Source organism: Bacillus sp. B1(2022), assembly GCF_040259625.1.
In the GTDB taxonomy this organism is placed as follows: domain Bacteria; phylum Bacillota; class Bacilli; order Bacillales; family Bacillaceae; genus Bacillus; species Bacillus velezensis.
Window position 1 is genome coordinate 56893 of the sequence record NZ_JANIFO010000004.1, and the last position, 52567, is coordinate 109459.

Here is a 52567-nt window from a genome sequence, read left to right on the forward strand (position 1 = left end):
CAGCCACCCACCTTGACCGGGAAAGGACATTATCCAGTACAAACTGCGCAGTTTTGTTAGTGGGGCGGAAATCTTTGACTCTGGTTTCAGCAAGCTCCATCATGGCCGCTTCACACGTAACCAGAGTGTTTGTTTCCCCTTCTTCGTCTGTATCATCCATTTCCTTGATGACAAACAGACGCAAGTTGCCATCCTTATCCCTGAACACTACTTGATTCTCTTGAAAAAGGAATCTTGCGTCAGGATGGGAAGCATCTGCTACAAAAGAAAAAGAAGAACCCTTGTTAAGCTCTTCTTTATATTTTGCCTCCCAGAACATGCAGGTTTCTTGTCCGTGGCTGGACAGCACTGTCAATAATTCATCATCGGGTGAAAGTATATACATGTCAGCCATGGCCGGACCTCCTTACAAATATGCCTCATTAAATTTGATATTGCTCTTATGACTGAATTTGATTTTCACTGGCGTCTTTGGCGGCAGCTGAAACCAATCCGATTGAATTTGAAGTGCTGGCATGATCAACTTACCGCTACATGTCACCTTTCTTTTCGCTGAATCAATTATGAGAGTGTCACCAGCGATGAAATCGTACAGCAGCTTGATCGTTTTCGATACCGACCCATCAGCATTAAGAAGAGCCACCTCATATGAAGTGGCTTTCTCTTCAAAAACGCATTCGATTGTTGGGTCTACAGCTGCATAGCCCGGATTAGTAATAGTTTGAACACCTGAATCAAATTCAAAATCCTTCGCCGGGCCGTATTTTTTTGGATCGGGACAGATAAAAGTCAATGTTGCAGTCTGAAAGCCTCCCTGTTCTTCACCTTCTGAAATGCTTTCAAAGACAGCATTATAGACTCTGTCAGGCTCATCGTAAAAAATTAACGGCTTAGGCTCTTCAGTGTGCAGAATAAAAGTCAATTCCTCCTGCTTTTTCTTCAGCTCTTCTTCACTGCTGAAGGCGAAAAGGACCTCAATGGTTATGACTCTTACAGGAATTCTTGTATTGCGCAGGAAACCGCCGGGGCGATTCCCGATAGTGGCTGTATTCACTTCTCTTCCTGTCACTCCCCGGCCGCCCGTGGACTTCACATAAAAGAAGGGTGATATATCAATGCCGTCAAACGTGATTTTCCATTGGTTAGGCAGCAGTTCCTGATAATTAATCAATTAAATCTCACCCTCCTTGCGTTCGATCTTCTTTGTGCGTCTGTGACTGGCTTTTCTACTCCTTGACCGACCTTCTTGCTGTCCATCTCAACCACAATCATTCTGTCAGGCAATTCAAGGTTCCGGATGTCCGCGCTCAATTCTTTTCTAACAGTGCCAAGTTCACCGCTAGAAATGGAAGTGTCATATTCAAAATTCATATCCTCTTGCTGAATAGTCATAGCATCACTGACGGCTCCCATGGCTTTCTGGACAGTGCCGATACCGTTCTGAATCCCGACAGCGATACCAGCAGGAACCATGATACCGACCTTGTCACGCATTACCCTTGACGGAGAATGGATTCCCAAAAGTTTTTTCATGCCGTTAGGAATAGCATTTGCCATTGATTTTACTTTGCTCGCTAATGCTCCCGCCATGCCGCTGATACCTTTTATTAACCCTTGGATGATGTTCTTACCGATCTGCCACAAGTTAATGCCGCGGAAAAACTTCATGACACCGTTCCATATGCTTGTAATTGTTGATTTCGCCGATTTCATTACGCTGGAAATAGCATTTTTCATACTATTGAATAGGCTTTTAGCTGTACTCACGAGCCCTTTCCAGAGCCCTGTCACAAAACCTTTGACAGCGTTCCACACACTTGTAAAAACACTCTTGGTGCCATTCAGCATGCCGCTAAAAAATGACTTCAACCCATTCCAAATGCTCTTGGCAGTAGAAGACACAGCTTTCCATACTGTGGTAACAACAGTTTTTATCGCATTCCAAACGGTGCTGAAGATTTTCTTTTGCGTATTTAGCCAACTTGTGAAGAATGTTTTCAATCCATTCCAGATAGTTTTTCCAACTGATACAACGCCCTTCCAGATCGAAGTAGCAATTGTTTTGATGCCGTTCCAAATGCTTGTGAATGCTGTTTTCATTCCATTCCAGAGTGATGAAAAGAATGTTTTCAGGCCGTTCCAAATGCTTTTAGCTGCCGATACAATTCCATTCCAAACAGTAGAGAAGAACGACTTTATTCCGTTCCATGTTGATGTTGCTATCGTCTTTATACCTGTCCAGACAGTAGACAGCCAACTGGAAATAGCACCCCATGCCGCAATTGTAGCCGATTTTACCGTGTCCCAATTCGCGATGATCAAGGCAACCAGACCGATGACAGCCGCCGTAATCCATCCGATAGGCCCCATTGCGATGACCCAAGATGCCGCCATGCGTGCCGCCTGTGCTGCCGCTTGTGCCGCAAGCACGACGAGTTGCCGGCCGAATAAAACCATTTGCTTACCGCCTGCAACCAGCAAAGATATAAAATTGCTGATCTGCGCCGCCGTCCAAGCCGCTGCCATGCGAGTTGCCTGCGCTATGGATTGCGCTGCGAGCACGGTCATTTTGGCAATGAAAAGACCCATCTGCTTAATCCCGTTTGTCAGCATTGTGATAAAAGAGGTGATCTTCATTGCTGTCCATGCGGTTGCTGTACGGGCAGCACTTGCGATTGATTGAGCCGCCATTACAGTCATATTCTTGATCCATAAACCCATTTGAACAATGCCGCGCTTCAGAGCAGAAACAAACGCTGATATTTTCATGGCTGTCCACGATGCCGCCATTTTCACAGCATTAGCTGTTGCGCTTGCTGCCATCGCTGTATACTTCGCAATGAATTGGCCCATAGCAGCTATTGCTGATTTTAATTGGGTAATCAATCCCACAGTTCTGATCCCTGAAACCGCCGAACCAAAGCTCCGCAAATATTGAGCTGCAGTCATAAAATCTTTAAGCCCATTTGTGACAGCACTAACCGCTACTATCGCCGGAACAATAGCTCTTAAAGCACCAATTAATGAAATACCGGCTGCGATAAATTTCCCGATTGCCGGGTTTGCTTCCATCGCCGCATTAGTAAATTTCAAAAACCCGTTTACATTCTCCAAAATCGTTTGACCAAGTGGAGCCATGCCAACAAGCAAGTTGATGATAGTCTTCGCGATCTGCCCCAATGTGCTCCACACTGTGGGCCCGTTGGTCTTGATATAATCAATGAAAGATTGAAATTCTTTTGTTTTCGTAACGCTGCCAGCCCACTCATTGAACCGCTTGGTCAGATCTACGAGTGATGTCATCATGTCTTGAGACATAGGAGCGAATCCAGTAAACAGCTTTGTCAGGCCGCCCGAAAAGTTTCTGATAATCTGCAGCAGTTTTGGACCATTGGTTTTTGTATACTCCACGAAAGCCTGAAATTTCTTTGAAGAACCCAAGTTCGCTGACCATTTCACCCATGATTGGGTCATTCCTTCGATAGATTTTGTCATGCTCTTTCCAGTCGGTCCGAATGCTACGATCAGATTGAAAACTGTCCGTAAGACATTCCCGGCAGATCGGCCGAATGAAGCAAACGCCGCCGGAGCTTCTTTGTTCAGATAAGAAATGAATCTCTGCATGTCCGGAGCTTTAAAAGCTTTGTCCATGCTTTTCGCCAGTCCCACGCCCTCTTTTGCCAGTCCATCAAACATTGGAATGAGTGAGTTAAGCGCGAGTTTAAACGTATTTAGAGACATACCGAATGTTTTCAAGATCGGCTTTTGAACCATCGTACCGATGTCCCGCCAATTGTCTTTAAAGTCTTCGAGGTTCTTTAATGCCTCTCTCTCTTCTTTTCCAAGAGATTTTTGCAGATTATTGATCTGTTTCATGATTTTAGCGCGCTCTTTTGCGCTTGTTGCATTGTCCAGCTTCTCCTGCAGCTTTGAAAGGTCTTCGGATGCTTTAAATACACCGCTTATTGAAGTAACAGCAAGGGCGCCGAATGCCGCCGCGCCTGTTCCCGCTGTTGCAAATGCACTGGTTAACCCCATTACTCCGCCGGCTGCCACCCCGAGCATAGGGCCCAATGACCCGATTACTCCGGTTATGCTGGCAAGAACCGGAGTAATTGCAGGCAATGCGGATGTGAAGGCGCCGGCAAGCGAATGACCTATGACAGTTGAAACAGAGTTAGTGATTTTGGCGAGCCTGTTCATTGATGTTTCAAACCGATCAATTCGGGCTTCGATGTGTATCCAAACACGTTTTGGCAAGGAATGTGTCTCTGTTCTGGCTACTGCTACCGCTCTCGTTAAATTCGAAGTATCACCGTTTATGTTGGTTGTGACTCTATTTCGCAACGAAGCTAAAGCTGTCCGTGCTTCTGACACAGCTCTAGTCAGAGGATCTGAATCAGCATCTAAATCAACTCGTGTGCGTTCATGTCGATGTACAAAATTATCAATTTGCTGCTCGGCCTGCCGCACTCTGGCCTGAAAGCTTGCGATCTCTGCGTCAATTTCTACTGTCTGATGATCATTCATCCGGCGCATCATATCATTCACACGGTCCATGCTGCGAGTAAATCTTCGTGTCTGCGCTTCAACTATTGCTGTCAATCTTTCGATCAATTCCTCACCCCATTCCTTGTCCAAATTTTGCAAAGTGGTTGCGGATTGTATCATTAAACCGCTGAACCCCTTTAGCTCGCTTGCCGAGCTCGTTTACATCTGTCTTGCGCCATTTGTCGTTATCCCCAGTGATGTTCCGCTCCAATTGACGTCTGGCCTTATTCGCATCAAACATTTTCTTTTCTTTGGGGCGCTTCTCATTCATAGCGTAACGGTGAAACATGGCGTTTCTTGCCATAAGCTCCAATTCATCTATTTCTCGCAACTTGGCCCCTTTGAGCAGAAGCTTGTACTCGTTAGGAGTCCATGACATGATTAAATCCACATCATAAACCCCAAGCCAATGTGCGGAATTCGTAATTATTTGGTCATAGTCGATCCCGTTCTCTCTTTGTACGCCTCTTTCATCATCTTCAGGACTTCCTTGCCGTTCTCTTCGTCCTCCAGCCGTTTCGCTTCCATTTCCGGTGTTTCGTTCGGAGCCGGTTTCTTCCCTTTGTTCATCTTCTCCATCATCTTCCATCGCTGACGGATCACGCCTTTGAAAAAACCCGCTGAGTCCAGTGTTGTGAATGCTTCATTGATCATTTTGTCAATTGCCTCGCCTGTCTCGTCTTCATCAATGATTTTCATGATTGCTTCTTCAATAGCCTCAGTTGAAGGCTTTTCTTTCTTCAAGTAAGCAAGTGCGCAATCCCAAAAAGCAGAAAGATAGGAAGCCTCTTCGTTGAGCAGGCTCATGTAAATATTCATTGTGCCGCCTTTGCCCTTTTCGTCCGCAGTGGAATATTTTTCGTTTGCCAATCTGTCAAAAGCAAAGTCGCAGCGTGATTTGTATTCTTTATCTCCGATAGTTAAGTAAGCCATTTATAAAACCTCCGATTATTTTTGTATGTTAAAAAAGAGCCCGGGAAGCCCGGACCCTATGATTCCTTTTCTGTTCGTATCGTAAAATTGGCCGAACGTTCCGATTCCCCGACCGAGTTCACTGCCGACACGTTAAAAATGTAGGCGGTGTCCGGCTTTAGGTTAGGATTCGACGTGTACGAATTCTTTGAGACAGTCGCTATTTTTGCATAAAACCTGTAAATATTGTAAGATGTCGCCCCTTTCACCGCATCCCATGAAAAACTCACCTGATTTGAAGTGGCGCTTTTCGCAGTTATATTGCGGGGAACGTTAGGGCGTAACCGCTTGTGTTTGCGTAACAATCTCAGTCATTGAGGACTCGCCCGCATCGTTCACAGCAGAGACGTTGACCGTGAGTTTCGTATCGGCCGCAATTCCTGTCAAGGTGTGGGATGTGCCAATGACAGTTGCGTCCAGCTGCTTGCTCGCTCCCCTGTATACCTTATATGAAGTTGCCCCATCTACCGCATCCCATTTCACGGTCACGCTGTCAGCTGTAGCCGTGAACGATAGATTTTGGGGCGCATTAGGGCGTAGTTGTTTTTTTGGCATTCTCGCCAAACTGCATGAACTCTTTGGCACCGGCAGAAGATCTGATCTCGTCAATTAATTCTTGAGGCAGAGGATCAAGCTCACCTTTACGGGTCTTACCGAGAACAGGCAATGTTGTTGAAACCTCAATAAACCCATCTTGCGGTGCACTTTTTTCTAAGTTCTCGATGATTGCATGTCCATATTCAGAATCATGCTTATCGTTTTTGTTTTTATTCAGGTTTACTTTCCATACCTGAACTGTCTCTTCGTTGTCATAAGCATCTTCAATCGCCATTTGACCTGGATCAGAGACAGCAGCATAATATGTCAGTTCAATGCTCTCGGATTTAGGGCCGTAACCAACAATTCGGCCAGACTTTGTTGATTCATCTTTTGTATCTTGTTCTTTCGTATGACTGCCTTCTGTTTGGAAAGCGATAAACAGACCTTCAGTTGAAGTAGCCTTCATCGGTTGAACAAAGTAAACCTCATCAATACCATTCAATAAATCCATTTTGTTCATCCTCTCAATTGTTTATTGTGAAGCGCATTCTGAGAATGCCGTGACGCGTGTACCCGTCAATATCGGTGATCACCTGCATGCTGCGCATCTCAGAACGGCATAAAGAAAAGCCCTCTATTGTTAGGGGCCTGCTTGTTAACGCTTGAAGCATGAGGCTCAGAATCTCCATCGCTTCTTTTTTTCCGTTGTAACCTGACCAGCAATGTAAAACCACGTTGATTTCTTCGCCGCTGGACGTCTTGGTTTTAAATGGGGAAACATCATCATCCCCCATTGTCACATAAGGCTTTTCCTGATCTTTCGGGACTGCATCAAAGACGCCTGTGACGCGCCCGTTCAGCTCTTCGTCTGTTGATAACCTCTTAAATAGAGCAGCCTGCAACGGCCACAAGGCAGATCGCATGATGACAGCTCCTTTCTATCACATTTGACTGGCAAAATACCGCATGCCTTCGTCCACCGCTGGATTCCAGAACGGCTGCGCCCGCATTCCCCGGGTGACCACCCATCTATTAAGCTTGGTGTCATAATAAACCCACGGCGTTTGCCGGCCGCCGCCTTCCTCTGCGTAAATCCCCGTTCCGTATTCCACATATACGGCATAATCGGCACCAACAGAAATAACGGCCCGTAAGCCGCCCTCTTGGTAGTCGATTTCAATTGAATTTTTCAGGTTTCCCCCGTCTATCGCGGCGGTCGGAGCATTCAGAACAGCATGGCTGTAAATCAGCTCGGCCGTGTCTGTGACCAGTTGCTTAATATCGTCTATGACCCGGTTTCTAAACTCACTTGTAGCTCTTTGCATCTGCCTGACCCATCTACCACTGACCTCAGCCATTGCCCTTCAGCACCCCCGTTACCTGACATTTCAAATTCATAATCTCATGCATGCCGCCCTGGTCGATCGGATCTGATTTGAGAGTCAGCACCTTGTTTTCGTAGATGATCCGCATTGTCTTCTCAATATCATTGCGATACGGAAAATACACATTGCAATCAACCGGGTTCTGAAGTTGCTGAGCCTGATAATATTCCCGGGACGTAATCCCGCCGACAAAAGCCTCTGTTGTGAGATAATCAGTGAATTTTTCAACATATCCCCCGCCGCCGTCCGGCACCTTTTCCACCCGCTGAAACGTGACAACATGCGGGAATTCTTCATAGATCATATGACTCTCAGCTTTCTGTATGGAGCAAGAAGCTTCGAAATGCTGCTTGGCAGATCTGTTTCATAGGAATATGAGACATCTCCCATACTTCGGCCGGAAAGATTGGACGGAGTCATGTTATGCTCGATCGCTTTCGCGACATACAGCTTTACCCCTGCTGGTAATTTTTCATCTCCATTGACCGTGAATGAGTTGTTGCACCAGTCTTTCGCTTGATCTATGAACAGAGGTAGGGCCTCGGCCAGATAGGTATCGTGGCTGTCTGTTTTTATGCCAAGCATATTTTTTACGGTTTGAACATCCATAGAATCACCTACACTTCACCGAGAACAATTTTGATCAGTTCCTCTTTAGGCGCTTTGGGATCAAATTCATATTCGTTCTCCTTCAGAAAGGCAAGGATTTCATCCTTATTCACCTTTTTCAATTGCTCTTCAGTCATATCAAGAAGGTTTGTACCCGGCAGTTCGTTCGGCTCTTTAGATTGTTTGGCCTCTTCCACTCTCTTAAAACCAATGTGAGAATAAACCACCTCAAAAGCCTTTTCAGTGCATTCAATGGTTTTGGAACCGTTAGATGCTTTCATATCACGCGCCGCCTCCTTCCAGTGCTTTTATCCGATTCTCTAAATCAGATAGTTTGGCTGTCACATCGTCACCGAGTTTGGCTAAAGTAACTGCCTTGGCACCGATGTTGGCATTTTGTACACTACCGGTGCCGATGTTACGATTTTGGACAGATCCATCACCGATATTGATGTTTTTCACTTCTCCGTCGCCGATCATTTCCGAAGTGATTGTTTTAGGAGCAGGCGCAGAACCCGATAACCCAGTCACCTTCGCGCCCTCTTTTATTTCAAGCTCGCCGCCGATCACCAATTTGTCGCCGTTATTAGTGTTATAGTTTTTAGATGTGTACCCCATAAGCTTACGCATCCGTTGCTGGTGTAATAGCAGCAAAAGCATCATCGGTCAATGTCATGAATCCGACTTGCTGAGTTACACGGAGAGCAACCATATCTCTCTCATACAAGTTGATCGGGTTTCCGTCTGCATCGACAATCGTTGTCAATGTTGCATCCTCTGAGATTTTGTATTCCATTCCTTGAGGGATTCCGTAACGTGTGTAATTCCAGTCAGCCGCAAGTAATGCCGCTTTTTCGTAATCCCATGACTTAGAATCCACATATCCAATCGGAAGGCCAAGGGCCTGCTGTGTGGCGCCGCCTGTCGCATCGTTGAAGATCGGAAGCCCGTTACCGTCCTTAGTACCACGAAGTTTCTGACGGAATCGGCGTGTTGTTGTAAAGCCGTTTACATCTTTGTCAGCGTCTTCGACCAAAGCCATGACCCCGCTTAACTCATCATATAGATTGCCAAGTGAGTTTAACGCAATAGCGTTACCAGATTCCTTGATTTTTTCAAATACAGATACGCCTTTTCCAAATGGTGAATCTACACCGAATAACGCAGCCTGATCAAATTTGATCGCAAAGGCTTCAGCGATAGCCGGGCGCATTTGCGTGAAGAAATCTGTTACAGAGTAGCGCAAGAATTCTTTAGAAACAGGGATGATGACACCCAATTTCTTTGAAGTCATTTTTGCTGTTAACCATTGGGCCTTAGACGTTTGAATTCTATCGCCCTCTCCAACCCAGTATGCCCCTGGCCCAGAAGCCAAGTACGTGAATTCTTTCTCCGGCTTAGTCATTTCTTCATATTTTGCGAGTTTCGTGACAGCAGATTGGGTCATAAACTCTTTTAAAACCAGCGTTCCTTGTTCAGTTGGAACCTTCCCATTTACTGAGTCTTGCATTAATGCATTGTTTGGATTAAATGTTGGCATTAAAGATAGCCCTCCTTATTTTCTAATACTTGCTTCAGCTGCAAGTGAGCTGATGTCTAAATCTTGATTTGTCGGTTCGTTGCTGCCGGACTGGACATCACGGCCATTCTCTTGAAACTTGGATTCAATAGCCTTTTGAAGTGCAGCGTTGTACTTCTCTTCGAATGCTCCGAGGTTCTTCATCGTTGATTCTTCATCCTCACCGACAAAGAATCCCACTACTTCTAAATCTGCCGGCAGTTGCTTTTCGGAAGCATAAGAAACAGCTTTGTTTAAAAGCTTTTCACGTTGTGCTGCTGTCTTTTGATCTTTCAGCTCCTTTTCGAGCTTCCTGATCCGCTTCTGCTCTTCTGTTTCTTCTGGATAAAGCTCTTTTACCTTTGCATCAACCAGAGCATCGAGGTTGTTCGCCTTCCACGTATCAAGGCCTTTCGTAAAATGGGAATCCAACCGAGGCTGAATGAGACGTTTTCCTTCTTCTGTATCTAAAAACCCATTCACCTTGTCAGCAGACACGGCAGAAAGTTCATTCAGATACGACTGTACTTCTTCGTTCTCTTTATTTTCTTCAAGAAATTTTTTCACATCTTCTAATGTTGGCATTACGCTTCTTCCTCCTTTGCCCTCTACAGTGCGCGCCTGTTATGAGTGCATGAAAAATAAGCCTTTTAACGTCATGCTCAGGACAAAATAAAAAGCCGCTGTTTAACGTCTTCCCTTTTCCTCAATGGATTTGTACCACTCTTCATAGGTTTGGTATGGGATTGTTTGGCCTGCCCCGCTGCCGCCTTCCCTCGCCCTTCTCGTATCCGGCAGGACGCCGTTTACTTTGAAAGCAATTGTACAACGGCAGTTAATATCATCTTTGGCATTATTCATGTGCCCCGGAGCCGGCCCGACTCCGCCGTAAATTGATTTGAACAGCCCCTTGCGTTCTATTGTCTTCCCGTCCAGTTTCCTGTGCCCGGCTCGTGTTTTAAGATCAAGAGTAGCATTCCACATCTTTTTAAGATTGCTCCGTTTTGAGGCCTTCTCAGCACTTTCCATTCTTGCCGAGACTTGTACCCTATGAGCTTCTGTTCTCGCCACGTCACGGGCTTTCCTGCGGGCAAATTCGGTTGTTCTTTCAATGCGGCGGGCGATCTTTGAATAATCCTCCCCCGCTTGTAGGCCCTGCGCGACGGAAATTTGAATCTGCCGGACATAATCGTCTCGATGCCGCCTGTATATCGCTGACAAAGTCAATTCAGCTATAGGGTTTAAAATGGCCTGCCGAATGACTTCGGCTGTCGGGATGCTAAAACCCAAGTTAACCACGGATTCCATTTCAAATAGATAAGCAGAACGCATATAATTCTCTAAAAACTGCTTGGTTGCTAATGCCTCAACAATAGTCAGAATGGTTTTGAAAGCCTTGTGAGATTCCTCGGCCATCCTCTCCATTTCCTTGTTCAGACGATTGTATTTGTTGGCATCGGCAAAAGTAAGCTGGCCGTCCTTGCTGTACTTCGCATACAGCCGGGCAATTTGTGCATTGATCTCCTTTAAGCGAGACGCAAAAACGACATCAATCTTCTGAGCATCCTCAGTGATCATGTCGTCCAGGTACTTATCAATATCATTCTGGTTCATCTTCATCACCGCCCGCGTCTGTTTCCACATCCGTTAACGGCGGCATGTTGAGCCTGTATTCCTCTTCTTCCTCTTCCATCTTCTTCAGCTCATACTGGACATCATCAACAAACGACAGCAGAGACAGACGGGTTTCTTCGCTTACCATTCCTTTAAGCTGTCCCGTCGTGTTTGCTTCTTCCAGTACATTCGCCGGAAGGTTTCGCTTAAAGCCAAACCAAACTTTTTTATAATCTTCCGCTGCTGCTTTTCTTTTAGTGCCCCATGCGGAAAAGATCAGTTTGTATTGATAACGCAGAGCAGCCGTCATCTTCCGTTCCATTGTGATGCATTTGTTTTCAAGCGACATCAATTTATATTTCATCGCAACCCCTGAAACATTCCCGCCAAAAGATTCATCGGAGAAATTGACCGATTTCGCAAAACGGAGAATATTCTCTTCCAACCTATCAAGATGGTTTTCTATAATGGCATCGTTTATATCCTTTGTCAGATAGCTTACGTCGTCTTTTTCGTCATACAATTCAAGGATTCCGGTCTTTTTGAGCTGATCAAGCGTCTCTTCATCCGCGCCAAGCCCTTTTAAAATCAGATAAGCCAGTCGATATTGCTCAATCTCATTCGATGCATCGGACAACGTGCGGTCATACGCATCAATTAACGAAAGAACCTTTTCGGCATCTCCCTTTAGTTCCTTGTTATTCGCTAAACCGAATAAGGGGCAGCCGTCAAAAAGATGCAAAGTTTTTTTATCAAGAGTGAAGGCCGAGCTGTCTTTCGTACTGAAATAATAAACATATTTCTGATCATAGAATTCTGCTTTAATCTTGCCGCCGTACACCGTGTAGTATCGCAAAGCGTAAGTAGGTTCATGGATGCTTCCATCAGTAATAAAGGCGCATTCCCATGGATCAATATTTTTTATACGTTCGTTTCCAGAACGGTCAACGTAAGCGAGGCGGGCGCCGTAACCGCAAATAGAGGCCATTTTCCCCCACTCGCTGTCTTCATCAGCAATGTTGTTTTCCGTATTGAAACCTTCAATCAGCTGTTTCACAAGTTTTGCATTACTTGCTTCACCGCTCTCATCAAACTCATACGCAATAGGATGACCAAACAGATAGCCCACCTTTGTATCAATGACTTCAGAATCAAACGAGTTGTTTAGCCTATTGTTTACTTTGTGATCAATACGTTTTAATTTCCCTGTTTCAAAATCCTCGTATTCAATGGCTTCTCTGGATAAGATCGGAACGCCCTGAACCTCAGCCTGGTACCGATCATAAAGCTTTTTCATTCTGTCATGATCCGGCTTATGCTCCTGAATGATCTTGTCAATCAAATCAGGTGTTATGCCGGACTGCTCAATAATTTCTATAAACTGATTCATCAGCTCACCCCTTTCCGCCTTTTCGGTTTATTATGCGAATATAGAGCGTACCGGAGAGCATCCAGCACATCGTCCCATTCCTTCACAGGATCGCCGGTCTTTGGATTCCATACATACATGAAAATTTCTTTTTTGAAGAGCTCAACCTTGTCTTTTACGATGAATAATTCGTTTCGCTTAAGCAGCCGCGCCACTTCTTCAATACCGGATACGATCGCCTTATCAGCGTTCAGGGCGCGCAACTTCTCCCGCCTGAAGCGCTGCACATGCTCTGGCCGCGCAGAATCGCAGTAGAAATTAATGTTTCCGTACCGCTCTTTTACGCCTTTCGCTACCTTCACCCAGTAATCAATTTCCTCATGTCGCTTGGCATGTTCTTCAAGCAAATAAAAATACCCTTGGTCATCTTGTCCGATTACAACAATAGAACCCGGGTGCTCATATCCCCAGTCAACGCCCGCAAAATACTTCTTGAAATTGACGCGCCTGTTTTCCAATTCCTCAAGGCTGATATAGTGAATGTCCTTATTGAAATCCTTGTAAATGACTCCTTCAGGCGCCACCCAATAACCGTGTATGTCCCGATCTGTAAACATGCCGCTCGGCGTCGATGCCACGATGCTCTCCACATATTCCGGATCGAGAAAATTGTTATCGAACAGCGAGAAATGAAATGACCGGATGTTCAGCCTGCCGCTTTTCAACATTTGCCCGTCTTTGTCGATATAATCCGTTTTGACGGTGTGCATCGGGTTCTCAGGGTTTGTATCCATCATGACCACAGCGCCTTTGTAGGAGCACCGGGAAATGACTTCTTTTACAAATGAGTCATGCAGGGCAGTCGCTTCATTAAGGAATGCGCCGGCTGACGTGAACCCCCGCGCTTTTTTCCATGAATCAGCAGTGGCCCCGTCAAAGCAATATACACGGTTGCCGAATATCTCAACGGCATTCGACTTGTCGAGCCTCAATTCTTTACCCAGAATCAATTCCATATCGTTCAAGACATTTCGTTTTATGGCTGCCTGAGTAGCCCCGCCGATGATGAAGGATAAACCCATATTCTGATACTTACTGACGTGAGCAAGGAACGTCAAAAGGAGCACGAATGTTTTCCCTGCCCTCTTTGCACCGCTACAAATCAGAATTTTGGGTTGTTCTTTAATAAAGCTGTCCCAAACTTCCTTTTGCTTTTTATTCAGTTCCATCGGCATTCACCATTTTCCTCAACATTGCGGCAATATCATTTTCTTGGGTGTTTCCGTCGCCGCCGTTAACAGCCTTCTTCGTCTTCTCGATGTTCAAGCGCATTTGCTCCAATTTAAGGCGCCGCTCATCTTGCTCATGCGCCAGCTGGTCGAACTGCTTGATCAGACTCCGGAGCTCACCCATTGCCCGAGATTGAGCGTTTAAGAGAGTCGCATGACGGTCCCAAGCGAACTGTATTTCAAGTTCTTCTTCTATAATGTTTTTTTCATATGTTAGATTGCCATCTTCGTCCTCATCTTGATGATAAACGTATTTTGCCTTTTTCAGCTCTTTTGCCGTATCATCTTTATCCTGCACAAACATAATGCGTTGCGCCCGTAGAATGGCTGCATATTGTATTTGAATCTGATCCCATATCATATCAGTAGGGGAACGTTCCTGAATCTCTTCCATGATTTCAAGCGTTTCTTCCGGCAGATACTTTGAAAAGAACCCATGTGATACAGCGTTTTGATTTCTTGCCGGAGCCGCCCCGCCGCTATTTCCTAATGCGTTTTTGTTGCCGGGTTGCCCGCCTATTTTTGTGTGCACACTTTTTTCAATGGGTGCACCCTTTTTCCTTTCCCAACCATGCCGCTGCTTCCACGATTTAATGGTGTTCACCGACACCCCGTACTTCTCGGCAAGGTCCTTGTATTTCATGCCTTTGACGTAATCCTTATACGCCTGAATGTGCTTTTCAGCCATCTACATTCACCGCCGCCCCCTTCTGATTCGTGTTTGTTTTGGAAAAGATATTCCCTCTAAACCGACGCCGCACTCAGACCGTTAACCGCCAATAGTTTTTCTGAGATTTACCGGAATCGGTTTACAGAGAACATAAAAAAGCACCCTATAAAGGATGCTGAATCTATAATGATGCTTTATTGATTTAGAAGCCATTTTATGCGTTCAACTGAAGCTATGTAGTGTAGTATTATTAAACAAAAAAAGATAATACTAACTGTTTTTAAATCACTAAAGTAAATCGCCGCAACAGCTATTGCGAAGATCAGTAATTCAATAATCAACCTTATAACTCCATTTACGGCTATTACAGTTTGACCACTCCGGCTTGGATCGTTAGGTACTGCAAATACAGTCCAAATTAGCATTGCTACTATCGGCAATACTAAAGTTAAAACATATCTTAAAAAACCATTGAAATGACTCCAAGCAAACACCCCTATGCAGATTAATGCAGCAATTTCAAGGGCGAATCTTAAAAGTAAATTAGTTTGGTTCAGTTTTTCCAACTCCTCTGTATTAAAAAGCCCTCCCGCAGGATGCTCTTTCTCTAATTTATTTCATTGTATAGAAGCTTTTTTGTTCTTCCTCTTTTGGGTCTCTCGGAGTTTTTAGAGAGATCGTCTCCACTTTTGAAGATATAATACCGACTGCTGCTGTTACTAATGCACCAATTATTGCTACGACTATGAGTATTATGAAATATGACAAATTTCTCCCTCCTATCCAGATAATTATCCAAATAGACAGGAATTTGTCTACAATTTGCAGAATTTGTCGAACGAAAGCGCCCTTCATAAATAGGTGGCAACCGTAAGACGAAAAAACACCCTTTTGACAGGGCGCAATCAACGTTTCTTTTTATAGCTTTCAATATCTTTTCTCAAGAATAGGCGATCTCTGTTCGTAGTTTTAATCGGAACCAATGTTTTATAATCCACCAGCTGCTTGAGGTTCTGCCGGCTGCATCCGATTATCTCAATGGCTTCAGATGTCGTTATGACTTCTTTATCCATAAAATCTCTCAGCTCGTCTATACTTCCAAAAATAAACTTAGCCATTTCGAAGGTTTCTCCATTTTAGGGTTATATTAATTACAGTCAATACCAACCAGATCAATGCCAAAATCATAGTAATGATGTCGATAGCGCTAAGATGACCATAATTAAAGTTAGTAAACAATATAACAAACAGAATAAAGAATAAGACCGTTGAACCGTCGATTAATTTTTTCATATCCGCTCATTTCCTTCTATGTTTTTGAAAATCCAAAATATCCTCTTTCAGAAAAAGCCTGTCACGAGGCATTTCCTTCATCGGCTCTAATTCCCCGCTTTTAACTAACTGGTTTAGGTATTGACGAGTGAAGCCCAATATTTCAATTGCTTCGCTTGTATTAACGGTTTCTTCATTTAAGAACCGTTTAATTGCATCGCGTTCTTTAAGATTGTACATTAACATCATCCTCTTTGAATTCCCTGTATTGCAACAATAAACAATACCATTATACCTATAAAAATAGCAGTATTTAAAGAATTTTTGCAAACTTTTCTTATATTTCAATTAAATAAACAACCTATTCATGCTAAACAAAATAGGCTGTGATCTGCTCTATTTTTCATTTTCAGGCGGGAACGTTCAATGTTCTTCTGCACGGTTCCTTTTTTAATCCCCAATAACTGCGCTATCTCTTCGAATGACATGTTTTGCACAGTATGCATCATGAAAATGTCTTTTTCTCTTTCGGTAAGCACGGTTAGGGCATCAGCGATTCTTTCCTTATCCCAATCACTTACCTCTCCCTCAGCTTCTTGAACCATTGCGTATTCTTCCGGGAGCGCATCAATTAAGCGCGGATCTGCAAGAATCGTCCTTTGATATGCATCTCTTCTGTCAGCACCTCGGCGGGCGCCGGGCTGTCTTCCGTTCTGTAGCCATTCAAGAGTGAATTCAATGTCACTGATCATGCTACTGATTATCTTTTTGTCGTTGAGCTGTTCAGCCGTCAGATTGACTTCAGCCGTATCTTTGTTGTGCCGGTACATTTTTCTTGTTTCTCTTAAAGCTCGTTTGTATTCAATGATTAAATCCTGCATTCTGATTCCTCCCCTTATTTGCGTTTAAATGCGCCGCCTTTGCCTCTTTTAAGCCTTTGCATGTCTTGCCCCATCATTTGCCGCCAAAAGCGTTCAGATCGCTCCTGCGCGTTTTTATTGGGCTTTTTCTTTTTCTGCTTCATGTCATCCCTCCGCTCAAATAAAAAACGGACACCAATCAGAGCACAGTGATTCTGTGCAATGATCAGTGTCCGCAGGCTTTCCGTCTTGGACTGTATCTATTTATCTCAAATCCTTTTAAAAGTTTATTTCCCTCTATTCTTCAGAAAAAATAGCATAGGAGTTTAAAAGATATTCTAATCCAATATCAATACCTATTAGTAGTAAGTCTTTCTTTCTTTGATTGAATAATTTTTCTAATAATATTTTTTTATCTTGAGAATTTGAATAATGGATTTTCCTGTGACAATTAGGACATAATGATACAATATTATTTACTTTATCCAAATTAACTTCAAATTCATGTTGCATATGCATCGGAATTAGATGATGGGCTTCCATAAATGGATTTTTACTTGACTCAGAAAAAAATGTTTCGTGCGAATTATCAATCTCACATTTGAATTTAGCTTTTTTGATTGCTTCTTTGGCTTTCTTTGGGTTTCTCGGCCAAATATTCTTACCATTCATTTTTTTTGGCTCTTTTCTTGGTTCTGGCCCTTCATCTGGATGGAGAACAATCTTAGAATAATCTGAGTCTATAGCTTCCTGGTAACTATCAATAATCTCATCGTCTTCAGAAAGAAAAAAGTTATGATTAAGGTCATAAATAAGCTCCCTTAAATCATTGTATCTTTTCATTTTGGTGTCTAATAGATCTTTTTTGATATTATTAAAACCTTGAGGAGTAAAATTTGCTTTATAGCCGAAAAAACGAGCAAATCTTTTTGTATCAATATTCACTGGTTTCAAATTTTTTATAAAATAGACATACTCATAGGCCTGGCCTAATTTATTAGTTCCCCATACCTCTTGTGCTAATAGAGAATTTCTTGTCTTTGCAAAAATTGTCCCGGAATAATAGAAAACTCCTTTAGAATAGGCAAGAATTTCGTCTCCCTCTTTTAATTTATTCCAACGACTAATATTGCTTTTTCCGGGAGTTGCTCCCCACATATGAACATACTCATCAGAACTGTTCCTTTTTAATTTATCAACAACTTCCTCATTCATATATTTTAATAAGGGTTTGATATGATATGAATTTTTAATAGTATCAAAAAAATGTTTTTGTGCTTCTTTATCGCTTGCTGTGAAATAGTAGAGCATTTTCCCACCCCTAAAAACTTGTATATCTAATATGGACTTTAGATTTCCGCTTAAATTAACTTAATATTTGTCTCAATTCTTTAATTGTCGGCCATGGTCTTTTTCTATGCAACATTCTATGACAATTTGAACATACTAGTATTAGGTCTGACATATTGGTTTTGCTACCTTCAAACTGATAATCTGAAATTGGAACAGTATGATGGCATTCGATGAATCCCCTACCTAATTCTCCATATGTCTGATAAAAATCAAAGCTACAAACAGAACACCTTAGCTCATTATTTTCCATTGCTTTCTTTTTTAATGCTTTGACAACTTTACAATTTCTCTCCCTATACCTATGTAATCTAAAAAGCACTTTTCCTTCAGAAAATAATTCATCTTCTTCACTTGCCTCTGCTACAGCCGCGAAAGCTCCGACTTTTACAGCCTGTCTAATTTTAGATGCAACTAACTCCAGCATAGATCTATTTGCAGAGAACTCTTCCCATATGACTTTTTCTAATTTCCCACCCCTAACTAGCCCTGAGCCTGGTGCGTCAGGGTCTAGTCTTTTAAAATTATTGAGTTTCATACTTACACCGTTAGGATTACGGAAAGTTTCCTCTTTTTGTTTATCACTTGACGATAACTGGTTTAATATCTTACTAAGTTTTATAATTTCGTCATTTGATGAGGAAATCTTCGATGCCGGCAATTTGAAATAAAGATCAAGAGCCAATATAAGTTCATCTCTATTCCATTTTGGATTTTTCATGAAGTTCACCCAACTTCTCTATTTTTTGGATATATAATTTATACCATAAAAAATAGGAAAAATCTGCTGAGGTACTACCGCGTTTCCCAATGCTATACTTCGGTCCACCCGATTGGGAAACCCATCATCCACTCCAACAACTGGGGATTGATGTATTTTCCAGTAAGATTGGGAAACAGATGGCCCAATCCCCCGGGCAAGATTACCCCGTGTGTTCCGTCCGCTTCCGAAGGTGCTAAAGCTCTGATAGGCTTGTGATTCTGACTTGCGGCCGGAGTTGGCAACAACAAATGTCCTGTATCTTTGATGCGGTGCGCCAACACTGACAGCCGGTAATACGAATACCCTTGTTTGGTAATCTTCACTTTCCAAGTCGGATAGGACTGTGTCCAAGCCCATTGTGATGTGTCCAGCAACATTTTCTCCAACAACCCAATCTGGGTGCAGTTCTTTTGTGAGCCGGAACATTTCAGGCCATAGCCATCTATCGTCCCGCTTTCCTTTTCTCTTACCGATAACACTTTCACCCTGGCAGGGATATCCTCCGGAAAGAATGTCAATTGTTCCACCTGGCTCGATCACTCCTTTTTCCTCTAAAAGTTGTCTGTTCAAAGCGTGAATATCATCGAAGATGGGGACACCTGGGAAATTTTTATTTAAAACCTTCTGGCAATAAGGGTCACGCTCGCAGAATGCTACCGTCTCAATGCCGGCCCATTCAGCTGCTAGAGCGATTCCCCCAATGCCCGCAAATAACTCAATGCTTTTCATCCCGTCATCCCCAACATTCCCGGCAGGACAGAGACAGCCAGGAAGAAGAGTCCCACGCATCCCCCAACCAGCCAGATATTTGTTTTATCCCGTTTAGCGATAATGGTATTGCCGATCATTTTTAGATCGTCAGACCGAGCGACCAGCGTCGGGATGTAGTCTGGGTGAACCTTTAAAAGCTCGGCCGCCTGCTCGACGGTCATTGCTTCGTCCTTCGTGGCCTTCACGTTCCGTTGAAGTTCTACTTGTAATGGCATCATTATGCCCCCACCTCCCGCGCTTGTGGTAAGTTCACTCTTTGCAGAAATTCAGCCGCAAAGAATCCCGAAAAACCATCTAAGAAAACAACCTTTGCGCCGCTGTGAGAAGTAAATTCATCGCTAGTACAGGACCAAATTCTTCCGTCGTATTTGCTCGCTTCATAGCATGTGTGCATGACAACTAATTCACCTTTTTGAAGTGGTTTTCTCATTCCGCATCACCCTCCCATGCAGCAGGAAACTGACCGTTTAAGGCCTTCCTTACCACTCCGAAAGGGTCGTCCTCTTCATCGGTGAATGTAGCAAGCAACCTTCTGAAATTGTCATTCTCGTATTTAAGCCGCTTAATCTCTTCTTGAGCCTGCCGAAACTGAATGACCGTGACATCCTGCTGGCGCTGGTGTTCCTCAATGATTGCCTGCTGTTTTCTCATGTAGCCGATCATTATGTCTTTGACATAACTCTGCTCGATGATATAGCAAGATCCTGCATTTATATCGAGTGGCTTCAATTCCTCTTTTGAAGCTAAATGCCACAATGACAAGTCGCTTATAATTTCCTGTAATTTATCCATGCCCGTTCCTCCCCCACAGGGGAAACCCCTGCTATTTGAATTTGTGGCCGATCTCGTAATCACAACGAGCCAGGCCGCCTTTTATTGTTTGAATGATTGTTTTACCGTGTTCCGGGGCGTCCATTAGATGAGCAGTCCCTTCAGTGCCATCTAAAACGATGATGCGGACTTTCCCCGGCTCGATGCTTTGCTGAATAGTTGTTTCATGATTTTTTATTTCTGTTGGCTTGTTCACTCTGGCCGCCCCCTGTGCTATGATAGAAGTACCAGTTCAATCAGAGCATCGGGGCCACGGCTTCGGTGCTTTTTTACGTTTTACGACGGCAGCCGCATCGTTACGCTGGCAGACGGCTTTAATTCCTCGCGGTAGATGATCGGATGTTTTTCGACATATGCTGCCAGTTCTTCCGGCGTCATCTTCCATTTCTTTACCGGTCCTGATACGTAAGGATTGTTGTTGTTTTCTTGCATGTTGTTGACCTCCTGATTATTTGATTTAGGATTCCTACAAAAGCTACCTGTCATGACACAATCTCAGTTATAATGACTTCCACCCGTGGCTCTTCACTGTAAAACTTACTGACCTTCAAATCGACTACCTGACTATCATCCTTGTATATCAGATGATTTAAAGCGTCTTTGACACCTTTTACATAGTTATCGACGTCCGGCTTTGTTACAGGGCGTAACAGCCCTTTCTCAGCGTTCTCCTTTTTCCTCTTGGATCCGGATACAGCTTTCGGCATTGATCTGAATACTCTGACATCCATTGCCACAGGTCCTGTAATAACTTGTTTTGGCCGATACTGTGACGCCACCAGCGCAACATATTGTTTAAAATTCTTTGATTTCAAAGGATCACGCATTTTAACCTTGCCATTTATAACAGATCCCCTCGGCCTCCCCTGTGCAACAGGCTCGCCGTAAACTATAAACTGAATGGAATCCAACCGTCATTACCTCCCGTCAATTTGTTCCCAGTGCTGAATCTGCTTTTCCTTGTACGGCGCTGTGAAGATGATGGCCGGCAGCAGGATAACCGCTTTAAGCACTGTGCATCAGCTCCATTTGTTTTATTTTTTCCTCAAGCACCCGGATCGCCGGAGTAAGGTCCTGGCCGGCCGTTTGCTCGGCGGGCCCGAACAGATACATGCCGCCGGTTGCTGTGAAGTTCGCTTTTTCCGTCATTCCCAATCTCCTAACCTATGATTTAATTGCATCCGGTCGCCCTTAATGATCACCGTGTAATCTCTGCACATTTGATGAATACGCGAGCCCAGCGCCTCGTCTATGTCCAAAATTCCGCCCGTATCAAGCTCGGAAGAGATTAGCAGAGGCTTATGATTCAAGTACCGATAATTCACAACCGATTGAATTTGTTCCACTTGCCAATCCGTCGCCCGCGGCTCCCCCTTCACTGGCTTGAATAAATCATCAATGAACAGGACTTCAGCTTTCCGCATGGCGTCGAGCTTTGTTTCCAGCTGGTCAAAGTCATTTCGCAGATCGCCCATTCCCTCTACATACGGGAAATACATGCAGTAAATTGATTTTTTCTTGATTAGATTGTTCATGATTGCCGTTAACAGGTGCGTTTTACCGCTGCCCGGCTGCCCGAGCAAAGCGATACTGTTTGAACGTTTTCCCTTGATGCTCTGAAAATCCTTATAGTATTCCACCGCGCACTCATAAGCGTCCTTGATCATGTCCGGCTTCCCGTCCTTAATGAAGTTTCCAAAAAGGAGCTTTTCGAATTCCTCCGTGATGCCGCTGGCCTTCATAAGCCGGGCGATCTTTTTCCGTTTTACACACTCGCATTGCTTGGAAAATGTGGTTTTCCATTCCCGGGCCTTATCAGGTAAGCATACTTTCCCCGCAAGATAATCCTCTTCTCTGACCATTTGATCAGGGGCCAGGCTTTCCATTGTCTTATGCTCTTTTCTCAATTGACGCTCGGTATCTTGGTGAATCCGGTAAACGATAATGCCCTTATCCTTGCATTCGGGGCACTCATATTCAGCCTTTTCTTCTGAGGCGGCCAGTCCCGCTGAAGATGCTGCTGACCGATCCCGGAGCTTGGTTAGAATGGCCTTCATTGCCGCGTCCATATCTTGCGTTTTGCGAGCTTCCATACTGCTGTTTCTCCTTTCGTCTCTGGCTGAATGGGTTTGAGAGGATTGCTTCAATGTAATTCAGATTGACGTTGTTTCCCTTGCTTCTGAACGCCTGTTTCATTGCCTCCATGACTTTCTCTTCGCCGTAATCATCCACCATATACCCGAGCCGCTGAACCTCCATTGTGCCAATGGTACGGGCTGTTTTGTTTTCGAATAGTTCAAATGCGTTTTTCATTTTTTCGTCAACCTCCTGCTGTCCTAAAGGTATTGGAGCCGGGTCTATCTTCTTGTTGTAATTTCCAAGCTGTATGTACTCGGCATAATTCAACACCGTCACAATGAAACCGCGTTTTTGCGGCAGCCGGTCCAACTTCAAATACTCTTGCTTTACCATCCGATCTAATGAGTATTTGATCTGATCAGAAGACCAGTTGAAGCGCTTGGCTAAATCCACAAGCTTAACGATTGTCTGCCCGGGCTTTAGTTCTTGATCTGCCCTGTACTCCGCCCGTTTGAATAAATAATCGTATATTGTCTCATCGCGTGAATCTTTAAATGGCAGCCGAGGCAGGACCACATACCCTAAACCTTGCATATCCATACCACTCACCTACTTCCTTTCACACAGTGCTGTCAGAGCCTTGAAATCTATTTCTACTAATCTCAGAGACGGCTCATTTGTCTTTAAGTAGTCAGTCGTGTACCGGGTATACAAGTCCTTTCTCATGTCGCGCTGAACCGTTTTGACCAGCCAAATATAACAATGCGGGATAGGAATCCTGATCAGGTCCCTTTTCATCAGCTCACCAACTCCGAAAAATGGATGATACTGTTCAGTTGATTAGTGGCCCGGCAATACTTGCATTTTTCGCACCGCTCCGGCTTCTCTCCGCCGTGTTTCACTTGCAAAATCCGATCCATCCGCTGCTCAATCTCTTCAAGCTCTATTTCCATCCTGCCCTCATCAATATTGATGACAGCTTTATCAGGTGGATCTTCTTTTGAAACCCCTACGATCAGGGGCTCAAGCCATTCGCTCCGTCCAGTCATCCGTTTTTCAATCTCTGCGTAAAGCGCCATCTGAGCGATGTATCCGTATGCCTCAACAAAAGAGCAATATCCTATTTCCGGGTCCCAAACTTTCTCCCGCAATGACCGCGCTGTTTTCAGATCGGAGAAACGGCCGCCAGCTGGGTTGTATACGTCCAGCTTTCCTTTCCACGGAACACCGAACAATTCAGCAGTTACGATGACTTCCTTTTCTCCTTGAAGAACAAACATACAGAGATCATCATTTTGAATCGCCTCAATCATCAGATCACCTAACTGATACTGCTTGTACAGCTGACCTTTTTGAGTAAATAGCGAAGGTGTATTCATCTTGAATTCATCAAAAGCCTGTTCACCCTCAAGCCAGGCATGAACGTATTGGCCGAAGAGGAGCGCCTCTGATGTGGACGGCGTCCATTCTCCGTTCAGCTTTGCCATCGTGGCAGCCTCGCACTGCAAAAAACTTTTATATTGAGAATTTGACATGTATTGTCTATCAATCTCGTTAGAGTAATAATTCTCCTTGCTCAGCGCCGGTATCCGCATTAGCAGGATCACCCGCCTTTTCTTTACTATCAGCAGGCATGTCAGCTTGCTCTTTCTGCTTTTTGAATTCTTCCTCAGCCTTTGATTTAGTCGCGACTGTGGCCTTCACATTGAAGTAATCCTCTTTCTTCGCCATCCCATCACGCAGGGACGTGTAAATACGACCAATTTTCAAGAAATCTTGCTCAGTGAAGGCGTCAACATTACTGCCGATGTACTCCTGAATCATTTCCTTAGTGATGCCAAACTCTTTTTTAAAAAGGGAGAAGGCGCTTCTGAGCCGGTCTTCCAGTGGTTCCTTATGACCGCTAATCAATGTTTTTTGACACATATCTACCGCCGCATCAACGATGTCTCCCGGAATCACTCCAAGTATGCAGGCGCGAACCCGGCGGGCTCCTTGATTGGCAACCATTTCGTAAATATCCCTCGGATCATCAAGTTTTGTAATGGCACCCCGCGCCTTCCGTTCATGCTTCACAGTGAATATTTTGGTTTGCCGGGTATTCGTTTCAAGATCCCAAGCGTAAGCCATGACAGATGATTCACCGGCCTTTTGTTCCAACTCCATAATTCCGTAATCAATGTTCCCCCAATTCTGAGCCAAGGCCTCCGCCAGCCGGATAGATGGACCGGAAACCTTTGTGCCGCCGCGAGGATATTCATACACCGCATTCTCGGCCAAGAGCCTCCGTTCGCATGCTTTTTTAATCCGGTCAAACGCCGCGTATACGTCCCGTGGGAATTTCTTTGCGATGACCATTGCCGCCTGTACTTCTTGAGCCTGTCGGCTTACCATCGCTTCCGTAGTCACGCCAGTAGCCTGCTGGGGCGCCGGCATGTAATCTGAGTAATCTACCTGTGATAATCCATTCATTGTGCTTCTGCCACCTTTCTTTTGTATGCTTCCGTTCCAAGCCGCTGCCATTCTCGGTATGCATCCATTGACGGAAAGGAAAATACGGGTTTGCCTTTACTGAACATGATTGAGCCGCCGACTTCTCTCAGGCGCTTCTGATCGTCCGCCCGGTCACTGAAAGATGCTGTTATTCGTTTTGCCATGTGTAAAACCTCCATTGTCTTTTATGAGGTAATTTGGTATAATAAAGGAACTAATATTTACCAAAAGACCTTTTGAAGTCCACTCTGCCAAGTGGGCTTTTTTTATTGAGCATTTTTAAATTCAAAACCAAGATGCTCCTTCAGATACCGCTCAAGGTTTTTCCTCAAGATGACTTCACCTTCAGCACTATCTATCACGTAATCATCGAAAGCCGTTACTTCATCTCCAAAGAAATCTTTTTGCGTTTCCGGCTCAGTCAGCTTGTCATGCCAGTTGTTCAAGACCATCGGATTTTCAATATTCATCGCGAACACCTACTCACAACACTCAGGTGAATTCCGCGAGCTGCCATATTTAAAACAGTTTGATGTAAGTGCCCTTTATTGGCCAGCCTATTAATATCCTCCGCAATAACCTTGATGCTCCCTGCAAGACTGATAGCTTCTTCGTAATCGCCATCCCGTAACGCCTCCGAAAGCAAGATAGAGAGCTCTTCCGCCGACTCGATTTTTCTTTTTGCTGAATTTGCATCCGATTTAAGAAATTGATTGATTTTCATACCAACAATGCCTGCCTTTCCTCTGTTTTTGCCATCGCAACCTGATTCACTAGCGCTTTACGGGTCCACCTTTCGGCCAGCTCTTTCATATTCAGACCATGACTGCGGGCCAGCGAATATATCAGCGTTTTGTTTGCTGGGATCAGATCAAAAATCTGTTTAATATCGGCCATTGGCAATTCTTCTGCCTGTCCGCTCGGTCTATCATTTGCCAGCCAGCGCGCTAAATGCTTTGTGGCTTGCAATGCTTCTTCAAGCTGGTGAACCATGTTGATTACCGCTGCGCTTGCGCTCTCGTTAAGAGCTGGGTCTATTGGAGCCGCTGTTGTCGGATGCAGCCGAAAAAGATAATGTACGAGATCAATATGTTCATAGGCCTCACACGCCTCAAACCATCTGATGCATAATTCGGGGGTCAGCTTACTAAAACCATTTTCAACATCGGAAACGTAACGTTGATCCTTCCCGCCTATCAAACTGCCGATCTGATATTGTGTAAATCCAGCCTTTTTCCGAACACAGCGCATGATCTTCGGTAAATTCCGCAAGTTGTACGGATTGTTCTCCATATGTTTGCCTCCTGATATATTCAGCTGTTTGCTGTTAAAATTTAATTAAGGTTAAAAGATGTTTTATTGTATTGGCTTATGATTTTTCGAATATTCAACCTCATAGGGCTGCAAATTTCGCTTTTGTGGCCACAATAAAAACAAATATTTGCTCTATAGAGCCTCTTTCATGATTGCTTGTTCTTGAGCTTCAATCCATGCGTCAATATTGTGTTTGGTAAAGAAAATCCGATTTCGCACACGAAAGTGAGGAATTTGTTTTTCTCGAACCATTGTGTAAATTGTGTCATGGTGAACACCCAGGTAATCAGCTGTTTCCTGCACAGTTAATGTGTTACGTACCATACTTAAACCTCCTATCATTCCTGTTGCTAATCAAGCAACGTTTTGGGTAAAAAAATCAGTAACATGGCACTCAAGGACATTGGCCAAACTTGGCAGCTGTTTAGCTTTGAAAGAGTACTCTCCTCTTTCATACTTTAGATATGTTGATGCATCTTTAAAACCCAAAGCATTAGCTAACATCTGCAGTGAAAGGTCGAGTTCAATTCTTCTTTTTTTAATAAAGACCAAATCAAATATCACTTTATCACCTCCATGTCGTTGTTGTTTCAGCAACTTATCTACAGTATATGTTGTTGTTTCAGCAAAGTCAACACTATTGTTGCGATTTTAGCAAAATATTTATTTCTGTATTGGAAACATGCTATGATTATGTTGCTAATATGGAAATGCCAATAAAAGGACTCTGGTGATTTTAATGACAAATAAATTAGGTCAAAGAATTAAGGAACTTCGTGAAAAAAATAATTGGTCATTACGAGAACTAGGAACTAGGATCAATATTAATTATAGTGTCTTGAGCAGAATAGAATCAGGCAAAAGGCCAGTGACGGATACCGAGTTACTTAAGTTCTCAGAACTGTTTGACGTTTCTACCGATTACCTAATTGGCAGAAGCGACTCTTTGGAATCCAAAGTATCAGAAAAAACAACAGCAAATGAATTTAAAGACTCTGATCTACAAATTGCTTTTAAAGATGCTATTGATTTCTCAGAAGAAAACCAAAAGCAAACAATTGATTTTATAAAGTACCTTAAAGAGAAAGAAGAACGCGAAGGCCGAAAGCCTAAAAAGTAATATACTGGCGAAACCTTTATTTATATTATTTATTATGTTATTTCTGTTTACTAATAAGATCGGGATTGGATCGGGATTACAACTGAACTAGATCGGGAAAGAAATGTTCACCAGTAGGTTGAAGCCAGTTATATCAAGGGATACAGCGATCGTCCTCTTCTGGATTGCTTCAGGATTCAAACTGGATTGGATCAGGAAAAAAAGAGATAAACTCAACTGTTATTACTTAAAAAGGGGAAATTCAATTTGTCTTTTTTGTCAGAGAATGGTGAAGTGTATAACTGTCAATTCAAAAAACACATGAAGGCTTCTAAAAACTTTGTAAAAACTTATAAAATGATGCTTAATGAGCTAAACGAAACCGTATTGGAAATTGCAAGAGGTAGCTTGAATAGATCTAAAGTTGTCAGCCTGCCTACTGGTATATTTGCCGTAACAGATGATTATGTGTATTTCTTCTATCTTAAAAAGGATGCACTGATTACAGAGAAATGGCCTTACGATTCTATTTTAAAAATGTCTGTTACTAAAAAAGCTCTTGCTGGTTATCGGATAGATTGCACAACTTCAGATGGAGAATTCAGTATCACTAACATAACAGAAGGAAATCCAGAGGCAGTAAGTAAATATGTAGAATCTAAAATTACTGGTAATGAAGAAAAATTCAATCTGGAAAAAGAAAAGGTCATCCAAGAACAAAAGAAAATTGAAGAAGAATCGAAAAAGCACATCAAAGAGTATTATTTTAAATCTGCAAAAACAACAATCACACTTGATGGAAACTATATAAGAGTAGCAAGAAAAGGCGCTGTTAACACTATCACACGAGGATATAGTGGGGAGAAATCTTATAGAATCAGCGAACTGTCCGGTCTTCAAATAAAAAAACCAGGATTAGTCACCTCTGGCTATTTTCAATTTTTAACGCCAGCTGCTAATGAAACAAGTGGACTCTGGGACGCAATACAAGACGATAACTCCTTCACTTTCGGTCCAAATGAATTGCCGATGGTTTTAGAAATTCAGAAGTATATCGAGGAACATCAGTCTGCGCCAGCACAATCGGCAGCAACCGCGGCATCTGCACAAGCACCAAGTATTTCAGCAGCCGATGAGCTGAAAAAATATAAAGAGTTATTGGACATGGGCGCTATCACTCCAGAAGAATATGAAATTAAAAAGAAACAGTTGCTGAATCTGTAATAAAAGGTGGTTTTTAAGTGTTTGAGGAAAATGTTAAGATATACGTTAAAAGTAAATTAGCAATCTATAAGCAAATTATCGAAACTCTATACTCTCCAGCATATTCAACAAATCCAGAAGCTTTTCTTTTAAAAGATCTCTCAAATATAAAACTCTATGTGGTAAAGTTGTCACCTATCCTAGGTGCGAATTACTCAGATATCTTGTACTTGATTCACGATAAAGATAAAAACTTGGAATTAGAGTTGATTGATCTGACCGAAGCAAAACATTACGAAAACTATTCGAAATATAATTCTCTAGAAGCGTTCGCTTTACATAAACTTATAGAGAAAGCCAGTATTGAAAAGAAAAATATACTTGATAATCACAATATTTCAGCACTTAGTGAGGAACTAAATCATAAAACAACTGATGAGTTTACTACTTATATTAACAGTGAAGCGTGGCAAAAAAATTTCCGTCAGCAAATGCTAGCTTTAGTAAGCCGAGACGGCCGTAAATTTGTTGAACATGTTAATCATCCAACTAGTTACTATGCAAAAGATGCAGCTAAGAAATATACTTATTCTCTTTTAGATCTAAAAGCTATTATTGATAGAGTCAATGATGAAGATTTTAGTTATCAAATGGACCAAGCTATCGCGGCTTACGAAAATTCTTTATACCTGGCCTCTTGCGCTACTCTAGGTGTATGTCTGGAAACGTTGTGTAAATTGTTACTGAAAGAAAATGGTGTAAAGGTTAAAGATAGTGATGGCACTATGTTAGACAAACTCGGCGAGCGTTTAAGAGAACAGAAAATCATCAGCTACAAATTCAAAAGCCGCATAGATGTATGCTATAAAGTAAGAAACTTATCTTCACATACAAGTCCAGGCAAAGTGTTGCAAGGAGATTGTCATTTTATTATTGCTACTATAAACGAAATTGTTGATACCTATTTCAAATGAGAAAGTCCGTTCAGGGCTTTTCTTTCACACCAAAAACAGAACATACATTCCCTCTACGGTGGTGTTTTTAATGTCAATCCAGTTATCGTATCTTGAAGAAGAAGTGAAAAAAATCTATCACAAATTAAATATTGAGACCCCTGAAGACATTGATTTAGAAAGAATTGCCGCGGCATTTCGTATCTGGCTGCATTATGAGCAAAGAGACAGCTGCATGTTTCAAATTAACGGTGAGTATAGCGTTGTCCTTGATGCTCGTGCCTCTCCACAAGAACAGTGGCAAGACTTTGTTCATGAGCTATGCCATGTCTTAAAACATACTGGAAACCAATTTCACATGAATAGAATGTTCAGGCAGCTTCAGGAATACCAGGCGAACAGTTTCATGTATCACTTCTGCGTACCAACGTTCATGCTCATAAAAATGCAGCTGCCCCGTCTTAAATCAGAGGCCATTAAATTAATAGGAGATACATTTAATGTGACATATTCCTTGGCCGCTAAACGGCTAGAAATATTCAACAGAAAACAGTTTTCAATTCTCTGGCATAAAAAACTCCATCAAATAAGTAAATTGAATGTTAGGAGGTAGCCAAATGGCTAGTATTGAACGGCGCAGTGAAAAATCTTTTAGATTAATTGTCGAAAATGGTTATGACGTAAATGGTAAAAGAGATAGGAAAAAGAAGTCGATTCGTATTGAAGATCCAAAGATATTAAAATCTAAACGAAAATTACAGGAATACCTTGAAGACCAGCTGCACCGCTTCAGAATTGAAGTAGAGGCTGGTGAGTATATTGCTCCTGAAAAATCAACATTCGAATCATTTGCAGAGAAATGGGTTGAAAAGAAACTGTTTAATAAGAATGGTAAGCCTTACTCTTATACAACATCTGTCAAATATTCAAATCACTTAAAAAATCACATTCTTCCAGCATTAGGTCATAAAAAAATAGACAAAATAAAAAGCCTTCATATTGTTGATTTTATAGATGATTTATCTAAAGATGGGGCTAGAAAAGATGGAAAGCCTGGCGGATTAGGCGATCAAACAATCAAAGATATATTTAAAATCTTACAAGCATTATTTAAAACTGCCACAGAGGAATGGAAATTGATAAAAGACGACCCTATTGAGGGATTGAGTTCGCCAGAAGCTGAGAATAAAGAAATGAACTTTCTTGAATCTGACGAAGCAGCTGAATGTATTAAAGTGTTGTATGAAATAGATATTAAATGGCGCTTATATTATCTTGCAGCTCTGATCGGGGGGCTTCGTAGAGGGGAAGCTCTTGCCTGTGAATGGCACTTGGATGTAGATTGGGACAAAGGTGGAATATACGTAAATAGATCAATTTCTAAAACAATTAACGGAGAGCCTCATGTCAAAAGTCCAAAGTCAAAAAGTTCTCAACGATTCGTCAAAATGCCTGATTTTTATATGAATGAATTGGCTAAATTTTATCGCATATGGAAAAAAGAAAAATTGTTGCTTGGCGACGCATGGGAAGGCGGAGAACATCAATATGTGTTTCACAGTGGTAAAGGAAAACCTTACTACTATACAACCCCTACTGCAAAATGGACTAAAATAAAAAAGAAGTACGGTCTAAAAGATGTTCGTCTTCATGACTTGCGGCATACTATGGTTGCTCTCCTTATGGAAGCTGGCGAAAGTCTCAGTGCTATTCAACGAAGAGCTGGACATGCCAGTGCTCGAACAACTAGTGATATTTATGGTCATGTTACCGAGAAACTCGAAAATAGCACAGTAAAACACTTTAATCAGTTCGATCCTAGAAACCTAGCACAAAAACAGAGTTGATTTTGAAATTCTTCTTCAAAATCAGCTCAAAAAAATAATTTCGTCCCCAATTCGTCCCCAACTCGATGAATGATGACAAAATCAATAAATAAGCAAAGTAAAAAACCCTTGCTACGCAAGGGTTTTGGCTATGATTCCGACTGGGCTCGAACCAGCGACCTCTACCCTGTCAAGGTAGCGCTCTCCCAGCTGAGCTACGGAATCATGATATGTATGTGTTGCTGGGTATGTTGTTGTCTCTCTGACATTTATAATTATATATCCTGATTTCTCATTCGTCAACACTTTTTTTATCTAAAATAAAAAAAGGGCGCGTCACAAAATTGACGGCGCCCTTTTCGTTTATGATCTCACTTGGGCGGGAGTTATTTTTTTCAATGCCTGTTCGAAGTCCCGTTCTAAATCTTCGGCGTTTTCGACTCCTACGCTCAGGCGCAGAAGGCCGTCTGTGATGCCGCGTTTCTCCCTCTCTGCTTTCGGCATGGCGGCATGCGACATGGCTGCAGGGTATGAGAGAATGGACTCGACGGCGCCGAGGCTGACGGCAAATACCGGAAGCGATACGTTTTCGACCAGCTTTTTGACGGCTTCTTTGCTTTCCAATTCAAAAGACAGGACGGCGCCCGCTCCGCTCGCTTGACGTTTATGGGTATCGGCTCCCGGGTGTCCGGCAAGGCCGGGATAGTAAACGTTTTTGACGGCGGGATGCCCGTCAAAATAGGCAGCCAGCCTCTCAGCCGTCCGGCTTGCTTTTTCCAGTCTGACCTGCAATGTTTTTAAGCCTCTCAATACGAGCCAGCAGTCCTGAACGCCGAGCACCGCTCCAAATGAGTTTTGCAGCTTATACAGCTGATTGCCGAGCTCTTCATCCTTTACGGCGGCAAGGCCTGACAGCACGTCACTGTGGCCGCTTAAAAATTTCGTCGCGCTGTGAAGCACGATATCTACGCCGAGATCAAGCGGCCGTTGCAGTGCAGGCGTCATGAATGTATTGTCAAGGTATGTCAGGCAGCCGTGATCCTTTGCCAATTTGACGAGGCCCTTAATATCCGTGATGCCGAGCGTCGGGTTTGACGGTGTTTCCATATAAATGGCTTTCGTATTCGGCCGGATGGCGCGGGCGACCGCTTCTGTGTCCGTCATATCGACAAAGGTATGTTCGATCCCGAAACGGGACAGAACCTCAGTCACCATGCGGAATGTTCCGCCGTACACGTCCTCCGTGACGAGAACATGGTCGCCTTGGGATAAGAGCAGAAATGCCGTCGAAATCGCCGCCATTCCCGAGCTGAAAGCAAAGCCTCTCGTTCCGCCTTCAAGACCTGCGATCGTTTCTTCAAGCGCTGTTCTTGTCGGTGTGCCTGAGCGGCTGTAGTCATATGTCCCGAATTCTTCAAATGAAGACTGATGGAATGTGGAAGCATGCTGGATCGGGACGCTGACGGCTCCGGTGGCTCCGTCTGTTTTAAATGGATTGTGCACGAGCTGGGTTTCCAGCGTCCAATTGTGATTACTCATATGACACGGCCCCCTCTTTTACTTGCTGTAATGCCTGCTTTACATCCCGCTTCAAATCTTCTGCATGTTCAATGCCCACTGAAAATCTCAGCAGACGGTTGCAGACGCCGTTTGCGATACGGATGTCTTCAGGAATATCCATGTGCGTCTGTGTCGCGGGGTATGTAATAAAGCTTTCCACCCCGCCGAGACTTTCTGCGAAACAGATCGTTTTCAGCGCCTTTAAAAACGGATTGACCCATTCCTCTTTTTGCAGCCGGAAAGACAGCATCCCGCCTTTTCCGGGATATAACACATCGGCGATTTCTTCTTCCTGTTCTAAAAATTCCGCAAGTTCACGGGCGTTTTCTTCATGACGGCGCATTCTGAGTCCGAGTGTTTTCATCCCTCTCATTAAAAGCCACGAATCAAACGGCGGGAGAACCGCACCGATCGCATTTTGGTGATTAAACATGATCTCGCCGAGCTCTTCATCCTTTACGACAGCAAGACCGGCAAGGAGATCATTGTGCCCGCCTAAATATTTTGTGGCGCTGTGAATGACGATGTCCGCTCCCAGTTCAAGCGGGCGCTGTAGCACCGGGGTATAAAACGTATTATCGACAATCAAGAGCAGGCCGGCTTCTTTCGTAATCCGGGCGATTTTTTCAATGTCCGCCTCCTGCATTAACGGGTTTGTCGGCGTTTCAACAAATACCGCTTTCGTGTTTTTCGTTATTTTGGAGCGTAAACAGTCTTCATCGCTGAAATCATCGTAAATAAAGCTTAAGCCGTATTTTCTCCATTCGTTTTCAAACAAACGGTACGTGCCTCCGTATAAATCGGAGGATACAATCAATTCATCTCCGCTTTTAAATAAAGCCATAATCGTTTGAATGGCTGCCATTCCCGAGCTGAAAGCAAAGCCTCTCGCACCGTTTTCCAACACGGCGATAGCGTCTTCAACGAGCTGGCGTGTCGGGTTTTTCGTACGCACATAATCAAAGCCTGTAGATTCTCCAATTCCTCTATGTCGGTAAGCGGTGGACAGATAAATCGGCGGACTGACCGTTCCCGTTGCTTCTTCGCTTCTATTTCCGATTTGGGCTAATTTTGTATCAACATGCTGCGTCATCAGTAAGCACCATCCTTTTTCAAAAATAAAAAAGCCCCCTCTTCATAAGAAGAAGGAGCTTTTCTCTTCCTCTTATCTTCCAAGCATGTGAATCGCTTGCTGGATTTAGCACCTTGGCACTTTGCCTTCCCGCGGCAAAGCAAACCGGTTGCTGAGGTTTCAAAGGGCCAGTCCCTCCACCTCTCGTGATAAGAATATTGTTTTGTATTTTCTGATTGTTCTATATTAACGCACTATAAAATGGATTTCAACAACTTTTTATTTATCTGAACTCTCGCAAGAAGTGCATCTGAAGAAAGAAATTTCTAATAATTCATGGTACAATAGGAAAAAACCATCAAGACAAGAAGCGGCCTGGAGGAATGCGAAGTGGCATCAAAAAACGGAATCATTCATGAGAAAAAACTTTTCTCCCATGAGCTTGAAGAGGAAATGACCGTTTTGGTCTACCTGCCCGCCACCTTCTCCCCCCTGTATAAATATCATACGGTCATCGCTCAGGACGGCCATGATTATTTCAGATTAGGGAGAATCGGGCGGCAGGCGGAAGAGCTTATGTCAAAAGGGGAAATTGACCGCTGCATCATTATCGGCGTCCCTTATAAAAATGTGCGGGAGCGAAGAAACACATACCATCCAGAAGGCTCTAAGTTCGCCTCATATAAGCGGTTTATCGCAAATGAGCTCGTTCCTTTTATCGACAAAGAATACCCGACTTATCAAGTCGGATACGGCCGCACCATGATTGGGGATTCCCTCGGCGGAACCGTTTCGCTCATGACGGCGATTGACTATCCGAACATGTTTGGAAACGTCATCATGCAGTCTCCGTATGTTGACGGGCACGTGCTGGATGCCGTCCGGCAGTCGGAGGATCTCAAACAGATTTCCGTTTATCATCAAATCGGAGAAAAAGAAACCGGCGTTCACACGACAGACGGCCAGGTTCTTGATTTCACCGCGCCGAACGAAGAGCTCAAACAGCTGCTGGAAAGCAAACAGTCTGAATACACGTATGAAACCTTCGACGGGGATCATAAATGGACCTACTGGCAGCCGCTCATCACGCCGGCGCTGAAAAAAATGCTGTAACCATTCATTTAAGGAGGGAACTTTCATGAAATACGGTATTGTTTTATTTCCATCAAAAAAATTACAGGATCTCGCAAATTCGTACCGGAAACGCTACGACCCGAGCTACGCGCTCATTCCGCCGCATCTGACGGTAAGAGATCCGTTTGAAGCGACAGAACAGGAAATCGAGCAGGTCGTATCACAGCTGAGACAGACGGCGAAAGAGTCGCATCCGCTCGTTCTGAAAATCACAAAATACAGCTCGTTTTCTCCTGTGAATAATGTGATATATATGAAAGCAGAGCCGACGGAGGAATTAAAATCTCTGAGTGAGAAATGCTACTCAGGAGCATTATCCGGCGAGCCGGAATACAGCTTCGTTCCGCATGTCACGGTCGGCCAGAAGCTGTCGTCAGATGAACATTCCGACGTACTCGGACAGCTGAAAATGCAGGACATTTCCCACGAAGAAGTCATCGACCGTTTTCACTTGCTCTATCAGCTGGATAACGGCTCATGGACTGTGTACGAAACATTTTTATTAGGCGGAGGAGAATAACTGCTTGGAATCCATCATCGCAAAAACTGAAAAACAGCTAAACGACGCTTTTTTCATCAGAAAAGAGGTCTTTGTTAAAGAACAGCACGTTCCGGAAGAAGAAGAGATTGATCAATTCGAAGACACGTCAGAGCATATAGTCATATATGACGGCGGCCAGCCGGTCGGAGCCGGCAGATGGCGCTTGAAAGACGGGCATGGAAAATTAGAGCGCATCTGCGTGATGAAAAGCCATCGTTCTTTAGGCGTCGGAGCCATCATTATGCAGGCGCTTGAAAAAGCGGCGGCAGCCAAGGGCGCCGACAGCTTTATCTTACATGCGCAGACGCAGGCGGTTCCGTTTTACGAAAAACAAGGATACCGCGTCACATCCGGCGAAGAATTTCTCGATGCGGGCATCCCCCATCTGGAAATGATAAAGGAACACAAACGATAAAATCAAAAGCACTCCTGTTATATGGCAGGAGTGCTTTTTTTATGAAAATAATACTATTTCATGAATTTTATTGCATTTTATGGAAGGTTAATGTATGTTTAGTATGCGAAGTATTACAATTCATACAAAAAGTACAATTCATATTTCGGAGGGATAAACATGACGGCACCAAAAGGAAAACACATATTCGGGACTGTTAAAGTGGGTACAAAAGGACAGATTGTCATTCCTAAAGAAGCAAGAGATGTTTTCGATATAAATCCGGGGGATTCACTGCTTATGCTCGGAGATGACCAGCAAGGTATCGCACTTGTTAAACAAGAACTCTTTTTCGAGTTTGCAAAAGATATTTTAAACGCTAAGCAAATCGATGAAGATAGCGAGGATGAGTAAATGCACGCGATTGAGCTGAAGCAATTAACGAAACATTATAAAGAAACCGCCGCCGTTGACCGTCTTGAGTTCTCAGTTGAGAAAGGGGAATTTTTCGCTTTACTCGGTGAGAACGGAGCCGGAAAAACGACATTAATCAGTATGCTTTGCGGACTCCTTTCTCCGGATGACGGTGATGCATCAGTGCTTGGACACAGTATTTTGACTGATTTGGATAAAATAAAACCGAAATTGAATATGTCCCCGCAGGAAACAGCCATCGCTCCTCATCTAACCGTACGGGAAAACTTAGAGTTTATAGCCGGAGTCTACGGAATTCCGAAAAAAGAAGCAAAAAAAAAGAACAGATGAGATGCTCGAATTGTTTCAATTAAAAGAGAAAGAAAGAGCAAAAACAAAAACATTATCAGGAGGAATGCAGCGCCGCCTCAGCATCGCAATGGGAATGATCACCAAGCCGGATATTTATTTCTTAGATGAGCCGACATTAGGGCTTGACGTCCGTTCACGCCGCGAGTTGTGGAAAAATCTTGAGGCATTAAAGGGTGACATGACGATTATTTTAACGACACACTATTTAGAAGAGGCTGAAGCCCTGGCAGATCGTATTTGCATTTTAGAAAATGGGACTTTAAAAGCACTGGGTACGGCGGAGGCTCTGAAAAAGCAAACTCATTCAGCCACATTTGAAGATGCCTTTTTAGCGATTTGTGACGGGGAGGCGGGTCTTTATGCTTGATTTCGCCATTCGCAACCGCAAAGAAATTTTTCGTGACCCCCTGTCTATTATCCTTGGAATCGCACTGCCTGTTATTCTATTGTTTCTGTTTACGGCGATTGAAAAAAATGCGCCGCTTGATACCTTTAAAATTCAGCATTTAGCACCCGGACTCATTGTTTTCGGTTTTGCTTTCCTTACGATGTTCTCTGCATTGCTGATCGCAAAAGACAAACAGACCGCCCTTTTGACCCGTTTGTTTGCTTCCCCTTTAAAAACAGCCGATTATGTCATCGGTTATGCAATACCGATGCTGCCGTTAGCCATTTTACAAATCGTCATTTGTTTTATCGCAGCAGCGGCTGCCGGTTTATCCGCCGAGTGGATGAATCTTCTCGCAGGTATCGCTGTCTTGCTGCCGATTGCGATGATGTCCGTTTTCTTCGGTTTATGTTTAGGGGCTGTGTTTACGGACAAACAAATTTCAGGCATCGGAACGATTTATATTACACTCGTGCAATTTCTGGGCGGGGCTTGGATGGAGGTGAGCCTGCTCGGTGACACATTCAAACATATCGCTTATGCCTTACCGTTTATTCACTCGATCGAGCTGGCCCAGGAAGTCATATCCGGAGATTATTCTTCCTTTCATCAGCATATTTGGCCGATAGCGGGATATACCGTTTTGGCGCTTGCACTTGCTTTCCTCAGTTTTATGAAAATCAGGAAGAGATAAAAAAAGCCGGCACTCCGTAATGGGAGCGCCGGTCTTCTTTATTACGTTTCTTTCAGAAGGTTTATCGTATGCGGTAGCAGACGGTCATCCCCCGGACTGCCATGGCCCGGAACGACAATGCTGATGTCCTGATATCTTTTCATGACTTTGCGGACCGCGTGCGGCCACTGATCCGGATAAAAGCCCGGAGTAGGCACGATTTCCTTTGTTTCTAAAGCTTTGATTAAGCAACCGCCGAATAAGAGCTTATCCTCAGGCAGCCAGACGGTAATATTGTCTTCCGTATGCCCTTTTCCCGGATAAAACGTTTCAATTTTCATATCGCCAAACTGCAGCTTTGTCACGTTTTTCAAATCTCCGAGCGGCCGGTCATATCCCTGCTCTCGGGCGAAGTCGGCGGTCAGTTTCGTGCTGTGCACCTTTACACCGTATTTGTACAGGGTATTCAGACCGCCGATACGATCATCATGGGCGTGTGTCACAATGGCATCGGTCATCCTTTTGCCGGGAAACCGCTTTTTTATTTGTGTCATTAATTGCTCTGTGAGACTGTCATTCCACGGAGTATCAATCAGTACGATTCCTTTGGAAGTCTCAAGAAGCAATCCGTTCGCAGGGACGGGATTTCCGTCTGCCGTACCGGTGCTTGTATGCATCCAAACATGCGGCGCCAGCTGTGTGAGAGTGACATCTTTTGCTGCGGAGCTCTCCGCCGCGTGTGCCGGTTTCATTCCGGCAGTAAAGAGGCCGAATAGAAATAACCCCGCAATTAATAATGAAAGCTTTCTCAAATTGAATCATTCCTTTCCGCATCTTTCATATATACGACTCAAAAAAGCCCGGATATATCCGGGCTTTTTCACACGTATTGATTTATCAACCGGCCTTTTCCCATGATTTGCGGCAGACGGGAAAGAGAGCGCTTACGTTTTTCCTCATGTACTTTCTTTTCTGCGGCTGCGGTGTTTTCCTGGCGGCGCTCCACCTCTCTGTACACCCTGTCATTGGCAAGGGCGGCCGCTTTCGTAATGCCGGCATAATCAGACTTATAACCCGCTGCCCGGTTTGCGTATTGAGAATACTGCTGGTTTTGAATCCGTCCTGCATAAATCATATGTACCCCTCCCCTTCGCTTTTCATTTCCCTTAATCTTACTTTTTGAAACGCTGTTCTTTTGTTATGATATTCTCTGTCTATCAAATGGATGAACACCTTTTAATGGGAGGACCCCTTTTTGAAATGCGCCCGACTGAATAACCGAACGATACATTTACATACATATTCTAGAGAACATTACCAATTCCTTTTTGAAGAAGCTCAGAAAGGAAATATTTTTTGCGCACATTGTGAGCAGCCCGTCTTGATGCGGCTTTCGATTTTAGAGCAGCCGGCATTTTATCACCGGCAAAAGGGAGACTTCACCGCCTGTGAAAAAGCATGCGCGGCCGAGGAACCACAAGCGGAGAAAGAAAAAGAAGAGTATAAGGAAGCCGGCATGTTCCGCCTGCCGAAAGGAAAAGCGATTTCAGAGAATCCGAAACCGATCGTCTCAGAATGGAAAAGCCCGAAAAAAGTGCCTGCGGCCGAACCGTTTTCACCAACATCCGAGGCGGCTGATACATCTTTGTTCCCCGGCATCGGCCTGAACCGCGAACAGATGAAGGCAGTTACTGAAACGGACGGGCCTTTATTAGTGCTTGCCGGAGCGGGAAGCGGAAAAACAAGGGTGCTGACAGCACGCGCCGCCCATATGATTGAACACCTCGGCATTTCACCTGAAAATATGCTGCTTGTGACCTTTACGACAAAAGCCGTCGCCGAAATGAAAGAGCGGATGGCGAATGAGTACGGTCTGGCAGCCGGAAAAGTCTCCCGTCTCGTGACCGGAACATTCCACAGTTTTTTCTATAAAATACTCTGTCATTATGATTCTTCAAAATGGAACGGCAGCCAGCTTTTAAAAATGGAGTGGCAAAAAGAGCAATATGTGAAAAAGGCGCTCTATGAAGAAAATTTGGATGAAAAAGAGTTTCCCGTCGACCAGGCGCTTCAGCTTATCGGCTGCTGGAAAAACACGTATCTCCCCCATGAGACCATTCCGCTTGCGGACGACTGGGAGAAAAAAGTGTACAGGCTTTACGAACATTACGAACGGCAGAAGCGGGAAAAACGGCAATTTGATTTTGATGACATGGCCCAAGGCTGTTATGAACTGTTTCAAAGCCGGCCTGATATTCTCGCGCAGTACCAAAACAGATTTTCTCATATTTTGATTGATGAGTTTCAAGATATCAATCCTGTCCAGTACAACATTATGCAAATGATCGCAAGCCCTGAGAATAACCTGTGCTGCGTGGGTGATGACGACCAATCCATTTATGCGTTCCGCGGCAGCAGCCCGTCTTTCATTTTAGATTTTCAGAAAGATTACCCGGCAGCAAAGACCATTTACTTAACGGCAAATTACCGATCGCCTCATCCGATCGTCTCAAGCGCTCATGCCGTCGTAAAGAAAAATAAAAAACGGTATGAAAAAACACTTTCTGCCGTCAAAGACGGCGTTCACAATCCCGTGATGTTTTATCCTTACGATGAAGAAGAAGAAGCGACCATGATCGTTTCGGATATGAAAGAGAAGATTCAAAACGGGGCGAGTCCTGACGATTTTGCCGTACTTTACCGGACAAACAGCGCCGGACGGGCCATTTATGAAAGACTGCATCAATCATCGATTCCTTACCATGCCGACAGGGGCGTGCAGACGTTCTACAGCCGCAGAATCGTACGCCAGATCCTCGCCTACTTATATGCGAGTCAGAATGAAGATGATCCGGATGCGGTGAAAGACCTGCTGCCCGCCTTATTTTTAAAGCAATCCGCCCTGCAAACGTTAAAGGCGCTGTCAATTACGGAAGATTGCACGATGATTAAGGCACTGACGAAACTGCCTGACCTGAAGCCTTTTCAAATAGGGAAGATCAAGCAGATCGTTCCGTTTTTCGCAAGCATCCGGACAATGAAGCCGGTTGAAGCCATCACCTTTGCAGAAAGCAAAATGGGTTTTTCCGAGTATTTAAAAAAACGGGGCAATGAGGGAAACAAACTGGAAAAAGGCTCTGATGATCTCAGGGATGTCAAAGTGGCCGCCAAAAAATTCAAAACCATTCCCGATTTTCTTGCGCATGTCGATCATATGCGCGCCGCTGAGAATCTGAAAACCGATGAAAACGGCGTCGAACTGCTGACCATTCACCGCTCTAAAGGTCTTGAATTCAATACGGTCTATATTTTAGGCGCGGCTGACGGCTCGATCCCCCATGACTTCGCGCTTGAGACGGCGAGACAGGGCGATCCCGCTCCGCTCGAAGAAGAAAGACGGCTTCTGTATGTCGCAATGACAAGGGCCATGCAGCATTTATATGTATCTTGTCCCGCGTACAGGCGGGGAAAAACAGCGCGCAGCTCAAGATTTCTCGAGCCCCTTCTTCGGACGGACAGACGGAGCGCACTCAGGATATAAAGAACCCGGCAGATCACTGCCGGGTTCTTCTCACATAAAAAGGCCTTTTTAGCAAGGCCGGCTGACGCCTATTTATTGTTCAGCATTTTAGAAATGGTGCCAAAATCAAGTTTCTCTTTACCGCTTGTAATAGATTGAACGATTTTGTCTTCCAATTCTTTCGGAACACGCTTGTTAGCCAGCTGGGACACCTTCTGAATGACGCCTCTCACCGTGTTTTCATCTTTGAAATTGGCATTTTGCAATGATCCTGCAAGGTTCATGACATCCTTCATGCTGACGCCTGTTTTCTTCTCAATATTTTTGAAAAATTGATTATCCATGGTGTGCCTCCTTTTGTGGAGTAATACGATATTGTATGAATAAAGAGCGGAACATGTGCCCGTAAGACAAGGAAAAAATTCCGAGTGCCCCGTCTCTATACTCCTTCATACATCAGGGAAGCACGGGACTGAACGGTCCCGCGCTTATCCAAGGTCTTGCTAAGGTTTAGCCAAAAAAGGATGCACCGACAATGATCAGAAGGATGAACAATACGACAACAAGAACAAATGTTGAGCCGTATCCGCCTCCGACATAGCCGCCTCCGTATCCGCCGCAGCCGCCATAACCGCCGTAGCCGCCGCCGAATCCGCCATATCCGAATCCCATATCTAAGCACCTCCTTTACTCTCTATACTCTATGTGAGCCGACTTGTTTGGCTTGGATAAATGCATAGGGCCGGTGCGGATTTCATTCATTTTAGTGAGAATGCTCATTTTTCTTCAGTTTTGCTTCTGTTTCGGCGGCAAACACATCTATCCATTCCTCAAAGCGCGATCCCGCTTCATCAAACTCAGACAGCTGTTTTTCAATAGATAAGATATATTTGTCATGCTCCCGCTGGTTTTGATTGTGCCGGCGGTATTTACCGTTTATGAATGATTCAAATATATTCATAACATCCCCTCCTCCTATGATCTATGCCGAACAGAGGCCGGCGTTCGGCAAAAAACAAAAAAACCGGAAGTTCCGGTTTTTTAGAAAAAGGCTATTTCGGTTTTTTCTTTTGGCCGCAGCCGCAGCCTTTTTTCTTGATTTTTTTTTCGTAAGGCTGATGCACAGTTGATTTGTATGGAGAATGTTGGGAAGGTTTGCTTGATTGACTCATGGTGATCCTTCCTTTCCTTATGTCATATATGCCAGTTTATGCCGAAGGTGACGGTAAGTTGCTGGTGGAACCGCCTTATTCCTGCAGAAGACGAGAAACCGCAGCTTCAATGATCCCGGCCGCGCCGGCTATGGCTAACAGCAAAATCAGCCATTGCGCAGCCTCGGGTACCACAATCTGGACCGCAATTAAAAAGGCGGCGCACCACACGCCCGTACACCAGTAGCAGCTGAGAAGTTCACCGATAAATGCCCTGATGCCTTTTCCTTTTATGACAATGTAGGTTTCTGTCGTGCCGTCGGGTGCGGTTTCTGTTTTTTCCTCGTGAAAAAGGCTCCGAAGCGGCGCCATAATGGTGTCAAATACGAAAAGCCTGGCCAGCCGGAAAACGGCAAACGATAACAGAATAAATGAAAGCCAATTGATAACCACCTGTTCACTCCTTTTCAAAACTTGACCTCTTTATACATATGCGAAAACCCTGATCTTCATGAATCGCACCTTGTCCGGTAAAAAAATAGGTGCGGTTTAGTTGTTTTTCTTATTCCGCTCGGCGTTTCATTTGCATTATATAAAGTATGAATGAGAAAGGAGTGAAGGTTATGTCGTTTGAAGAAAAAGTCGAAACACTGCAACCGCAAATATACGAACAATTATCCAACGAATTCGAGCAGACGATCGAAGTGATTGATTGCGAAAATGTCACAATAGATACAACACATATAACGGCCGCTCTTTCTATACAAGCCTCAGTTACTACGGCGATTATCCTCGCGACACAGCTCGCGATCGCAGATGAAGACACAGCCGACCAAATAGCAACCGAACTGCTGATCCTGGATGATTGCCAAATAAAAAAGAGGACCGTCATTCAAGTCCTGAACAGCCGCAATATTAAAATCACACTGACTGCAGACGATATTATGGCCTTTGTACAAATTTTGTTTCAATTATTAAATATACTTTTTGCTGAACTAGACATCCTTTAACCTTTCTTTTCAAATATTTAAATAGAGGTGAGAATAAATGGCAGATAACGAAAAATTAAAAAAAGAACTCGAAAATCTACCAGAAGTGGATCCGCTTTTAAAGGTGCTTGTCAGCAATGTCTTCAAAAAACACGGCGTGACAAAAGATAAAATGCGGGAAATTCCTGATGAAGAAAAAGAAATGCTGATCGCATTAGTCAAAGACATGCAGGCAAAAACAGAAGCTTTTCTTGAAAGCCAGAAACAGAAAAAAGAGCAGGAAAAAGCGCAAGATCAGCAGACCAATCCGCAAACCCGCAGAGAACAATTAATCGAACAGCTCCGGCAAAGACGCCAAAATCCCGGTCAATAACTAAAAAATAGTGATTTTTATCAGGATAGATGCCTGAGTCAAAGTAAGGGGCCGGCTCATTTAATAATAGTAAAAGAAAAGGAGGAATAGATATGGAAAGCAGACCATACTCTTGGGTTGCACTTGATCCTGAATGCGAACATCCGCGAGAAGAAAAAGAAGAAAAAGAAGGCAGAAGATGTAATGTTTGCTGTAACGGACATGGATTTGGCGAAGATAATGCCTTCCTTGACCAAGACCTTGCTCAAGCGAATATCAACAAACAAGTTTCTGAAGAAGCGATTATTATCAGAGACTCTTGTGATATTAACGTGACGTCAACAGACGTTCAAGCAGTCGCTTCAGTCATGACAGCGATTAATGCAGCAGTCGTAACGGCCACTCTCACTTCAATTGCTGACGGAGTCATCGCTGAATTGGTCGCACAAGACTTATTGCAGCTAACAGCTAACAAACAAATCAACCGTCAAAAACTGCTCATCGAAAACTCCCGCGGCGTAAACGTGACAACAGTAGATGCCGATATCGCAGTTTTGATCTCAACAGCGACAAATTTACTGATTGCTGTCTTAGTCATCACCCTTGTCCTCTAAAAAGAAAAAGCAGAGCTAAAAATGCTCTGCTTTTTCTTATTTTCTCCGCATATGATGAATATATAGACGTTCACCCACACCAAGTGAGGCTCGCGTACATATGTTGTTAAAGACAAAAGTCAAATACCCTAAAAGAAGGAGCTGAAATCCATGAGCTGCGGAAAACACCATGGCCGAGATGAAAGTTGTGTATGCGATGCAGTCGAGAAGATTTTAGCAGAACAAGAGGCTGTTGAAGAACAATGCCCGACTGGATGCTATACCAATCTGTTAAGCCCGACGGTTACCGGTAAAGATACCATCCCGTTTCTCTTGTTTGATAAAAAAGGCGGTTTGTTCTCCACATTCGGGAACGTCGGAGGCTTTGCGGATGACAGCCAGTGCTTCGAGTCTATTTTCTTCCGGGCAGAAAGAGTTTGTGATTGCTGCGCAACGCTTTCAGTATTGCGCCCCGTAGATGTGCACGGCGACACCCTCAGCGTCTGCCATCCTTGTGACCCGGATTTCTTCGGTTTAGAAAAAACAGATTTTTGCATTGAAGTTGATCTGAGCTGCTTCAGCGCCATTCAATGCCTTTCACCGGAGCTTGTTGACCGGCCTGAGCCGCACAAAGAGAAAAAGCATCACGGATAGTCATTGATTCGCATCTTTCCTAAAGAAGAATCCCCTTCCAACCTTCTATTACAGATGCAATCATCAGCCCGCCCGGATTTCCGGGCGGCTGACTCTCCGATATCGTTTAATCCGGTATATAAAACGTGAAGTCAGGAGGGATATTATGAGCAAGCATACAACATACTGTGTGCGTGAAGCGGTAGAAAATATTGAAGACCTGCAAAATGCGGTCGAGGAAGATTGCCCAGCCGGATGCTTTTCCAACCTTTTATCGCCGGGTTTTTCATTAGGCGATACAGTGCCGTTTGTGCTTTTCACTTCTAAATCATCACCGTTTACCGCATTCGGAAATGTCGGCGAGCTGGATAACGGTCCGTGTTTTAACACCGTTTTTTTCAGAGTTGAAAGGGTCTGTGACGGCTGTGCCACATTAAGCCTGCTTATTGCTTTTGACGAGCATAAGCACATTCTTGATTTTACAGATAAAGACTCTCTCTGCGATGTATTCCGTTTAGAAAAAACGAACTATTGCGTTGAAGTCGATCTCCATAGCTTCTGCGCCATCAATTGCCTGAACCCGAGACTGATCAACCGCACACATTCTTAAATCAAAAAGCATAAAAATAAGCTGCCGGATTAAGAATTCAGGCAGCTTTTTGTATGGTTAAAATCCAAGCGGATGCAGCGAGGTAATATCGTCTATTGCGAGTTCTGCCGGCGCTCCGTTGCTTGTCGTCCGCAGGAAGATCGCATTATTTTTTCTGCCGACGATTACGCCTCTGTAGGTTTTCCCGTTGGCTTCTATCAGACAAAGGGTCCGCGGCATATTATGCGGCAGCTTCGTTAAGAAATCAATTTTTTCAAGAATGGACATTCTGCTCATCGGCTTTTTCACGCGCTTTGGCGGAACCTTTTCCTCTGGGGCGGCATTGTGAACCGCTTCAGGCTCTTTTTCAGCGGCATCAGACTCTTTTTTAGCGGCGTCAGGCTTGGCAGTGTCCTGCTCTGCTTGCGCCGGAACTTCTTGAACGGCTTCTTCTGCGCGGCTGTGCTGTTCAGGTACTTGCTTTTCTGGTTCGACAGCCACTGCTCCTTCAGGCTGAGTTTGACATTCTTCCTCCCGCTTTCCATGCATCGGCTCTTCTTCCGGCGGCTGAGGCGCTTTCCTTTTTTTGATTAATATGTCCTGCATTGATGATTGCGTGTCTGAATAATCCGCCTGAACAATATACATGAGCGGTTTTTTTTCCGCGTTTCTGTTTTGTTTTGACATCTTCATCCCTCCGATTCTGTCATGTTTTATTTATATGACGGAATGATTAAAATCAGAAGAAAGAAAAAAGCAATCCCTGAAAGGGACTGCTTGTTATTTAACGTGCGGTAATATGGAATCCTGAATCAACGTGAAGATTTTCGCCCGTGATGCCTCTTGACAGGTCACTGAACAAGAATGCAGCCGTGTCGCCCACTTCTTCAGGTGTTGTCGTGCGGCGCAGCGGCGCGCGCTCTTCAATTTCTTTCAGGATGGAGTTGAAATCACTGATTCCTTTTGCAGACAGCGTACGGATCGGTCCTGCTGAAATGCTGTTGACGCGGATGTTTTCTTTTCCTAGGTCAGCGGCTAAATATCTTACGCTCGCATCAAGAGACGCTTTTGCCACACCCATTACGTTATAGTTTGAAACGACGCGCTCTCCGCCGAGGTAAGTGAGTGTAACGATGCTTCCGCCTTCAGTCATAATCGGACGCGCCGCTTTTGCGACCGCTGTCAGAGAGTAAGAACTGATGTTATGCGCAAGCAGGAATCCTTCGCGGTTCGTATTTAAATATTCGCCGACAAGCTCTTCTTTGTTTGCGAACGCGATGCAGTGCGCGATGCCGTGAATCACGCCGACCTGCTCTTTAATGCTCGCAAAGCAAGCTTCGATCTCAGCGTCATTTGTCACATCACACGGAAGGATGATGGAATCATTTCTTTCTAATGTAGCCGCAAGGTCATGAACTGATTTTTCCAAGCGCTCTCCCGCGTAAGTGAAAATGAGGCGCGCTCCGGCTTCATGCAGCGAACGGGCGATTCCCCATGCGATACTGCGTTTATTGGCAACGCCCATCACAACGATGTTGCGGCCTTCAAGTGAGAAATTCATATGTATAAAGCCTCCTGTAATCGTCTTAAAGACATAGTTTTAGTACCTGATCTTAATTTTTATCATATCATAACCTTGTCCAGATTGAAAGCATGGGAAAAAGACCGCGGATGTTGAAGCGGTCTCTTTTTTATCTCGTCTGCAGACTGTTCCTTTTAAAGGCAAAATGATTGGTCGGGCCGTGTCCCTCTCCAATGCCAAGCGTATGTTCCACGGCTTCCCGCACAAAATTGACGGCTGTCTCAAACGCGGTCTGAATGTTTTTCCCCTTTGCCGTTTCCGCCGTCAGCGCGGCTGCGAACGTGCAGCCTGTTCCGTGGGTGTGTTTGGTGTCAATATAAGCGTGGCTGATTTGGGTAAAAGACGAACCGTCAAATAATAAATCAACGATCCTCCCCTGTTCAGGCTGGTGTCCGCCTTTTATGATGACATGCTTTGCACCAAGCTTGCAAAGGCGTTCGGCCGCTTTTTTCCGGTCCTCAAACGTGCGGATTTCCATTCCCGTCAATACCTCAGCTTCCGGAACATTCGGCGTCACCGCATAGCTGCGCGGAATTAACAGCTCTTTTAACGCGGCCTGAGATTCCTCACGCAGCAGGGAAGCGCCTCCTTTGGCAATCATGACGGGGTCCGTGATGAGATGATCAAGCCCGTACTGATCCGTTTTTTCCGCAATTTCCGCAATCATTTCTGCGCTCCACAGCATTCCCGTTTTTACAGCGTCAGGCCTCAAATCTTCCGCCACCGCGTCAATCTGGCTGCCCAGCGCTTCCCGGGTGAGCGGATAAATGCCGTGAACGCCCAAAGTGTTCTGGGCGGTTATCGCTGTAATGGCTGACATCCCGAAAACGCCGAGCTCCTGAAAGGTTTTGAGATCCGCCTGTATACCGGCGCCGCCTCCTGAATCTGATCCGGCAATCGTCAATGCTTTGCATATGCTCATGATGTTTTTCTCTCCTTTCGCATTATCCGATCCATTTATGATAAAAGGATTTCGCTCTGCTGATATCACTTGTGCCGTGTATTAATGCTCTGCCGTCACGAAACAGTACCATCTTGAAATTGTCTTTGCAAAACGAAATTAAATACGGGTTGGCTGAAACATCAAGCCCTGTCCGTCTGAGCTGTCCCGCAAGTTTTTGCAGATCAAACTGTTCAGAGATCCCCGCTCTGATCTGCACCGTGTTCCGCCCGCACAGAACCGCCGCTTTTGTCTGATTTTCATAGGATAAAAACGGATAATCGTTCGTGCCGCAGCTTGGGCAATCAGCCGACTTAAGACGGGCGACGTTTATTTCTGACCGTTCATTTTTCCATAAATCAAAGGAACGGAGAACATGCTCGATAGATCCGCCCGTTAACAGCTTCAGCGCATCTGCTGCCTGAAAAACGGCCGTCTGCAATACAGCCGGGCTGATGATTCCCGCCGTATCGCATGTCATACCGCCTAAAGGCAATGTCTCAAGCAGACAGTGAAGGCACGGCGTGACACCGGGAATGACGGTAAAAGAGAGCCCGTAGCTGCCGACACAGGCGCCGTACAGAAAGGGAATCCCTTTCTGTACAGCCGCATCATTCACAATCAGCCTCGTTTCAAAGTTGTCAGCGGCATCCACGATGAGGGAGGCGCCACGAATCAATCCGGGTGCGTTTTCCGCAGTGACATCCATGACAAATCCCTCGACCTCTACATCACTATTTATAGATCGAAGCCGTTTTTCAGCCGCCGCGGCTTTCGGCATTTCCTGTCTGACATCGTCTTCGGTATAAAGCTGCTGGCGCTGGAGATTACTCCACTCCACATAATCTCTGTCAGCGATCGTTACCTTCCCGACCCCTGCTCTGACAAGCATCTCCGCACTTGCCGTCCCAAGCGCACCCGCGCCGATAATCACGGCATGAGACGACCGGAGCTTCTCTTGGCCGGAGGGACCGATCGGCTGAAACAGCTCCTGTCTGGAATATCTGTCCGTCATACCGGAAGACCGTCTCGCGGACTGCTTGCAGTTCCGTAATCTTTCACCGGAATTCTCCCCGCTTCATAAGAAAGGCGGCCCGCTTCTACGGCAAGCTTCATCGCCCGGGCCATCTTGACCGGATCATCAGCGCCTGACACAGCGGTATTTAACAGCACGCCGTCAGCCCCGAGCTCCATCGCGTAGGCGGCGTCTTTTGAAGATCCGACGCCGGCATCGACAATGACCGGCACCTTCGCCTGTTCAATGATAAAGGATAGATTCAGCGGATTTAAAATTCCCTGACCGGAACCGATCGGCGAAGCGCCCGGCATAATGGCATGCACTCCGAGCTCCTCAAGACGTCTTGCGAGCACGACATCGTCTGACGTATACGGAAGCACGATAAACCCCTCTTTGAGCAGCTGTTCTGATGCTTTCAGCGTTTCAACCGGATCAGGCAAAAGTGACCGGCTGCATCCGATGACTTCTACTTTTATCATGTCACAAAGCCCTGAAGCTTTGGCAAGCCTTGCGATTCTGACCGCCTCTTCAGCCGTTGCGGCGCCGGCCGTATTCGGCAGAAGCGTGTATTTAGACAAATCAAGCTGTTCAAGAAAGTTAGGCTGAGACTCTTCAAAGATGTTCATCCGCCTTACCGCAAAGGTTAAAATATCTGATTCCGAGACAGCCACCGCCTCTTTCTGAATCTCAAAACTCGGATATTTTCCCGTTCCTAACAGCAATCTTGACTGAAACTGTTTTCCGCCTATTGTTAACATCCTCATCCGCCTCCTACAAAATGGACAATTTCTATGACATCGCGGTCACACAAACTCGTATTTTCATAATTCTTTTTTTCAATGATTTCTTTATTTCTCTCCACAACTACGATTCTTTGATCAAGCTGGTACGATTCAAGCAAATCCTGAACCGTCCCCTCATTTCGATTCCAATCAATTTGTTTTCCGTTCAGCTGAAGGATCATATATGAACAGCCTCCTTGCGATCAATTCGAAACGCTTCTTCCCATTCCTGCTTAATCTGTCTTTCCAGGATCATATCCCGCACCATTTCAGCCGTTGCCGGCGCCAACAGGATGCCGTTCCGAAAATGGCCGGCAGCGAAGATGATGCCGCTGTCTTCAGGATGCCGCCCGATAAACGGCTTTCCGTCTCTTGTTCCCGGCCTGAGACCCGCCCAAAACCGGTCTATTTTCATATGTTCGATGGCGGGAAGCATGGTTTTCGCTTTTGCAATGACGGCCTCAATTCCTCCGATGTCAGGCGTATCGCTCCAGTCGCCCTGTTTCATCGTGGCGCCGATGACAAGCCGGCCGCTTTTTCTCGGGACGACATAACAATGATCATGGTAAAGGGTTTTGATCAGCGGGATATCGTCATTCCACACGGAAAGGCATTCTCCTTTCACAGGAAAAAAAGGCTGTCCCAAGCCGAGCTGGCTGAAAAACCGGCCGCTCCATACACCGCTTGCAACTGCGACTTTGTCAGCATAGACATCCCCGCCGGATGTTGTGATGCAATATTCTCCGTTCACCCGTTTTACGGAGGTGACTTGTTTATGCTCATATATGTCAGCGCCATAGCGCCGCGCTCCTTTTGCATACGCTTTGCAGACATAATACGGTTCGACATGGACATCGTCTTTTATAAAACTTGCGCCGAGAATGTCTTTTGAAACGTAAGGCTCTTTTTCAAGGGCGTCTTCGGCTGAAAGCCAGGTGACGGAAGGCAGATCATCCATCTTCCGTAGACGGGCGATATCTTCTTCGGTATACGCCAGTTTAAGCATTCCGCCGTTATGGCGCCTGATGTCAATGCCGCAAGCTTCCTCAAGCTCTTGCCCCGCCGCTTCATACAGCCTTTGACTGTACATGGCAAAATCAAAAAACGCATCCCGGTTTTCACATTCCGCATGAGCGCCCAGCATTCCCGCGGCAGCGCTTGTCGTTTTTCGGCCGACTTCTCCGGCTTCAAGCAAGACAACGTTCTGCTGCGTCTTCGACAGCTCATAAGAAATGGCGCATCCGATAATTCCGCCGCCGATCACCGCCGTATCATAGTGCTTCTTCATAATCGGCCTCCCTTACCGCGCGTGCATACCGTTTTGCCGCCTCCTCAGGATTTTCAGCTGAGAATATACCTGACATGACGGCAATTCCGTCCGGTTTCGCCTGCTTTGTGTGTCCGATCGTCTGCAGTGTCATTCCGCCGATTGCGATGACGGGGATGGAAAGCGTGCGTTTGATCTCTGAAAGCAGGCTGATGCCTCTTGCTTCAAGTCCTTGTTTACATTCGGTTTCAAATACATGGCCGAACACCACATAATCCGCATCTTCCTTTTCAGCTTGGATGGCTTCTTTCAGCGAATGAACCGAACGTCCGATATGAAGATGGGGAAATCTGCTTCGCACCTGCTTTACGGAAAAGCTGCGGGACGGAAGCTGAACACGGTGTATATTGGCAAAAAGCGCGATATCCGCCCTGTCATTGATGATCAATTTGTCCTTATCCGCACCGCCCTTTTTCAAAAGGGTCAAAAGCTGCATGATTTCTCCCGCTGTTTTATCCCGCTCACGGATATGGATAAAGCTTACTTCGCGCTGAATCGAAAGAATATCTTCGGCCAGCTCGGCAACGGATTTGCGATTATCAGTTACCGCGTGCAGCTCCAAAAGATTCCACCTCTTTTCCGCCCTTCTCGGACCAGCCTTCTTTTTGATAGGCCATTCCCCAAAATTGATATTCATAATAGCTTGAAATCACAAAATTCTCTTTCATTTTCGCGCGGATGTCCTCTGTGCTGTTTTCAGCAATCTCGTCAAAACGGCTGATCTGTTCTTCGACTTGCTGTCTGAACCAGTCTCCGCCGTATGTACCGATCCATTTTTCATAAATCGGATGCTCCGGTTTGCACTCCTTTAAGTGTTCGCCGACTTCATAATAAAGCCAATAACAGGGCAGAAGCGCAGCTAATATTTCTCCAAAATTGCCGCTCATCACCGATCTGTACATATGAGACGTATAAGAATAGGCGGTCGGTGCCGGTTTAAATGCCGCACGCTCTTCTTCCGTAATCCCTAAAAGCTCCGTAAACTCGCGGTGCAGCGCCATTTCCGCTTCATATGTCCCTTGAGCGTGGCCCGCCATCCTGCCCGTCGTAAACAAGTCTTCGGCATATGCGGCGCCGAACGCCTGAACTTTTGCAAAATGCGTCAAATAGTAGGAATCTTGCAGCACGTAATAGCTGAAACGGTCTATCGGCAGGCTTCCGTCACCGATTCC

78 protein-coding genes, 1 tRNA gene, 1 pseudogene and 1 riboswitch (2 of these 81 running past the window's edge) are annotated in these 52567 nt (G+C 44.7%); of the genes and pseudogenes, 17 read left to right on the forward strand and 63 right to left on the reverse strand.

From position 1 onward, the window contains the following. From NQS30_RS08670 to NQS30_RS08895, 45 genes are all read right to left on the reverse strand, one after another. A protein-coding gene (locus NQS30_RS08670) for a phage tail spike protein (RefSeq protein ID WP_218791597.1) crosses the window boundary here: on the reverse strand, positions 1-394 show its start. The gene continues 2336 nt to the left of window position 1, outside the view; only the first 394 of its 2730 coding nucleotides appear in the window; the start codon lies at positions 392-394; its stop codon lies off the left edge, out of view. A gap of 12 nt (positions 395-406) precedes the next feature. Then, on the reverse strand, positions 407-1171 hold the full coding sequence (locus NQS30_RS08675) for a distal tail protein Dit (RefSeq protein ID WP_218791596.1): 765 nt from the start codon (positions 1169-1171) through the stop codon (positions 407-409). Then, positions 1168-4617, reverse strand: coding sequence for a phage tail protein (locus NQS30_RS08680; protein WP_218791595.1), 3450 nt, complete (start codon positions 4615-4617; stop codon positions 1168-1170). Before NQS30_RS08680 ends, NQS30_RS08675 begins: the two co-directional genes overlap by 4 nt. 4 nt (positions 4618-4621) lie before the next feature. Beyond that, positions 4622-4930, reverse strand: coding sequence for a hypothetical protein (locus NQS30_RS08685; RefSeq protein WP_218791762.1), 309 nt, complete (start codon positions 4928-4930; stop codon positions 4622-4624). 47 nt (positions 4931-4977) lie between these two features. Then, positions 4978-5484, reverse strand: coding sequence for a tail assembly chaperone (locus NQS30_RS08690; protein ID WP_031378545.1), 507 nt, complete (start codon positions 5482-5484; stop codon positions 4978-4980). A gap of 56 nt (positions 5485-5540) precedes the next feature. After that, positions 5541-5828: a fibronectin type III domain-containing protein gene (locus NQS30_RS08695; RefSeq protein ID WP_255034080.1), complete on the reverse strand. Its 288-nt coding sequence runs from the start codon at positions 5826-5828 to the stop codon at positions 5541-5543. Then, on the reverse strand, positions 5797-6078 hold the full coding sequence (locus tag NQS30_RS08700; RefSeq protein ID WP_218791594.1) for a fibronectin type III domain-containing protein: 282 nt from the start codon (positions 6076-6078) through the stop codon (positions 5797-5799). Before NQS30_RS08700 ends, NQS30_RS08695 begins: the two co-directional genes overlap by 32 nt. After that, positions 6053-6574 carry a phage major tail protein, TP901-1 family gene (locus NQS30_RS08705; protein ID WP_218791593.1) on the reverse strand — a complete coding sequence of 174 codons (522 nt, stop codon included), beginning with the start codon at positions 6572-6574 and terminating at the stop codon, positions 6053-6055. Before NQS30_RS08705 ends, NQS30_RS08700 begins: the two co-directional genes overlap by 26 nt. A gap of 13 nt (positions 6575-6587) precedes the next feature. Then, positions 6588-6986, reverse strand: coding sequence for a DUF3168 domain-containing protein (locus tag NQS30_RS08710; protein WP_218791592.1), 399 nt, complete (start codon positions 6984-6986; stop codon positions 6588-6590). An 18-nt stretch (positions 6987-7004) separates the two neighbouring features. Next, entirely contained in the window at positions 7005-7421 is a 417-nt protein-coding gene (locus tag NQS30_RS08715) for an HK97 gp10 family phage protein (protein WP_007408589.1), read from the reverse strand. Further along, a complete protein-coding gene (locus NQS30_RS08720) occupies positions 7414-7752 on the reverse strand; it encodes a phage head closure protein (RefSeq protein ID WP_007408590.1) in 339 nt (112 codons plus the stop codon). Before NQS30_RS08720 ends, NQS30_RS08715 begins: the two co-directional genes overlap by 8 nt. Then, entirely contained in the window at positions 7749-8057 is a 309-nt protein-coding gene (locus NQS30_RS08725; protein WP_218791591.1) for a phage head-tail connector protein, read from the reverse strand. The genes NQS30_RS08720 and NQS30_RS08725 overlap by 4 nt, the downstream gene beginning before the upstream one ends. A gap of 8 nt (positions 8058-8065) precedes the next feature. After that, the gene (locus NQS30_RS08730) at positions 8066-8338 is read right to left on the reverse strand and encodes a hypothetical protein (protein ID WP_218791590.1); all 273 of its coding nucleotides are present in this window, start codon (positions 8336-8338) and stop codon (positions 8066-8068) included. 1 nt (position 8339) lies between these two features. Next, complete coding sequence (locus NQS30_RS08735; protein ID WP_003155858.1) at positions 8340-8675, reverse strand: hypothetical protein; 336 nt, start codon at positions 8673-8675, stop codon at positions 8340-8342. Positions 8676-8679: 4 nt separating this feature from the next. Continuing rightward, positions 8680-9597 (reverse strand): phage major capsid protein, encoded by a 918-nt coding sequence (locus tag NQS30_RS08740; protein ID WP_218791589.1) that lies wholly within the window; start codon positions 9595-9597, stop codon positions 8680-8682. A gap of 15 nt (positions 9598-9612) precedes the next feature. Then, positions 9613-10200 carry a DUF4355 domain-containing protein gene (locus tag NQS30_RS08745; RefSeq protein ID WP_218791588.1) on the reverse strand — a complete coding sequence of 196 codons (588 nt, stop codon included), beginning with the start codon at positions 10198-10200 and terminating at the stop codon, positions 9613-9615. Positions 10201-10302: 102 nt separating this feature from the next. Beyond that, positions 10303-11229: a phage minor head protein gene (locus NQS30_RS08750; protein ID WP_218791587.1), complete on the reverse strand. Its 927-nt coding sequence runs from the start codon at positions 11227-11229 to the stop codon at positions 10303-10305. Further along, positions 11216-12619, reverse strand: coding sequence for a phage portal protein (locus tag NQS30_RS08755; RefSeq protein WP_218791586.1), 1404 nt, complete (start codon positions 12617-12619; stop codon positions 11216-11218). The genes NQS30_RS08750 and NQS30_RS08755 overlap by 14 nt, the downstream gene beginning before the upstream one ends. Then, positions 12619-13827, reverse strand: coding sequence for a PBSX family phage terminase large subunit (locus tag NQS30_RS08760; protein ID WP_218791761.1), 1209 nt, complete (start codon positions 13825-13827; stop codon positions 12619-12621). The genes NQS30_RS08755 and NQS30_RS08760 overlap by 1 nt, the downstream gene beginning before the upstream one ends. Then, a complete protein-coding gene (gene terS, locus NQS30_RS08765; RefSeq protein ID WP_218791585.1) occupies positions 13814-14575 on the reverse strand; it encodes a phage terminase small subunit in 762 nt (253 codons plus the stop codon). The genes NQS30_RS08760 and terS overlap by 14 nt, the downstream gene beginning before the upstream one ends. Before the next feature lie 176 nt (positions 14576-14751). Next, positions 14752-15123, reverse strand: a complete 372-nt coding sequence (locus NQS30_RS08770) for a YrdB family protein (protein WP_218791584.1) — start codon at positions 15121-15123, stop codon at positions 14752-14754. A 339-nt stretch (positions 15124-15462) separates the two neighbouring features. Beyond that, complete coding sequence (locus NQS30_RS08775) at positions 15463-15675, reverse strand: DNA-binding protein (protein WP_218791583.1); 213 nt, start codon at positions 15673-15675, stop codon at positions 15463-15465. A 181-nt stretch (positions 15676-15856) separates the two neighbouring features. Beyond that, positions 15857-16069 carry a helix-turn-helix domain-containing protein gene (locus NQS30_RS08780; RefSeq protein WP_042635075.1) on the reverse strand — a complete coding sequence of 71 codons (213 nt, stop codon included), beginning with the start codon at positions 16067-16069 and terminating at the stop codon, positions 15857-15859. Positions 16070-16194: 125 nt separating this feature from the next. Next, positions 16195-16710, reverse strand: a complete 516-nt coding sequence (locus tag NQS30_RS08785) for a sigma-70 family RNA polymerase sigma factor (protein ID WP_218791582.1) — start codon at positions 16708-16710, stop codon at positions 16195-16197. Positions 16711-16724: 14 nt separating this feature from the next. Continuing rightward, positions 16725-16853 carry a hypothetical protein gene (locus NQS30_RS08790; protein WP_014304492.1) on the reverse strand — a complete coding sequence of 43 codons (129 nt, stop codon included), beginning with the start codon at positions 16851-16853 and terminating at the stop codon, positions 16725-16727. A gap of 133 nt (positions 16854-16986) precedes the next feature. Beyond that, positions 16987-18000: an HNH endonuclease gene (locus tag NQS30_RS08795; RefSeq protein WP_232603445.1), complete on the reverse strand. Its 1014-nt coding sequence runs from the start codon at positions 17998-18000 to the stop codon at positions 16987-16989. Positions 18001-18055: 55 nt separating this feature from the next. Next, the gene (locus NQS30_RS08800) at positions 18056-18760 is read right to left on the reverse strand and encodes an HNH endonuclease (RefSeq protein WP_218791581.1); all 705 of its coding nucleotides are present in this window, start codon (positions 18758-18760) and stop codon (positions 18056-18058) included. Positions 18761-18778: 18 nt separating this feature from the next. Beyond that, positions 18779-19531, reverse strand: a complete 753-nt coding sequence (locus NQS30_RS08805; RefSeq protein ID WP_218791580.1) for a DNA cytosine methyltransferase — start codon at positions 19529-19531, stop codon at positions 18779-18781. Beyond that, complete coding sequence (locus NQS30_RS08810; RefSeq protein ID WP_218791579.1) at positions 19528-19791, reverse strand: hypothetical protein; 264 nt, start codon at positions 19789-19791, stop codon at positions 19528-19530. Before NQS30_RS08810 ends, NQS30_RS08805 begins: the two co-directional genes overlap by 4 nt. Then, complete coding sequence (locus tag NQS30_RS08815) at positions 19791-20003, reverse strand: hypothetical protein (protein ID WP_038458317.1); 213 nt, start codon at positions 20001-20003, stop codon at positions 19791-19793. Before NQS30_RS08815 ends, NQS30_RS08810 begins: the two co-directional genes overlap by 1 nt. Next, entirely contained in the window at positions 20000-20365 is a 366-nt protein-coding gene (locus tag NQS30_RS08820; RefSeq protein WP_218791578.1) for a hypothetical protein, read from the reverse strand. Before NQS30_RS08820 ends, NQS30_RS08815 begins: the two co-directional genes overlap by 4 nt. 31 nt (positions 20366-20396) lie before the next feature. Continuing rightward, entirely contained in the window at positions 20397-20600 is a 204-nt protein-coding gene (locus NQS30_RS08825; RefSeq protein WP_003155894.1) for an XtrA/YqaO family protein, read from the reverse strand. An 80-nt stretch (positions 20601-20680) separates the two neighbouring features. Next, positions 20681-20836, reverse strand: a complete 156-nt coding sequence (locus tag NQS30_RS08830) for a hypothetical protein (protein WP_218791577.1) — start codon at positions 20834-20836, stop codon at positions 20681-20683. A gap of 50 nt (positions 20837-20886) precedes the next feature. Then, positions 20887-21315, reverse strand: a complete 429-nt coding sequence (locus tag NQS30_RS08835; RefSeq protein WP_218791576.1) for a RusA family crossover junction endodeoxyribonuclease — start codon at positions 21313-21315, stop codon at positions 20887-20889. A 94-nt stretch (positions 21316-21409) separates the two neighbouring features. Continuing rightward, complete coding sequence (locus NQS30_RS08840; RefSeq protein WP_013351200.1) at positions 21410-21553, reverse strand: hypothetical protein; 144 nt, start codon at positions 21551-21553, stop codon at positions 21410-21412. Next, the gene (locus tag NQS30_RS08845) at positions 21550-22497 is read right to left on the reverse strand and encodes an ATP-binding protein (protein ID WP_218791575.1); all 948 of its coding nucleotides are present in this window, start codon (positions 22495-22497) and stop codon (positions 21550-21552) included. The genes NQS30_RS08840 and NQS30_RS08845 overlap by 4 nt, the downstream gene beginning before the upstream one ends. Beyond that, a complete protein-coding gene (locus NQS30_RS08850; RefSeq protein WP_015239600.1) occupies positions 22382-23083 on the reverse strand; it encodes a DnaD domain protein in 702 nt (233 codons plus the stop codon). The genes NQS30_RS08845 and NQS30_RS08850 overlap by 116 nt, the downstream gene beginning before the upstream one ends. A gap of 197 nt (positions 23084-23280) precedes the next feature. Beyond that, complete coding sequence (locus NQS30_RS08860) at positions 23281-24078, reverse strand: PD-(D/E)XK nuclease-like domain-containing protein (RefSeq protein WP_282996682.1); 798 nt, start codon at positions 24076-24078, stop codon at positions 23281-23283. Then, positions 24038-24955 (reverse strand): hypothetical protein, encoded by a 918-nt coding sequence (locus tag NQS30_RS08865; protein ID WP_218791574.1) that lies wholly within the window; start codon positions 24953-24955, stop codon positions 24038-24040. Before NQS30_RS08865 ends, NQS30_RS08860 begins: the two co-directional genes overlap by 41 nt. Beyond that, entirely contained in the window at positions 24952-25140 is a 189-nt protein-coding gene (locus tag NQS30_RS08870; RefSeq protein WP_218791573.1) for a hypothetical protein, read from the reverse strand. Before NQS30_RS08870 ends, NQS30_RS08865 begins: the two co-directional genes overlap by 4 nt. Positions 25141-25242: 102 nt before the next feature. Continuing rightward, on the reverse strand, positions 25243-25446 hold the full coding sequence (locus NQS30_RS08875) for a YqaI family protein (RefSeq protein WP_218791572.1): 204 nt from the start codon (positions 25444-25446) through the stop codon (positions 25243-25245). Next, on the reverse strand, positions 25443-25700 hold the full coding sequence (locus tag NQS30_RS08880; RefSeq protein ID WP_218791571.1) for a YqaH family protein: 258 nt from the start codon (positions 25698-25700) through the stop codon (positions 25443-25445). Before NQS30_RS08880 ends, NQS30_RS08875 begins: the two co-directional genes overlap by 4 nt. Beyond that, positions 25697-26269, reverse strand: coding sequence for a helix-turn-helix domain-containing protein (locus NQS30_RS08885; RefSeq protein WP_218791570.1), 573 nt, complete (start codon positions 26267-26269; stop codon positions 25697-25699). The genes NQS30_RS08880 and NQS30_RS08885 overlap by 4 nt, the downstream gene beginning before the upstream one ends. Before the next feature lie 153 nt (positions 26270-26422). After that, entirely contained in the window at positions 26423-26614 is a 192-nt protein-coding gene (locus tag NQS30_RS08890) for a helix-turn-helix domain-containing protein (RefSeq protein ID WP_218791569.1), read from the reverse strand. A gap of 30 nt (positions 26615-26644) precedes the next feature. Continuing rightward, positions 26645-26854 (reverse strand): helix-turn-helix domain-containing protein, encoded by a 210-nt coding sequence (locus tag NQS30_RS08895; protein ID WP_232603443.1) that lies wholly within the window; start codon positions 26852-26854, stop codon positions 26645-26647. A gap of 175 nt (positions 26855-27029) precedes the next feature. Between NQS30_RS08895 and NQS30_RS08900 the strand changes: the two genes are divergently transcribed. From NQS30_RS08900 to NQS30_RS08920, 5 genes are all read left to right on the forward strand, one after another. Next, positions 27030-27410 (forward strand): helix-turn-helix domain-containing protein, encoded by a 381-nt coding sequence (locus NQS30_RS08900; RefSeq protein WP_218791568.1) that lies wholly within the window; start codon positions 27030-27032, stop codon positions 27408-27410. A gap of 246 nt (positions 27411-27656) precedes the next feature. After that, the gene (locus NQS30_RS08905; RefSeq protein ID WP_218791567.1) at positions 27657-28613 is read left to right on the forward strand and encodes an SHOCT domain-containing protein; all 957 of its coding nucleotides are present in this window, start codon (positions 27657-27659) and stop codon (positions 28611-28613) included. Positions 28614-28630: 17 nt separating this feature from the next. Then, a complete protein-coding gene (locus tag NQS30_RS08910) occupies positions 28631-29566 on the forward strand; it encodes a hypothetical protein (RefSeq protein ID WP_218791566.1) in 936 nt (311 codons plus the stop codon). A 70-nt stretch (positions 29567-29636) separates the two neighbouring features. Further along, positions 29637-30158: an ImmA/IrrE family metallo-endopeptidase gene (locus NQS30_RS08915; RefSeq protein WP_218791565.1), complete on the forward strand. Its 522-nt coding sequence runs from the start codon at positions 29637-29639 to the stop codon at positions 30156-30158. A 4-nt stretch (positions 30159-30162) separates the two neighbouring features. Next, a complete protein-coding gene (locus NQS30_RS08920) occupies positions 30163-31392 on the forward strand; it encodes a tyrosine-type recombinase/integrase (protein WP_218791564.1) in 1230 nt (409 codons plus the stop codon). A gap of 131 nt (positions 31393-31523) precedes the next feature. Here NQS30_RS08920 and NQS30_RS08925 read toward each other — a convergent pair. The 3 genes from NQS30_RS08925 to NQS30_RS08935 all read right to left on the reverse strand — a co-directional run bounded on the left by NQS30_RS08925 (position 31524) and on the right by NQS30_RS08935 (position 34024). Continuing rightward, positions 31524-31596: transfer RNA gene (locus tag NQS30_RS08925), tRNA-Val, on the reverse strand. 138 nt (positions 31597-31734) lie between these two features. Continuing rightward, positions 31735-32910, reverse strand: a complete 1176-nt coding sequence (metC, locus tag NQS30_RS08930; protein WP_015239589.1) for a cystathionine beta-lyase — start codon at positions 32908-32910, stop codon at positions 31735-31737. After that, positions 32903-34024, reverse strand: a complete 1122-nt coding sequence (locus tag NQS30_RS08935; RefSeq protein ID WP_132106242.1) for a methionine biosynthesis PLP-dependent protein — start codon at positions 34022-34024, stop codon at positions 32903-32905. Before NQS30_RS08935 ends, metC begins: the two co-directional genes overlap by 8 nt. A gap of 69 nt (positions 34025-34093) precedes the next feature. Beyond that, positions 34094-34219, reverse strand: a riboswitch (SAM riboswitch). A gap of 174 nt (positions 34220-34393) precedes the next feature. Here NQS30_RS08935 and NQS30_RS08940 point away from each other — a divergent pair. The 6 genes and pseudogenes from NQS30_RS08940 (at position 34394) to NQS30_RS08965 (ending at position 37940) form a co-directional block, all read left to right on the forward strand. Beyond that, the gene (locus NQS30_RS08940; protein ID WP_007409075.1) at positions 34394-35116 is read left to right on the forward strand and encodes an esterase family protein; all 723 of its coding nucleotides are present in this window, start codon (positions 34394-34396) and stop codon (positions 35114-35116) included. A 25-nt stretch (positions 35117-35141) separates the two neighbouring features. After that, entirely contained in the window at positions 35142-35657 is a 516-nt protein-coding gene (locus NQS30_RS08945; RefSeq protein ID WP_003154969.1) for a YjcG family protein, read from the forward strand. Positions 35658-35661: 4 nt separating this feature from the next. Further along, a complete protein-coding gene (locus NQS30_RS08950) occupies positions 35662-36093 on the forward strand; it encodes a GNAT family N-acetyltransferase (protein ID WP_061581917.1) in 432 nt (143 codons plus the stop codon). 159 nt (positions 36094-36252) lie between these two features. Then, entirely contained in the window at positions 36253-36486 is a 234-nt protein-coding gene (locus NQS30_RS08955; protein WP_007409078.1) for an AbrB/MazE/SpoVT family DNA-binding domain-containing protein, read from the forward strand. Next, positions 36487-37225 (forward strand): annotated as a pseudogene (locus NQS30_RS08960) (ABC transporter ATP-binding protein). It abuts the gene before it with no gap. Next, complete coding sequence (locus NQS30_RS08965; RefSeq protein ID WP_015239588.1) at positions 37218-37940, forward strand: ABC transporter permease; 723 nt, start codon at positions 37218-37220, stop codon at positions 37938-37940. The pseudogene NQS30_RS08960 and the gene NQS30_RS08965 overlap by 8 nt, the downstream one beginning before the upstream one ends. A gap of 41 nt (positions 37941-37981) precedes the next feature. Here the strand turns inward: NQS30_RS08965 and bla are convergent, their stop codons facing one another. After that, a complete protein-coding gene (gene bla, locus NQS30_RS08970; RefSeq protein WP_218791563.1) occupies positions 37982-38731 on the reverse strand; it encodes a subclass B1 metallo-beta-lactamase in 750 nt (249 codons plus the stop codon). Between the two features lie 68 nt (positions 38732-38799). Then, positions 38800-39054, reverse strand: coding sequence for a hypothetical protein (locus tag NQS30_RS08975; RefSeq protein WP_007409082.1), 255 nt, complete (start codon positions 39052-39054; stop codon positions 38800-38802). 120 nt (positions 39055-39174) lie between these two features. On the opposite strand from NQS30_RS08975, the gene NQS30_RS08980 reads away from it, so the two are divergent. Further along, positions 39175-41460, forward strand: a complete 2286-nt coding sequence (locus NQS30_RS08980) for an ATP-dependent helicase (RefSeq protein ID WP_032866141.1) — start codon at positions 39175-39177, stop codon at positions 41458-41460. Between the two features lie 68 nt (positions 41461-41528). Here the strand turns inward: NQS30_RS08980 and spoVIF are convergent, their stop codons facing one another. The 4 genes from spoVIF to NQS30_RS09000 form a co-directional block, all read right to left on the reverse strand. Continuing rightward, positions 41529-41783: a sporulation-specific transcription regulator SpoVIF gene (spoVIF, locus tag NQS30_RS08985; RefSeq protein ID WP_003154986.1), complete on the reverse strand. Its 255-nt coding sequence runs from the start codon at positions 41781-41783 to the stop codon at positions 41529-41531. A 166-nt stretch (positions 41784-41949) separates the two neighbouring features. Beyond that, entirely contained in the window at positions 41950-42111 is a 162-nt protein-coding gene (locus tag NQS30_RS08990) for a YjcZ family sporulation protein (protein ID WP_007610678.1), read from the reverse strand. Between the two features lie 91 nt (positions 42112-42202). Next, the gene (locus tag NQS30_RS08995; RefSeq protein ID WP_012117306.1) at positions 42203-42400 is read right to left on the reverse strand and encodes a hypothetical protein; all 198 of its coding nucleotides are present in this window, start codon (positions 42398-42400) and stop codon (positions 42203-42205) included. A 286-nt stretch (positions 42401-42686) separates the two neighbouring features. Beyond that, positions 42687-43043, reverse strand: a complete 357-nt coding sequence (locus tag NQS30_RS09000; RefSeq protein ID WP_015239585.1) for a DUF1360 domain-containing protein — start codon at positions 43041-43043, stop codon at positions 42687-42689. A 170-nt stretch (positions 43044-43213) separates the two neighbouring features. On the opposite strand from NQS30_RS09000, the gene NQS30_RS09005 reads away from it, so the two are divergent. From NQS30_RS09005 to cotZ, 5 genes are all read left to right on the forward strand, one after another. Next, positions 43214-43600: a spore coat protein gene (locus NQS30_RS09005; protein ID WP_003154992.1), complete on the forward strand. Its 387-nt coding sequence runs from the start codon at positions 43214-43216 to the stop codon at positions 43598-43600. Positions 43601-43637: 37 nt separating this feature from the next. Then, on the forward strand, positions 43638-43952 hold the full coding sequence (locus NQS30_RS09010; RefSeq protein WP_015239584.1) for a hypothetical protein: 315 nt from the start codon (positions 43638-43640) through the stop codon (positions 43950-43952). A gap of 92 nt (positions 43953-44044) precedes the next feature. Further along, positions 44045-44545, forward strand: a complete 501-nt coding sequence (locus NQS30_RS09015) for a spore coat protein (protein ID WP_015239583.1) — start codon at positions 44045-44047, stop codon at positions 44543-44545. Between the two features lie 150 nt (positions 44546-44695). Further along, positions 44696-45178 carry a CotY/CotZ family spore coat protein gene (locus tag NQS30_RS09020; RefSeq protein ID WP_003154995.1) on the forward strand — a complete coding sequence of 161 codons (483 nt, stop codon included), beginning with the start codon at positions 44696-44698 and terminating at the stop codon, positions 45176-45178. A gap of 145 nt (positions 45179-45323) precedes the next feature. After that, positions 45324-45767, forward strand: coding sequence for a spore coat protein CotZ (gene cotZ, locus NQS30_RS09025; RefSeq protein ID WP_015239582.1), 444 nt, complete (start codon positions 45324-45326; stop codon positions 45765-45767). A gap of 57 nt (positions 45768-45824) precedes the next feature. On the opposite strand, the gene NQS30_RS09030 is transcribed toward cotZ, so the two are convergent. The 9 genes from NQS30_RS09030 to tenA form a co-directional block, all read right to left on the reverse strand. Next, the gene (locus NQS30_RS09030; protein WP_015239581.1) at positions 45825-46433 is read right to left on the reverse strand and encodes a CotO family spore coat protein; all 609 of its coding nucleotides are present in this window, start codon (positions 46431-46433) and stop codon (positions 45825-45827) included. Between the two features lie 97 nt (positions 46434-46530). Beyond that, the gene (gene fabI, locus NQS30_RS09035) at positions 46531-47307 is read right to left on the reverse strand and encodes an enoyl-ACP reductase FabI (protein ID WP_012117300.1); all 777 of its coding nucleotides are present in this window, start codon (positions 47305-47307) and stop codon (positions 46531-46533) included. Positions 47308-47437: 130 nt separating this feature from the next. Beyond that, the gene (gene thiD, locus NQS30_RS09040; protein ID WP_069006904.1) at positions 47438-48250 is read right to left on the reverse strand and encodes a bifunctional hydroxymethylpyrimidine kinase/phosphomethylpyrimidine kinase; all 813 of its coding nucleotides are present in this window, start codon (positions 48248-48250) and stop codon (positions 47438-47440) included. A 22-nt stretch (positions 48251-48272) separates the two neighbouring features. After that, a complete protein-coding gene (gene thiF / locus NQS30_RS09045; protein WP_012117298.1) occupies positions 48273-49283 on the reverse strand; it encodes a thiazole biosynthesis adenylyltransferase ThiF in 1011 nt (336 codons plus the stop codon). Beyond that, positions 49280-50050, reverse strand: coding sequence for a thiazole synthase (thiG, locus tag NQS30_RS09050; RefSeq protein WP_094031644.1), 771 nt, complete (start codon positions 50048-50050; stop codon positions 49280-49282). The genes thiF and thiG overlap by 4 nt, the downstream gene beginning before the upstream one ends. Next, positions 50047-50250: a sulfur carrier protein ThiS gene (thiS, locus tag NQS30_RS09055; RefSeq protein ID WP_007409096.1), complete on the reverse strand. Its 204-nt coding sequence runs from the start codon at positions 50248-50250 to the stop codon at positions 50047-50049. Before thiS ends, thiG begins: the two co-directional genes overlap by 4 nt. Further along, positions 50247-51356, reverse strand: coding sequence for a glycine oxidase ThiO (gene thiO / locus NQS30_RS09060; protein WP_032866144.1), 1110 nt, complete (start codon positions 51354-51356; stop codon positions 50247-50249). Before thiO ends, thiS begins: the two co-directional genes overlap by 4 nt. After that, entirely contained in the window at positions 51340-51957 is a 618-nt protein-coding gene (tenI, locus tag NQS30_RS09065) for a thiazole tautomerase TenI (RefSeq protein ID WP_015239576.1), read from the reverse strand. The genes thiO and tenI overlap by 17 nt, the downstream gene beginning before the upstream one ends. Next, positions 51935-52567 carry the 3' portion of a thiaminase II gene (gene tenA / locus NQS30_RS09070; protein ID WP_015417218.1) on the reverse strand. It continues 75 nt past the right edge of the window, so the window shows 633 of its 708 coding nt (coding positions 76-708); the start codon falls outside the window, past its right edge; it ends in the stop codon at positions 51935-51937. Before tenA ends, tenI begins: the two co-directional genes overlap by 23 nt.

Excerpts from the sequence above, each read along its gene's own strand:
- NQS30_RS08720 (WP_007408590.1), bottom strand. The coding sequence starts at position 7,752 with ATGATCTATGAAGAATTCCCGCATGTTGTCACGTTTCAGCGGGTGGAA.
- NQS30_RS08955 (WP_007409078.1), top strand. The coding sequence starts at position 36,253 with ATGACGGCACCAAAAGGAAAACACATATTCGGGACTGTTAAAGTGGGT.
- NQS30_RS08760 (WP_218791761.1), bottom strand. The coding sequence starts at position 13,827 with ATGGAACTGAATAAAAAGCAAAAGGAAGTTTGGGACAGCTTTATTAAA.
- NQS30_RS08795 (WP_232603445.1), bottom strand. The coding sequence starts at position 18,000 with ATGCTCTACTATTTCACAGCAAGCGATAAAGAAGCACAAAAACATTTT.
- NQS30_RS08820 (WP_218791578.1), bottom strand. The coding sequence starts at position 20,365 with ATGGATAAATTACAGGAAATTATAAGCGACTTGTCATTGTGGCATTTA.
- fabI (WP_012117300.1), bottom strand. The coding sequence starts at position 47,307 with ATGAATTTCTCACTTGAAGGCCGCAACATCGTTGTGATGGGCGTTGCC.
- NQS30_RS08920 (WP_218791564.1), top strand. The coding sequence starts at position 30,163 with ATGGCTAGTATTGAACGGCGCAGTGAAAAATCTTTTAGATTAATTGTC.
- NQS30_RS08850 (WP_015239600.1), bottom strand. The coding sequence starts at position 23,083 with ATGGATATGCAAGGTTTAGGGTATGTGGTCCTGCCTCGGCTGCCATTT.
- NQS30_RS08990 (WP_007610678.1), bottom strand. The coding sequence starts at position 42,111 with ATGGGATTCGGATATGGCGGATTCGGCGGCGGCTACGGCGGTTATGGC.
- NQS30_RS08700 (WP_218791594.1), bottom strand. The coding sequence starts at position 6,078 with ATGCCAAAAAAACAACTACGCCCTAATGCGCCCCAAAATCTATCGTTC.
- NQS30_RS08725 (WP_218791591.1), bottom strand. The coding sequence starts at position 8,057 with ATGGATGTTCAAACCGTAAAAAATATGCTTGGCATAAAAACAGACAGC.
- thiG (WP_094031644.1), bottom strand. The coding sequence starts at position 50,050 with ATGAGGATGTTAACAATAGGCGGAAAACAGTTTCAGTCAAGATTGCTG.
- NQS30_RS08840 (WP_013351200.1), bottom strand. The coding sequence starts at position 21,553 with ATGACGGAAAAAGCGAACTTCACAGCAACCGGCGGCATGTATCTGTTC.
- NQS30_RS08745 (WP_218791588.1), bottom strand. The coding sequence starts at position 10,200 with ATGCCAACATTAGAAGATGTGAAAAAATTTCTTGAAGAAAATAAAGAG.
- NQS30_RS08965 (WP_015239588.1), top strand. The coding sequence starts at position 37,218 with ATGCTTGATTTCGCCATTCGCAACCGCAAAGAAATTTTTCGTGACCCC.
- NQS30_RS08730 (WP_218791590.1), bottom strand. The coding sequence starts at position 8,338 with ATGAAAGCATCTAACGGTTCCAAAACCATTGAATGCACTGAAAAGGCT.
- spoVIF (WP_003154986.1), bottom strand. The coding sequence starts at position 41,783 with ATGGATAATCAATTTTTCAAAAATATTGAGAAGAAAACAGGCGTCAGC.
- NQS30_RS08875 (WP_218791572.1), bottom strand. The coding sequence starts at position 25,446 with ATGAATATTGAAAATCCGATGGTCTTGAACAACTGGCATGACAAGCTG.
- NQS30_RS08890 (WP_218791569.1), bottom strand. The coding sequence starts at position 26,614 with ATGGTACGTAACACATTAACTGTGCAGGAAACAGCTGATTACCTGGGT.
- NQS30_RS08830 (WP_218791577.1), bottom strand. The coding sequence starts at position 20,836 with ATGCAAGAAAACAACAACAATCCTTACGTATCAGGACCGGTAAAGAAA.
- metC (WP_015239589.1), bottom strand. The coding sequence starts at position 32,910 with ATGAGTAATCACAATTGGACGCTGGAAACCCAGCTCGTGCACAATCCA.
- NQS30_RS08685 (WP_218791762.1), bottom strand. The coding sequence starts at position 4,930 with ATGTCATGGACTCCTAACGAGTACAAGCTTCTGCTCAAAGGGGCCAAG.
- NQS30_RS08845 (WP_218791575.1), bottom strand. The coding sequence starts at position 22,497 with ATGGAAGCTCGCAAAACGCAAGATATGGACGCGGCAATGAAGGCCATT.
- NQS30_RS08995 (WP_012117306.1), bottom strand. The coding sequence starts at position 42,400 with ATGAATATATTTGAATCATTCATAAACGGTAAATACCGCCGGCACAAT.
- NQS30_RS09030 (WP_015239581.1), bottom strand. The coding sequence starts at position 46,433 with ATGTCAAAACAAAACAGAAACGCGGAAAAAAAACCGCTCATGTATATT.
- NQS30_RS08805 (WP_218791580.1), bottom strand. The coding sequence starts at position 19,531 with ATGAAAAGCATTGAGTTATTTGCGGGCATTGGGGGAATCGCTCTAGCA.
- NQS30_RS08800 (WP_218791581.1), bottom strand. The coding sequence starts at position 18,760 with ATGAAAAATCCAAAATGGAATAGAGATGAACTTATATTGGCTCTTGAT.
- NQS30_RS08975 (WP_007409082.1), bottom strand. The coding sequence starts at position 39,054 with ATGATTTATGCAGGACGGATTCAAAACCAGCAGTATTCTCAATACGCA.
- NQS30_RS08755 (WP_218791586.1), bottom strand. The coding sequence starts at position 12,619 with ATGAATCAGTTTATAGAAATTATTGAGCAGTCCGGCATAACACCTGAT.
- NQS30_RS08860 (WP_282996682.1), bottom strand. The coding sequence starts at position 24,078 with ATGCGGATACCGGCGCTGAGCAAGGAGAATTATTACTCTAACGAGATT.
- NQS30_RS09010 (WP_015239584.1), top strand. The coding sequence starts at position 43,638 with ATGGCAGATAACGAAAAATTAAAAAAAGAACTCGAAAATCTACCAGAA.
- NQS30_RS08880 (WP_218791571.1), bottom strand. The coding sequence starts at position 25,700 with ATGAAAATCAATCAATTTCTTAAATCGGATGCAAATTCAGCAAAAAGA.
- thiO (WP_032866144.1), bottom strand. The coding sequence starts at position 51,356 with ATGAAGAAGCACTATGATACGGCGGTGATCGGCGGCGGAATTATCGGA.
- NQS30_RS08810 (WP_218791579.1), bottom strand. The coding sequence starts at position 19,791 with ATGATGCCATTACAAGTAGAACTTCAACGGAACGTGAAGGCCACGAAG.
- NQS30_RS08900 (WP_218791568.1), top strand. The coding sequence starts at position 27,030 with ATGACAAATAAATTAGGTCAAAGAATTAAGGAACTTCGTGAAAAAAAT.
- NQS30_RS08740 (WP_218791589.1), bottom strand. The coding sequence starts at position 9,597 with ATGCCAACATTTAATCCAAACAATGCATTAATGCAAGACTCAGTAAAT.
- NQS30_RS08705 (WP_218791593.1), bottom strand. The coding sequence starts at position 6,574 with ATGGATTTATTGAATGGTATTGATGAGGTTTACTTTGTTCAACCGATG.
- NQS30_RS08750 (WP_218791587.1), bottom strand. The coding sequence starts at position 11,229 with ATGAACCAGAATGATATTGATAAGTACCTGGACGACATGATCACTGAG.
- NQS30_RS08865 (WP_218791574.1), bottom strand. The coding sequence starts at position 24,955 with ATGAATGGATTATCACAGGTAGATTACTCAGATTACATGCCGGCGCCC.
- NQS30_RS08815 (WP_038458317.1), bottom strand. The coding sequence starts at position 20,003 with ATGAGAAAACCACTTCAAAAAGGTGAATTAGTTGTCATGCACACATGC.
- NQS30_RS08690 (WP_031378545.1), bottom strand. The coding sequence starts at position 5,484 with ATGGCTTACTTAACTATCGGAGATAAAGAATACAAATCACGCTGCGAC.
- NQS30_RS08785 (WP_218791582.1), bottom strand. The coding sequence starts at position 16,710 with ATGCAGGATTTAATCATTGAATACAAACGAGCTTTAAGAGAAACAAGA.
- NQS30_RS09015 (WP_015239583.1), top strand. The coding sequence starts at position 44,045 with ATGGAAAGCAGACCATACTCTTGGGTTGCACTTGATCCTGAATGCGAA.
- NQS30_RS08935 (WP_132106242.1), bottom strand. The coding sequence starts at position 34,024 with ATGACGCAGCATGTTGATACAAAATTAGCCCAAATCGGAAATAGAAGC.
- NQS30_RS09005 (WP_003154992.1), top strand. The coding sequence starts at position 43,214 with ATGTCGTTTGAAGAAAAAGTCGAAACACTGCAACCGCAAATATACGAA.
- NQS30_RS08715 (WP_007408589.1), bottom strand. The coding sequence starts at position 7,421 with ATGGCTGAGGTCAGTGGTAGATGGGTCAGGCAGATGCAAAGAGCTACA.
- NQS30_RS08710 (WP_218791592.1), bottom strand. The coding sequence starts at position 6,986 with ATGCGATCTGCCTTGTGGCCGTTGCAGGCTGCTCTATTTAAGAGGTTA.
- NQS30_RS08945 (WP_003154969.1), top strand. The coding sequence starts at position 35,142 with ATGAAATACGGTATTGTTTTATTTCCATCAAAAAAATTACAGGATCTC.
- NQS30_RS08780 (WP_042635075.1), bottom strand. The coding sequence starts at position 16,069 with ATGTACAATCTTAAAGAACGCGATGCAATTAAACGGTTCTTAAATGAA.
- NQS30_RS08735 (WP_003155858.1), bottom strand. The coding sequence starts at position 8,675 with ATGGGGTACACATCTAAAAACTATAACACTAATAACGGCGACAAATTG.
- NQS30_RS08870 (WP_218791573.1), bottom strand. The coding sequence starts at position 25,140 with ATGGCAAAACGAATAACAGCATCTTTCAGTGACCGGGCGGACGATCAG.
- NQS30_RS08775 (WP_218791583.1), bottom strand. The coding sequence starts at position 15,675 with ATGGCTAAGTTTATTTTTGGAAGTATAGACGAGCTGAGAGATTTTATG.
- NQS30_RS09020 (WP_003154995.1), top strand. The coding sequence starts at position 44,696 with ATGAGCTGCGGAAAACACCATGGCCGAGATGAAAGTTGTGTATGCGAT.
- cotZ (WP_015239582.1), top strand. The coding sequence starts at position 45,324 with ATGAGCAAGCATACAACATACTGTGTGCGTGAAGCGGTAGAAAATATT.
- thiS (WP_007409096.1), bottom strand. The coding sequence starts at position 50,250 with ATGATCCTTCAGCTGAACGGAAAACAAATTGATTGGAATCGAAATGAG.
- thiF (WP_012117298.1), bottom strand. The coding sequence starts at position 49,283 with ATGACGGACAGATATTCCAGACAGGAGCTGTTTCAGCCGATCGGTCCC.
- NQS30_RS08885 (WP_218791570.1), bottom strand. The coding sequence starts at position 26,269 with ATGGAGAACAATCCGTACAACTTGCGGAATTTACCGAAGATCATGCGC.
- NQS30_RS08790 (WP_014304492.1), bottom strand. The coding sequence starts at position 16,853 with ATGAAGCAGAAAAAGAAAAAGCCCAATAAAAACGCGCAGGAGCGATCT.
- NQS30_RS08915 (WP_218791565.1), top strand. The coding sequence starts at position 29,637 with ATGTCAATCCAGTTATCGTATCTTGAAGAAGAAGTGAAAAAAATCTAT.
- terS (WP_218791585.1), bottom strand. The coding sequence starts at position 14,575 with ATGGCTGAAAAGCACATTCAGGCGTATAAGGATTACGTCAAAGGCATG.
- thiD (WP_069006904.1), bottom strand. The coding sequence starts at position 48,250 with ATGAGCATATGCAAAGCATTGACGATTGCCGGATCAGATTCAGGAGGC.